Origin of the sequence: Geotalea toluenoxydans JCM 15764, from assembly GCF_001311985.1 — a bacterium.
Lineage (GTDB): Bacteria > Desulfobacterota > Desulfuromonadia > Geobacterales > Geobacteraceae > Geotalea > Geotalea toluenoxydans.
In genome coordinates this window covers 57672-114438 of record NZ_BBCJ01000012.1, presented here as the reverse complement: position 1 = coordinate 114438, position 56767 = coordinate 57672, and the positions used below count along the sequence as shown (strand labels likewise).

The window sequence follows — 56767 nt, the reverse complement described above, 5'->3', positions numbered from 1 at the left end:
TGGGCATGTTCGAAGATCCTGCCACTGAAGCTGCAAACGAAGGAGCGAGACAGCAGTACAACTTCATGAATTCCATGATCAATACCAACTGCGGCTACACTTCATCGAGCGGTCCCGGAACCATCTGCACGGCTACCGGCCAGCCCGGTCCCGGCTACCAGGCCGAGATCCCGACAGGCACCCAGGTGATCGGCGGTGCGCTCCAGGAATGGCTGCCGCTTAGAACCTGGTCCAAGGTCGGCAATGGTCTCAAGACCAGCCCCAATTTCAGGCGCAAGATTTACCTGACCAACACCATCGTTTCGGCACTGTTCAACAACGATGAAAATACCGCCGTTGATGCTAACGGTGACGGTGTCAACGGACAGATTCTGACCGTTGGTGATGCCAATTCCACCCAGGGCTTTGGCGAGCCTATTTTCGACCCGTGGATCCAGCGCGACCTGAAGGCCGGGATTAATTTTGCCCCCGGAGGTTTTGCTCCTATTCCGGTCGGCTTCGGCAATGGAGGTGATGGCGTAACCGGCGGGAAATACCAGAGCGCCTACAACTCCGATGGTTCATTCACCGGCGCCTGGAAGTATGTCGGGGTCTACGGGGCAACGCCATCTTCACCACCCCCGATGAAATCAGGGACTATAAGACCTATCGAACCAGCATCAAAGATCAAACCGGTCAATCGGGTAGATCATGGGAAGGCACCCGGCTTGACTATATAGGCGGCCTTTACCAGGTCACCCACGGTGTCAAGCCTGCGAGTATATATGCGCTGGGTAAACCCCGCGCCTTCGATGCCTCCGGCAAGGTTACCGTCTACGGCTGCAGCGACTGTCATGCAACGTCCCAAAACTTCTTTGACGGGGGCTTCAACATGACCGGCACCGCCATCCCCGCCGACGCCACCTGGACACCGGCCCCCAGCATCATCCCTGCAACCGCCTCAACCATGATGCAGAGGCCGGCGGTATTCATCCCGACCATCAAGGCCTACAAGGGTGATCTCCGTACCGGCACCGAACTCTTCAACAAGCTCGGCCAGCCACGGAGCGTTCCTTTTGAGGAAGAGGTCGTGGAAAACAGCATTGCCTATACCCAGACGAAAGACCTGGATCGTGGCGAGACCCTCTACCCCGATGCTGACGGATATTTCAAGGCAGACGGCACATCCCCCGGTGGCACCGGAGCAAATGGATCCTACACACGTAGCCAGTGGCTCAGTTACCTGCTCAGCATCGGTGACAATGTTGCGGCCCTCGGCATAGGCGCAGATCCGGTGGCAAAGTTCTCTGCCACCTTCCCCGATGCCGATCCCAACACGGCAGGCAACCAGCTGCTGGTCAACACCCCGTATACCCTGGCGGCTGATACCAGCGTCAACACCAACGGGACCTTTACCTACAGTATGGCCATCACCGACGGCACCACGGCCGCTGCTCCTTCCATCAGCAAGACCTTCACCAGCACCGGCAACTGGACAGTATCTCTGAAGGTCACCGATGAGGAAGGAAAAACTGCCACGGCAACTAAATCGTTTTATGTGGTCAATCCACCGGCGACCGGTATGACCATTTCTCCGACCGCAGCCGTCAGAGGGGTTGCCGGCACCTATACCTTCGCCAACCTCAAGGACCACGACAGCCTGAAGATATTCTGGGCTGACGGGACTTCAACCGTCCTGGCCAATGTGGGGGGAACCGGCAGTTCGGCAACTGCGCCCCATACCTATGGCACCACCGGCATCAAGAAGCTCACCGTCCTTGTCTACAAGGGTGGCGTGCTGGTGGACACGAAGTACAACTACATAACCGTTACCCTGCAGTAAAGAGAAAGGAAGCGTCACCGCTGCAAAAGGCCCGGGGATTCCCCGGGCCTTATTAATTACAGGCAAAACCACCAGGATTACCGGTGCTATAACCATGGAACATCCATAACTGGGGCATATCCCCCACATTTTCACCCACCTCCTGTTTTGGCCTTTCCCAATCTGCAGGCTGTTTGCTTCTAAAAATTCTGCAATGCACCCAACAACGACAAAATTATAAGTTCAAGCGATGGATTCATAAGAAATATTACGACGCATCAACACTCTTCTGGATTAATTCCTGCTTATATGGCAGCAGTTGCTTTCTTGTTCCGTTTGGCTCAAGTGCCCGCATCCTGTCCCCCAACGGGAGCGGAAATCATTTTCCGGAAGGAGGACCCGATTTTCAGAATGGTTGAAAAGTGAACACAATTCTGAACCCGGCAACAGGTTACTGAAGCCGGAATCACAAAGGAGATCCAAGATAATGAAGAGAACTATCAACTCATCCATGGGCAGATTCAGGCTCGGGCTGATTTCCGGTGCAGTATTGCTTGTTGCCGGAACAGCTGCGGCCTACAACCCTGCCCATGACAACATTCTGTTACGCGATGCAGGAAGCAATATTATCGCCCCCGGCAGCACCAAGGCATTCAGTATGAAGAACACCTGTGGAGCCTGCCACAACGGTTCAACTATTGCCCCATCCACAGGCAAGGCACTGCAAAGCTACGACCAGATCGAGCGGCACAGCTACCATGCCCAGCTGGCAGCCAACGAGCAAAGGGGCTGGAACAGCTGGAATCCTGATGATTCAAAAGACCCTGTAGTCAGCGGCGCCGGGCCCCAGGGTAAAAACTGGGTCCAGGGCCCCGGCCATGTGGGGGCGTGGTGACCACCCTCTGCTCGCCAGTTGGCGAGATTATTTCAGGATGGTGCCGGCACCACCTATGATGCAACAAATGCAATTTTCAAAAAAGTCCCGTTCAGCACCTATACCCCGTTCAATTATACCGACGCAATTCTGTTCAAGCAGAAGGTCGACAACTCCATGGCCGGTTCCATGCGGGACTGCGGCGAATGCCATGTGGGAGGCGGCGCCAACGAGTATGTCCCCAACAAGAGCCCTGAAACCCGAACTTCCCTGCGCGATTATGTCTTCGGTGCAGCAGTTACTGCCTTCAACTACTTTATTGACAGCTATGGCACCAGGAGATGGCTTCAACACCGACGGTAGTCCTGCCAGCTTCGAGCCTACCGTCAACGATTACAGCCAGACCGGGGTCCTGGAAATGGACTGCCTCATGTGCCATCTGAAGGATTATTCCTGGGAGGAGCGCAAGAAGGCAGTCCGTACCGGCAAGTTTGATGCCTCCCGTGTAACCGGCGCCCATCTGGCACTGCATCTACCACGGACGGCATTAATGTCACCTATGACGCGACCAGGGTTGTGGCCAATGGCGATGCTACCGCCCTGAAGCTGGCAAGCACCGTCACCGCCAACATTCTGTCGACACCCGATTCCAACAACTGCGTCAGCTGCCATATGGCAGAGCACGCCGTAGACTGGAAAAAGCGGGGCGACTCTTGGCGAAGCGATTCCGAGATCCATTACAGCATAGGCTGCATGGGCTGCCACAAGCGCAAGGACGCCGACTACTCCAAAGTGGGGACTTCCGGCTTCAGTGGTCTCAAGGGCACCTATGGCTTTAACAATATCAGTGCCGCCAGTCCGGGAGACGACTCCAAGAAACTGGGACAGTGCGATCCTGCCAAGGGCAACGCTCCTTACGGGTCCCTGTGGAACGGCACGGACAACGGCACGAAGAACTGCGCCGGCTGCCATATCTATGGCGGCGACTATGATCCGACGACACAAAGTGTAATAGCCTACGACACTCTCAACGCACCGAACCCGACAGCATCGCACCAGGCAAAAGGGCTGACGGCGAAGATCGTCCAACAGGGCGGCACCATGAACGGCGTAGCCAATGCCAGCCACATCGACCTCATGGCTTGCGAAGCCTGCCACTCCCGCAAAGGAAACTTCACCGGCGGCGCCATGGTTGACGGCACCGGTACCGATGCAGAAGGACGCCTTGCCGACCATGAAAACGAGAATGTAACGCGCCAGAACATGACCAACAACAACTTCATGTCCTGGCAGGGGACCAAACTCTACGCCGCAAATCTTTCCACGTCAGCCTTCTGGAGAGACAAGAATGACGTCAACTTCGACGCCAACAACGACGGCCGTGGGGGTGGCATGGATGCACTGCTCCAGACCCACGTGGCCAAAATAAACAGAGCCAACACCTACAGCCAGGGACCGAGAAGTGGTCAGCCACTGGTGGCACTGACACAGCTCGGCACTGTTACAGCAGCTGATATTACCGATCATCTCAGCGCCATTGATCGTGACCTTGAATATCAGCTGGGCCTCAAAGCATCTCCCGGATCAACATCGGACAACACCAAAACCCATGTAACCAGGCTTTCCTTAATGGGGGTCACCTTCAAAACCAACCATGACATCTCCCCGGCGGCTAAAGCTGGGGCGCAGGTGGTTGTGCCGATTGCCACAAGGTTCAACCAGTAATACAATTGCAGGAACTGTAGGCGACACCGCTGCCGGAGGCTTCTACAACGGCAAGTTCATGGTCAAGGGTGATACCCTTAATATCTCCTGGACCGCCGGCACACAGGTGACACCGTTTGCCTCCGTTAACGGTTCGACCCAGCCTTCCGACTTCCACCCTGGCGTCAAGGAGAAAAGCGGTGTCCGCTCGATCGCCGTTCAATTCGCCTCCAATGGGACGACCATCCGCGACATCGACCGCAGCGAAGGGTTGTATGAAAATGCCTTCAAGACACGCAACACTGCCTTCAACAACAGCATCACCGGCACCGCCATCACCTTCCCGGCACCTACCAGCACCAGTACCACGAGCCAGGGCTGGTTGTTGAAGATCGAAACAAAAAATGCTGCGGGAGATGTGGTAGCCCGCACCAAGCAGGTCTCGGCACTGGTTACTGACATGACAGGCCTGTTGACCAACCTGGGTACTTCCTTTACCGGCACCTGGGACGGCACCGCTTACACCGGTGGCCAGCCTGAATTCGGCATCAGGGCCAACGCTGCCGGCACCGGCCTGCTCATCGAAGCACGCCCCGGTTACACCATCCGTCTGCATCCACAGAGCGACGTCGGACCACTGGGCCTGGCAGGATCTTTGTGGGTAGACAAGACATACACTGGCGCAGCCACTGATCTGACCGGGGCAGCCATTGCTACAACTGACAGAAAAACATGGGTGGCCTACCTGAACAGCTTCGGCGACCCGGCACAGCAGACAAAGGTAGGGATAGGCGTTAATCCGGTGGCCCAATTCTCCGCCGCCTTCCCCGATGCCGATCCCAACACGGCGGGCAACCAGCTGCTGGTCAACACCCCGTACACCCTGGCGGCCGACGCCAGCGTCAACACCAACGGTACCTTTACCTACAGCATGGCCATCACCGACGGTACCACGGCCAGCGCCTCTTCCATCAGCAAGACCTTCACCAGCACCGGCAACTGGACAGTATCTCTGAAGGTCACCGATGAGGAAGGAAAAACTGCCACGGCAACTAAATCGTTTTATGTGGTCAATCCACCGGCAACCGGTATGACCATTTCTCCCACCACCGCCACACGAGGGGTTGCCGGTACCTATACCTTCGCCAACCTCAAGGACCACGACAGCCTGAAGATATTCTGGGCTGACGGGACTTCAACCGTCCTGGCCAATGTGGGGGGAACCGGCAGTTCGGCAACTGCGCCCCACACCTATGGCACCACCGGCATCAAGAAGCTCACCGTCCTTGTCTACAAGGGTGGCGTGCTGGTGGACACGAAGTACAACTACATAACCGTTACCCTGTAACTCATTTTCAAGTACAACAGCGGGAAAAGTGCCCGGGAGAGTTTTCTCCCGGGCTTTTCCAGCAATTCGTGCAAGGACTTATTCATCAGGCAGAGAGCAATAATACGGTTTGATATATTCGTAATTTTGAATATAATGTGACGTTCTTTGTTTGGCCGATGTTCGCCGGAGGAATACAGGAGAGACAATGGAGACCCAATACCTGAAGACTTTGCACACGGTTGTCAAGACAGGTAGTTTTTCCCTGGCGGCAAGCGATCTCTGCATCACCCAATCGGCTGTCTCACAGCGAATAAAGTTTCTGGAGGAGCGCTATGGGTTGCCATTGGTCGATCGTTCCGGCCCTATCATTACCCCTACCGAGGCAGGACAAATTGTTTTGCAAAAGACAGAACAGATCCTGCTGCTGGAAAAAGAGCTTGAAGCAGAATTGAACAGTCTTGGCAGAAAAAGCAGGCTGGCATTCTGTTGTACCCCAACCTTCGGCATCGTTTACCTGCCAAAGGTCCTGAACAAATTCTTCCTCTCCAACTCTGACGATCTTGATTTCAAATTCGTCCTGAACCCACCCGAACAGTCATTGAAAGGGCTCGTGGCCAATGACTTCCATGTGGCGGTCATAGAACACTGCAACACGCTGGAAGTACCTGATATCATCACGCACCCTCTACCCCCGGACGAGCTTGTCTTCATATCATCGCCGACGCTGAAACTGCCAGCTAAAGAAGTGACCCTTGAAGAGCTTTTGCAACAGCGCTGATCGCCCGCCGCGAAGGCTGCAGTTCACGTCTTCTCCTGCAGAAGAACATGGTGCAGGCTGGCAGGAGCATTGATGATTTCAAGGGGATCATCATGCACGACGATCTGCATCTGACAATCCAGACGGTGCTGTCAGGAAGGGGAGTGGCCTTCGTTTCAAAGAGTCTTGTCAACGATTACATTCATGATGGAACATTGAAGGAGCATGTGGTGAAGGATTTCTGTTGTACCCGTTTCCGCACCATCGTTTACAAACGCAAGCAGAGTGAAAACCCTATCCTCATTGATTTCATGAACTACATCTATCTGGCTTTCGGCTTGCAGCCGCCGGCTTCTTTCAGCTGAAAGCCCCTCTCACCCTCCAGGCATCCCGGAAATCTCGCCGGCAGCTCCTTTGGAGAATGGTGAGCATGTATCCCCTGCTACGGCTCTCACTTTATAGAAATAGATAATCTCAGGCGAAACCGAAGTGTCTGTATAGGTGAACGTCCCTTTACCCACTTTGCCCACCACCTCATACGGTCCACTGAAGATGTTGGCACGGGCGATCTCATACCCTGTGACGGTTACAGGATCTTCAACCGGTGGCTTCCAGGTGATATGAAACCCTTCCGGCACAATGACCACACGCAGGTCGGTTGGTGCTGGTGGAGGAACAGGCGTGGCTTCCCGGGCTGTCACTGCTTTGTTTTGTCCCATTAAAGGCTGTTCTATTTGATGGGAACAGGAAAGACCGGTGGAGGAGGCGAAGATTATCACCGACAGCAAGCGAAACCATCTCATGGTGCCTCCAAGACAGGAGCGTCATTCCATTGGGAGAATGAAGTTATAGGGGGGAAATCGGGCGGCGCCCTCTTAAGGCGCCGCCCATGGAAACAACCTGTACTCTGTTTATAGTTTGACCTCATACGGCCGCATCATCTCGTTGTCCTCATGGTCGATGATATGGCAGTGCCAGACGTAGCCGGGGCCGTTTGTCGGGTCGAACGGATAGGTGTTGACACCCGCGCACCCCGGAGTCCCCGGTGTTGCACAAGAAGCAGGGACGGGAATGTCCTGTTGCGTCCAGCGAACCATGATCCGGGTGACCTCGCCGGGATACATGACGACCGTATCCTTCCAGCCTGCCTCGTTTGGCAGCGGCGGAGTCGGAGCTCCCTGCAGATAGGGGCCGACGTAAACATTGCCGCCGACTATGGGAATGACAGGTGCCGGCGGAATTGTCAGGTTGTTGCTGTTGGAGTAATTGTATGGCGGCCCTTCACCAGGCAACATCACGCCGCCGGGAAAGGCTGCACTCCAGTCTTTCAGGTACTTTTTGGCTTGGAAGGGCTGGCGGTTCATCAACTGGAACTGCACCAGGTGAAGGTGGATCGGATGGGCATCGGCCGTCATGTTGATGATTTCCCACTGTTCCGTATCCCCTACCCGCGGCCCCTCGGTAAGCCAGTTGAATCCGGCGTCCCCGCTGACCCCTGCCGGTTTAGGCACTGTATATGAAGAAGCAAAACTGTCCGGAATTTTGGTGGGAGTTGCGATCATCATGGTGCTTTCCTTCAGCCCGCTCCACTTGGTGTTGTTGAGGAGCACTTCCAGCGGTCCGGCGGGCCCCATAACCTCTTTCAGGGTCAGCTGCCGAATGACACTCGGCGTAACTGTCGGGATCCCCGTCACTGGGTTGACCAGCCGTACGATTGGAGCCGCACGGAGAATGCAGGGGTTGGTAACACCACCGGGTACGCAGGTGGGATCGATAAAACCGGCAATCGTAGGTCCGACTTGAAACTGCATGATTTGACCGGTTGTCTGTGGGTCTGCCGGGCGACCGGCCGGAAATGGCGCTTTGGCATCATTGGTCAGCACAATATTGGCATTGGGGAAACCGGCGAAATCGACAATGATGTCGGCACGCTCACCCGGAGCTATAAGGAGTTGTGTCACGGGGACCGGTGCGTCCAGAAGACCGCCGTCGGTGCCGATCTGCCAGAAGATCATCTTGTTGTCGAAATTCAGGTTATAGAAACGGGCGTTGGAGCCGTTGACAATGCGGAAACGGTACCTCTGCGGATCCACCTTGAGAAACGGCCAGCTTTTGCCGTTGACGGTGATGACGTCTCCGAAGAACTCGGGAATCCAGTACGGGTGAACCGCCGGATTGAGCCCCAGGTCGGGGAAGAGGAGCTGCCCTGTGGTGTCGAACATGCGGTCCTGGATGGCAAGCTCGATCTCCTGGAGGCTGGCAGGAAGGCCGATCGGATTGGTCGGAAGGCCCGTATCGCGGGCATCGCGGATCCAGTAGAAGGCCGCCAACCCGCTGTAAACATTGGTGCGGGTCGAGCCGAGGGCGTGGTCATGGAAAAAGAGAGTGGTGGCCTCTTGGCTGTTGGGGTAGTGATAGACGGTCCCATTGGCCGGAGCAGGACTAGAATAGCTCCTGAATGCCGGTCCGCGCAAACCGGTCGGGGTGAACCATTGGTCCGGCCCGCCGTCAAAGTCGGACTTCACTTCCGCACCATGCAGGTGAACTGAAGTCGGCACCGGAGCACCGGGAGGATTTAAAGGATTTCCCGGTGCAACCAGGTTTGGGTTTCCGTAGGGCTTGCAGCAGGGATCGGCGGGGGTTGTCACGCAATTGACCATCTTGAAGGTGCAGAATTGCTGCAAAGGATCTGCCCAGTGTAGCGTCTGGTCCACCGTGAGATACTTCTGAAGTTTCGGAGCCATAAGGGCATTGAGGTAGGTTACCGTGACAGGGGCTCCTTTTTGTGCTTCAACTGTGTAACCGGGCCAGAGAGGCCCCATATTACCGACTTTGTAACCCCAAACGGTTGTCTTGGGGAAACCGGCTATGCCAAGCACAGGGTTGGCAGCGGGAAGAACCTGCTGATCGAACTCCTCCGTCGACACCGAGTACCCCGTGCCGGCCTGTACCCTGGCTCCGACAAAGGTAGGAAGGGGCTCCATATATTTCGGTATATTCTTGCCTAACAGCGGAGTCTGAACGACCTGGGAGTTTGCATGGGCAACGGTGGCGCCTATGGCGCAGAGCATCGTTCCCATGACAACACCAGACAACGATTGCTTCAGTTTCGCTAACATTGATTACCTCCTTAACACACCAAAATTTTTGGTTTCAATGATCACACACAATAAACCCAGTCACCTCCTTTTCTCCGACGCTCTGAATGGTTTACTGCCTCTGATTCTACGGATGTAAACGGGATTGTTACCTCGGCATGCTTACCACAAACTCGAAATGTTACGGAAAAGGTAATGCCGAGACCGAGCCGGACCTGAAAGGTGGTCAATTTTTCCGTCCTTATCCTTTGTCAAACCTCACTGGGGCATCCAATGAAGAAAGGGCAACTAAAGCAGGTGGTTTATGTCTTGCCGGTTGTGGAGGTAATGTTAGGTGGTTTAATGACAAAGCATCTTCAAGAACGAGTCGAGAAGGCCAACAGAAGTAAACTTTTACTCTTTGCTACAGATCATCAAACTCAGGTCTCGGATGTGCAATGTTGGAAGTGCTTCGAGGACAGCTTCTACTGACGGAGGAAATGATCGATTAAATTAGAATAGTCAAATCGAAACGAAGTTTATCACCTTTAAACGGAAAGGCAAGGCAGGTTCAAAAAAATTGTAAACAGGTAACACCCAACCCACTGGCACGTACCGATCCATATGAGGCCCGACCCATGGCGTGAGCAAAGCCGCAACAAGAGCAAGCCACCAGCGGTGTGTCAATATTGGATACTTTGGGTTGCGGGTTATTCATACGCTTAACGTGTCGGCAGTTGGCCGGGCGGGTTGACAGGCCGGATTTACTCCCTTCTTGGGACTTCACTTTCTGTATCTTTCACCCTTTCAGGGCTGCCCCCTCTGCCTTCTTCTGGGTTTTCTTTCTGCCGTTGAGAAGCCTGCTGTACATACCTTCTTGAATACTTCCCATAGCAGGTCTCAAAATTCCTGCTGTTGATCCCGTCAGCTGGGAGCAAGAGAGTATCCAGCACAACAGACAAAGGAAAATCCATTGCTGCTCCAACGCCAAAGATGATTGCTACTGGTAAAGAACCTTCTTCTTTCGGACTGATGGCACCATGAATCACTGCAGCATCGAGACTGGATGCAGGATAAATGCATTTGATGGGCTCGGTACAGGTACGGGAAGCAATTGCAGCGCATCCCGTTATGAGCATCAGATTTATCAGTTGCAAAACAAATTTCACTTGTGCCCTCTTCAGTTAAATTCAGGGAGAAAAAAGAGGGGTCGGCACTTGATATGAGGGTATTTCCGAACTACCTCTTTTTCCTTTTTCAAGGGCTGGCCCCGTAGCGTTCGCGACTTGTTGAGCTTTAATCCTGCCGTAGGTATAAAACTCGACTGCATTCAAAAAGCCCGTTAATCACTTGGTTACTGGTCGCTGTTGGCCGTACGGGTGGCCTTTTCGCCCGAACGGCGTGGTTGAAGCCTCATTTCCACTGGAATATTTACTGTTTTTCTGGTGTCAAGGGGAAAATCAGAGGGTCAGGAAAATCAGAGGGTCATGTTTGACATTTAAACATTTGCCCCCCAGTGAATCTTCAAATGTCAAACATGACCCCATAGACTCCCCATAGACTCCCTAAGCGCCGGCGGCGCCAAAAACGCTATGGAGCTGGCCGTCGCTTCATTCCTGGCCGAGTTGGGATTGCCGAAAGGCCGTCCATCGTTGCAGATCGAAGTCGCTTCGGGGACTGGGAAGCGGACCTGGTACTGGGACGTCGTGGCTCTGGGGCGTTAGCGACTTATGTTGAGCGTAAGAGTCGTTATATAATGATCTCGCGGCTCTCAGATCGAAAGGCTAACAGCTTCAACAACGCAGCGATCACGGCTTATCTGGCGCTGCCTCAAAATCTGCGTCAGACGCTAACCCTGGATAATGGCAAAGAGTTTTCAAAATTTAAAGAGCTCGAAAGCAACACAGGTCTCAAGGTCTACTTCGCTGACGCCTATGCTGCGTGGCAGCGCGGCACCAACGAGAACACGAACGGTCTGCTGCGCTTTTACTTCCCCAAAGGCACGGATCTCAGGAGATTCTCCGATGCAAAGCTGACCAAGGCAATTGAAAGATTAAACCATCGCCCAAGAAAATGTCTCGGCTACCGGACACCCCATGAAATTTTCTGTGAAGCATGTGGTGGTGCACTTGCAATTTGAATCTACCGCCCCAGGGGAAAATCAGAGGGAAAATCAGAGGGTCATGTTTGACATTTAGGGAAAATCAGAGGGGAAAATCAGAGGGTCAGGAAAATCAGAGGGTCATGTTTGACATTTAAACATTTGCCCCAGTGAATCTTCAAATGTCAAACATGACCCCATAGACTCCCCGGCCTTCAAGTAGCTGTCAATCAGCTTCAGCACCCGCCGGTCTCTGACCTTGCGCTTGACCAGTGACATGAGAATGTCATGGTTGACGCGGTCAAAGAATTTCTCCAGGTCAATATCGACCACCCACCGCCGACCGCTTATGACGTGCTGTCGTGCGGCTTTTACTGCCTGATGGGCACTCTTGCCAGGTCGGAACCCGTAGGAGTTTTCCGAGAAATCCGGATCGAACTTTTGGCTCAAGACCTGATGCACTGCCTGCTGGATGAGACGGTCGAGAACGGTGGGTATCCCCAGCATTCTTGTGCCGCCTCCCGGTTTCGGTATCTCTACCTTCAATACCGGTTGCGGGCGATACCTGCCCGCCAGCAGTTCTTCTTTGATGCGCGGCCACTCTTCTTGCAGTTAACCTTTCAAAGCTGTTACCGGCATCTCATCGATACCGGGCGCCCCTTTGTTGGCTACTACTCGTGAGTAGGCCGCCATCATGTTGCCACGGCTGATGATTACTTCCATCAGCTGTTCCGCCTCGAAAGTGGAATGAGCCGTCATTCCCGTGACGCTTGCCGCACCCGCCCCGGCTCCCTTCGGCTTCCGGCCGCTCCATTCCGGGTTGGCGCCAGGCATCTCTTCCCGGCCTTCTGCTGCTCCTGTCGTCATCGAAATTAAGGGTTCCCTTTCGTCGTTTCATGTTCCGCCCTTCATCGACTGGTTGGGCCGACTACTATGCTTCTGCTGACTTCTGCCGAACATGAGGGAGCTGCTTTTCAGCTCCCCTGCACCGGATTTCGCCCAGTGCGGGACGACAGACCTCCCCGGGTAATGCGCGTGACCTTCATCCCATATACCCGCCGCATTTACAGCCGCACCCTCTGAATGGTTATCGGGCTTTGAAGTCACGTGCCTTCTCGCCCGGATACGACTGCCTCTTATGCGATTTCTGTTCGTCGGGCCAGGACTTTGCCTGCGGCTTCCTTCAGATTCCGCCTCGCGACGGACACCCTTGCCGTCCGGCTAACGGTTCCCACCATCAGGGTCCGTAGAGGACTTGCACCTCCAAGTCAATAATCAACCACCACAGTTGATCATACGTCGCTTTCGCGACACGCGCCCTGCCGGGCGCACACGGCTGAGAGTACACCGGCTTGCCCGGTGTTACGCTTGGTTATCTCTTGGAGGGAATATGTCAGTATTTCTTAGCCGCTTCAATAATATCTTCAAGTATTTTTATAAAACCTGGTCGCTTGCCGTCGCACATCAACATCAGTCCAAAATTTTCCATTTGGTTTTCTCGTTCTTCATATTCTTTTTGCCACTCTTTGTACTTTGCCCACTTCTCTTCAAAGCCAGTCCTGTTTTCTCCGCTGAGATGCCAAACAAAGGACAGCATGGCAATTTCTTGGTTGTCAAAAAAGGTGGGGATTTTATCGAAGTCTTTAGTTCCGGTTCTCTTCAGGATTCTGAGGGCGGGGAGAAAAGAAGCTTCCAAAGCAAGGAAGGCTTTATTTGCTTCTTGCCTTTTCATCAGGGCGAGGGCGTTCGTGTGGTTTCTTTGGGACAACTTGAATCCTACGAAAAGGGAAATAGCTCCACCAGTTATAGCCCCTCCAATAGCAGTAATGTACGGGGTATAACTTGTAGCGACGGACACGTCACACATAATTGGTGGATCTCCTTTATAACAAGTCCTATTGGTATAGTTCTTCAAGTAATTGCTGGCGGAATCACCGGCTCCGCTATTTTCTGGGGCGCGATCCTGCTGTTTATGAAGGTATTTCCTTCGTCACTTCGTCTTTTGAGATAACTATCTATTGACCAGTTACAGTGAAGCATCTACAGCTAGATGCAAGTATCTACGTGTATATGCTTTTATCTAAATGTAGATGCAAAGCCAATATCTACTGGTAGATGCAAAAGGCCCGTTTGCTGCTCATCCGCTGCATCCATGGTCAAATCCTTTTCTCACTCCCTACCCTGCATCTGCCGGTCGCCCGCAGTGCGCATACCCATCACTACACCAAATATGTGCCCAGCTCAATGGGAAAAATTAAAAATAACCGCAACGCCCTAAGTAGCCAGCGGCAATTAGTCTCAAAGGCCTCCCCACACGGCACACAAATAAAGCTTCATCCAACTATTGATCTCTACAAAATAAAAGTTATAAAGATATTTAACTAAGCTCCGCTACAAATGACATATAGGGGGGAACATGACAGGATCGGTGAGAAGACTGTGGGTTGTGATGGTAACGGTTTGCCTGTTTGCCGCTGCAACACCGCTGTATGCAGCCGGTGCCACAACGTGTTACTTCAAAGGCGATTGTGGAGCGGGCAACTACTGTTCGAAACCTGTGGGGACCTGCGGTGGGCCGGGGACATGCGCGGCTATGCCCCAGATGTGCATTACCCTGTGGAATCCGGTCTGCGGTTGCGACAATCGCACCTATGGGAACAGTTGTGAAGCAAGCCGTGCCGGTGTTGCGGTGGCGGGTGCAAACGAATGCAGCATGTACGAACTTTACGCCAACGCCCCGGAAGGGGGCACTGTTTATATGCGCAATGTCAATTACGGCGAGACCTTCACTGCCGATCTTCCCAAATCCGTTACTTTGGTGGGAGGTTTCGATACCGGTTCCCAGACAGTGACGGGAACTTCCGTCTTTTATGCCATGGTTGTCTCTGCCGGCACGCTGGACGTGAGGAATATTACCCTGCAATAGCCGGGCTTCAAACGTTTCCGGGGAAGGAAGGCGGGGCGTCGGGAGTAAGCGACGAGCCATAGCGGCGAGCGGACACCCGCCGCATGTGGAACGGAGAAGGGCTCGCCTGTTTGGCACCGTGCGGCATTATGCGGGCGGCACTGCAAGGTCCGCAGCTGTGGCGACAGAGCGAACGGACGACGTCGCGACTGCCTGACTCTTCCCCAAAACTTTGGGGAAAAACCATTAAAAAAAGCCCGGGAAGCCATGTCTCCCGGGCTTTTTCATACCTATTAGTCGAGCAGCGCTTACCGCACCAGCTTGGACAATTTCTTGAAGGCATCGGTCCCGGCCACCCGCAACAGCTGGAAGAGCACCGCTTCGGTGGAGGTAATGACCGCGCCGGCAGCGGCGGCCGCGTCCACACCCACCTGCCAGTTGTCCTTTTTGCGGCTCATGACCGCATCCTTCACCAGGTGCACGTAGTACCCGGCATCCAGAAGCTCCAGCACCGTCTGCAGAACGCAGACGTGGGTCTCCATGCCGACGATGATGATCTGCTTGCGACCGGTCTTCCTGACCGCATCGGTGAAATTATGGTCGCCACAGCAGCTGAAGGTCATCTTTTCCAAGGCTGGCGAACAGAGCTTCTCCTTCAGCTCCGGCAGGGTTTCCCCAAGCCCCTTCACGTACTGCTCCGTGGCCAGGACCGGAAGATCGAGCTCGGCGGCCGCTTCCTGGAGGATGGAGACATTAGTACAAAGCTTGGCCAGCACCTTGTCGTCCATGGCCTTGCACAGCTTTTCCTGCACGTCGATCACCACCAACACTGCATTGCCGCTGTCGAGAAAAAACTTTTCCTTTACCCCCATACGTCCCCCTTTATTTAATCATGTGACGTGTGACAAGTGACAGGTGACAAAAGACAGTGGACCTCGTCACTCGTCACTCGTCACCGCCTTAATCACCAATCACCGCAGTTCAGTCCTTCTTCACCTCGATCCCCAGTTCGGTGATCTTCTTGCGCAGGGTATTGCGGTTGATGCCGAGTATGTCCGCGGCCCGCACCTGATTGCCCCGTGTTTTTCCAGGACAAAGCGGATCAGTGGCCGCTCCACCTGCTCCAGCACCATGGTGTATACGTCGCCGCTCTCCATCTTTTCCATGTTGGTAAAGGAGCCGCGCAGCTTGATATCTACGATTCCTTCAAGTGAGAGGTCTTCGCTCTGCACCAGTTCTGCCCCCTTCTGCACCCGCAGGCTGGAAAAATCGGCAGCAGTCAGCAGTGGATCGACAGAGAGGATAACGGCCCGCTTGATGGTATTTTCCAGTTCCCTGACATTGCCGGGCCAGTTGTAGGAGGTAAGAAGGCGAATAGCATCGGGTGAACAGGTCTTGACCGGGACTTCCAGCTCGGCGCAGACCTTGGCCAAGAAATAATCCACCAAGAGCGGGATGTCCTCGCTCCGCTCACGTAGCGGCACCAGGTGCAGGGGGATGACGTTGAGGCGATAGAAGAGATCTTCCCGGAACTGCTTCTTCCGCACCATTTCCTCCAGATCCTGATTGGTCGCCGCCACTACCCGCACATCAACCGGAATGATCTGGCTGCCGCCGGTTCTGGTTACCTCTTTTTCCTGGAGAACGCGCAGGATCTTCGACTGCAGGTCGAAGGGCATGTCGCCGATCTCATCAAGGAAGATGGTGCCGTTGTTGGCCTGCTCGAACTTGCCCAGCTTCCGCTCGACGGCGCCGGTGAATGCCCCCTTTTCAAAACCGAACAGCTCGCTCTCCAGGAGTTCCTTGGGAATGGCAGCGCAGTTGAGGGCAACGAAAGGCTTGCCGAGGCGCTTGGAGTTGAAGTGAATGGCCCGGGCAATGAGCTCCTTGCCGGTTCCCGATTCGCCCTGGACGAGAACGGTAACGTCACTGGGAGCCACCTTGCCGATAGTCTTGTAGATCTCCCGCATGGCCGGGGAGTTGCCGATAATGGTTTTTTCCAGCTGGTAGCGGTCCTTCAGCTCCTCCTTGAGCAGAGTCACCTGGGTGGTCATCTCCCTCGCCCGGTTCACTTTCTCGACAATGGCGTCGATGACATCCAGGTCGAAGGGCTTGGTCAGGTAGTCATAGGCGCCACGCTTCATGGCTTCCACGGCGTTCTTCATGCTCGCCTCGGCAGTCATGATCACCACCAGAAGATCGCTCTTCAGCTCCCGCACCCGGTCCAGCAGTTCCAGCCCCGAAAGGCCTGGCATCTTGATATCGAGGATCGCCAGATCGTAGCTGTGCATCTTGATGTTGCGCAGGGCCTCGTCGCCATCCTTGGCCAGGTCCACGTTGAACCCTTTTTTCTTCAGGGCCTTGGACAGGACCAGCGCATGCTCTCTTCGTCGTCGGCGACAAGTATGTTGTTGATAGACATGAAAACCTCAGTTCTATGAGTTCTACGTTCTATGTTCTACGTTCTACGTTCGGGTTAAACCTAGAACCTCGAACATAGAACATAGAACAGCCTTTATTGCACAAGTGGCAGCATCACCGTGAATGCCGTTCCCTTGCCGGGCTCCGAATCCACTCTGATCATACCCCGGTGCTCGGCGATGATCTTCTGGCAGATGGCAAGCCCGAGACCGGTCCCCTTGCTCTTTGTGGTGTAGAACGGGGTAAAAAGATGATCCAGCTCTTCCTTGTCGATGCCGGGGCCGTCGTCGCACACGTCGATGGCCACCAGGCGGGAGCGGCCCTCCCCTTTGGGCATCATGCTGTAGTCGGAGAGGATGCGGCTCTTCACCTTCACCTGCCTCCATCCCCCACCGCCTCCACGGCATTCTTGATCAGGTTGAGAAAAAGCTGCGTCAACAGCGATTCATCGGCTAGTATGGGAGGGATGCTGGGATCGAACTGCTGGATAAAGGTAATCCGGCGCCCGTCAACTGCCCTCTTCTGCAAAAGGAGGATGTCCCCAAGGACCTTGTGCAGGTTGACCTTGGAAAGTTCCAGTTTGCGGGGAGACGCCAGGGCCAGAAGATCCTCGACGATGCGGTTGACCCGCTGCACTTCCTTGAGCATTACCCTGGTATAATCACGCAGCTCGGGATTGTCCGGCAGCTCCATCTCCAGGAGCTGCGCCGCCCCCTTGATGCCCCCCAGAGGGTTTTTTATCTCATGGGCAAGACCGGCAGCCAATGCCCCCAGTGAAGAAAGCCTGTCTGCCTGGCGGACCGCATCTTCCAGCTCGCGGATATTGGTCAGATCCCGCAGGATAAGGATTGTGCCAATCCTGTCGCCGTCAGCCTTCATCAGCGGCGACGTGGTGGCGCTCACCGGTATCAGCCTGCCCACCTTCTTCAGAATGATGTTTTCATGGTCGGAGATGGTCATGCCGGTCTGTGCCGTCTTCTGCACCATGTCCAGCAGGATCTCCTCACCCTTGAACAGGTCTGAAAAGTGCGCCTTCCGGGCCTGGCGCTGGGAGATGCCGACCATCTCTTCGGCTGCCGGATTGAGCAGCGTCACCAGCCCCTGGATATCAAGGACGATCACCCCATCGCCGACGCTGTCAATGACATTGGCATAGTATTCCTCAAGATGCTCAATGGGCATGTGCAGGCTCCGAGAAGAAATCCTCCAGTGCCGCTATCAGTGCCGTTCTGTCTTCAATGTGATTGATCATGGCACGAAAATGGCTGCGCCCGGCATCCCCTTGGCATACCAGGATAGGTGCTTGCGCATTTCTCTGACCGCAACATGTTCACCGGTTGCCTCCAGGAAAAGATCCAGGTGCCGCAAAGCCAGCGATCGCTTTTCGGCAGCGGTCGGGGGTATTGGTTCGTTCCCCGACAACAGGGCCAGAGCCTCCCTGAAAAGCCAGGGATTACCCAATCCGCCGCGGGCGACCATGACTCCGTCGCAGCCGGTCTGGTCGATCATGGCAACCACGTCGGCGGCAGTGAAGATGTCGCCGCTGCCGATGACCGGTACGGAAAGCGCCTCTTTCAGCTCGGCGATCTTCGACCAGTCCGCATGCCCTTCAAACATCTGGGCCCGGCTGCGGGGATGCAGAGTCACCCCATCGACACCTTCGGCCTCGGCAATGCGCCCTATTTCAAGGAAGGTATGATCGGCGGCGGCCCAGCCGGTGCGAATCTTGATGGTCAATGGCAGGGAAGTCGCCTTGCGCACTGCCTTGACAATCATCCCCACCTTTGCCGGCTCGCGCAACAAGGCGCTGCCGGCGCCGCTGCCCACCACCTTGCGTACCGGGCAGCCCATATTGATGTCGATCAGCTCGCCGTATTGCTCCACGAGCCGCGCCCCTTCAGCCAAGAGCTGAGGGTCGTCGCCGAAGATCTGGATGCCCATGGGACGATCCATGGGATCTCTGCGCAAAAGATCGAAGGTTTTCTTCCCTTCCCGGACCAGGCCGTTGACGCTGATCATTTCGGTAAAAGTGAGAGCGGCGCCGCATTCCCGGGCGAGGATACGCATGGGAAGATTGGTAAGGCCAGCCATGGGAGCGAGGATAAGGTTGTTTTCCAGCTGCAGTGAGCCGAGAGAAAGCAAAGTTTTCAATGATAACCGGTGAACTGATTGGATGTGCCTAAATTTTGGGCATTTTAACACAGGAAGAGGAAAAGGCAAGGTAATTTTAGGACCGGAAGATTTTCTCCAGGTCTCACATGGAACCGTTTATGGCTGTCACTCCCTCCAGGGCTCCACATGCCAGGGACAGGTGGGGGACTGCAACCTGCGCTTCACGGGGATTTATGCGGACAAGGGTGACGCCTTTCCTTGAGCAGGTGCTCGCTTAGATGGCGGATGGTGGGAATGGCCGTTCCTGCTCCCATTTCGATTACCACCATGGGCTTTAGCCTGGCGGAATCCAGGAACTCTTCGAACCGCCCTTCCTGGCGATCGGTGCGGGCACTGATCCAGCCGTAATCGCCGAACATGAGGATATTGGGCCGGGCGACCCCTTTGCAGCTCATGCAACGCGGGATGGAGCGGGCGCGCATGGTATCCGTATCTACCGGGATGCTCTCCCTGTTGCTCCAGATATTAAGGGAACAAGGGGCCGTGCACTGGAGATGGTGGATGGAGCCGTGAACCTCCAAAATACGGTCTTCAGGAAAGCCCGCCTTCTGGAACTGGCCGTCCACGTTGGAGGTGACCACGAAATGATCAAGATTGAAACGCTCGATCCAGGACCTGAGGAGGGAGAATCCGGCATGGGGAACGGTTTGGCGATAAAGGTTGGTGCGATGGCCGTAAAAACCCCAGCCAAAGGCGGATCCCGCTCGAAATGTTCAGGATTGGCAGCGCCGACGAAGCTGATGCCGAGCCGTTCATACATGGGATAGGCCTGCCAGAAGCCCTTATCCCCGCGGAAGTCTGGAAGCCCCGAATCCACCCCCATCCCTGCGCCGGCCGTTATCACCAGCGCCCCGGCATTCCTGATCGCTTCAGCAGCCCGAAAGAATATGTCATCCATCGTCTCACCCCTCACCCGTCACCCCTCACCCGTCACCCCTCACCCGTCACCCGTCACCCGTCACCAATCACCAATCACCAATCACCAATCACCAATCACCGTCATATCCCCACCCTTACCAGGACGGGCTTCAGCAGCCGCACCACCTCCTGTGGGTCCATGGCAACGAGAAAGCCCCGTTTGCCACCGTTGATGTATATCTGTGGCAGCTCATGGATGGTCTCTTCCATATAAACCGGCATGGTACGCCGTGTACCGAATGGGGAGGTGCCTCCTACCAGATACCCCGAATGCCGATTGGCAACCTCCGGGCTGCAGGGAGCAACACTCTTCACCCCCAGGACCCTGGCCAGTTCCTTGGTGGAAACCTGGCAATCCCCATGCATGAGCACAACCAGCGGCTGCCTGGCGTCATCCTCCATGATCAGTGTCTTTATGATGCAATGTTCATCAACTCCCAGTTCTCGTGCGGATACGGCCGTGCCCCCCTTTTCCTCGTAATTGTATAGATGGGGGACGAACTGGGCTTTCTCGGCGCGAAGCATGCGCACTGCAGGTGTAACCGCTATTTTTTCCTTTGACATTGTCCTCTTCCCTGTGTTTCCATACCGACATCTTTGCAGGTAGCTTATTGCCGCTCCGGGCAACCGGCCACGGTAAAAATATAACTTTTATTATTCAAAAGAGAAAGCGTTTCTGGCCCGATTAACAGGTTGAAAGGCGGAGAATGGAAAACCCGGAGGCAAAACCGGCAAGGAAGATCCTCGTCATGGACGACGACGAAATGATCCGTTTTATCGCCGAGCAGACGCTGAGCAAGGCTGGATATGATGTAACCTGTGTCGCCGACGGGGCAGCGGCAGTGGAAGCATATGTTGCCGCCCGCAAGGGGGATAGGCCATACATCGCTGTTTTTCTAGATCTCAACATCCCCGGGGGTATGGGGGGCAAGGAGACCATGAAACGCTTGCTGGATATTGATCCGGCAGCAAAGGGTTTCGTCATGAGCGGTGATCCCACCGACCCGGTAATGCAGGATTTTGCCGTCCATGGTTTTCATGGTGCTGTAGATAAACGACTGCTATACAAGAAAGCGGAATTAGACGCTATTTTGAGTGCACTTGCTTAGCAGGCGCCTAAAACCAGCTCAATATCCGTAATCAAGGCTGTCAATCCGCTCAACCCGGCCATCTACAAACCTGAAGGCATACATGAAGGCATTGGGACCGAAGTTATAATTCCACTCATCGATGGTGACGATACTGAAATCTTTTTTGTCCGGCCCAAGCCTTTTCTCCTCGCGCTGGGTCTTCATTGTCGGCTCACCGCATTTGGCGATCACTTCAACCATGGCATCGCCAGTGGAAACAATTCCATTAGTGCAGCGACATGTGCTGGATTCGACGGCAAAGCCGGCCTCGACAAAACCAACGACAAGCAGACAGGCAGCAAGAAAAAACAGAAACTTGTTCATGGGGTACTCCTCCTGAAAAGTTATTAGAAACGAATGGTTTGTTTTATGTTGTCGGGAACATAGGACCGGTCAATTTTCCAGCCTTTGCCCGGAACCAGCACCGGCGCCAACTTTACCGCAATGTATCCGATAACATTCATGCCGGCCGGAAGTTCTGAGGCGATCCTGACAATTCTGAATCCGACCAGATCACCAACCCCGGGGCAGGATGGCGCGCCTTTCAGGGTACAGCCCCACATTTCCCAACCGCCGGTTTTGTCTGCGATGCGAAGCTGAAAATTCCGTTCCCCTTCCGAGCCAATGGCCCCGACCGCTTCAACCATGGCAGGGACAACCGATTCCAACAGCAGCTTGTTCGGCAAGTTCGTGCATGCATAGTCGAAAGCTGCTGCGTTGCTCTCGAAAGCAAGTATCTGACCATCCTTCTTCTTCAGCCAGCCGAACATGTAGCTCTCCCTGTGAGATTTTTCCTGCGATATCTTTATCAAAGTTTGCCGGACTTTCCAATTTAAAACAGGCAACTTGATTCTCAACATTGACATTTTCGGCGGTCAAAGCTATATCCTGATGTCCACAAGGAGAAATAGCATGCAGATAAGATATAATACATTAGGCACCTGTGCATCAAGGATTGATATTGAAATTGACAACGGCGTAATACAATCAGCCGCTTTTATCGATGCTGCGCCGGAAACACCCAGCAGTCGGTGCACTGGTCAAGGGGATGGCCGTTGAAGAGGCAATCAGAAGGCTTAAGGGTATTGCCTGCCAGGGAGACACCTCATGTCCGGATCAGTTGGCCAGGGCACTGGAACAGGCACTGCTATAGTTTCCATCCGGAACCTCCGGATGAGAAACTAGTGGTTTCCGATCCGGAAAGAGGGGATTTTTTGTTCTGGCAAGGAAATCAAGGGCTTGTGCGGAGACGTACATCGGTACGTCGCACAAGCAAGCCCGCAGATTGACGCCGCCAGGGCAGAAAAGCACCCTTTCCAGATGGAAACCAGCTAATCCGCAAGACGAAGGAGTGCTGCATGGAAATCTTCGGCGGCTTTATGATGATGGCGTCTATTCTCGGATTTTTCCTGACTGTTATCTGGTTCATTCTGCCCTTTGTCATCTTCAGCATCAAGGGCAAGGTCGACCGGACTCTCATTCTGGCTGAAGAGGCTGACCGGAGACTTGGGGAAATCGAAACGCGGCTGGCCAGGTTGGAGGCTGAAAAGACCCCATTGCCCAATGACTCCGCTGCCACCCTCCCGGCCGAAATACTTGCCGCCGAAGACTGACCTACAATTGGAGCGGTGAGATAAGCTATAATCTCTTGAGCTTTTGCTTCATATGGTCACAAAAACAGGACACCACCACCGGATCGAATTGGGTCCCGGCACATCTCTGCAATTCCTGCAAGGCATCCTCCACCGTATAGCCCTTTTTGTATGGACGCACTGAAACCATGGCATCAAAGGAATCCGCCACGGTTATGATCCGCGCCTCCAGGGGGATCGCCTCGCCCTTCAGCTGGTCCGGATAACCGGTGCCGTCGTAGCGTTCGTGATGGTGCAGTATGCCGGGCAATACCCCTTTCAACTGCTCGATGGGAGCAAGTATCGCGACCCCCTTTTCCGGGTGAAGGCGCATGGGAGGAAAATCGTCCTCGGCGATTTTTCCGGCTTTTCCAGTAGTGCCTCAATTATGCCGATTTTACCGATATCATGGAGGAGGCCTCCTATCTTCACCCTTTCGATGGTCGCTTCGTCCAATTTGAGAGCCCTCGCAAGATCACCGGCAACGCGCATGACCCTCTCGGAGTGCCCTTTGGTCCAGGCCGACTTGGCATCTATGGCATTGGCCAGGCTTGCGACGGTGCCGATAAAGAGATTCTCCAGGTCTTCATAAAGGTTCGCATTCACTAGCGCCACAGCTATCTGCCCGGCAATCTTCTCCACGGCAAAAACGTCATCCTGCATAAAACGATCGGTGTCGCAATCGCCGAGCAACAGCACGCCGCTCGATTTTTCCTTGCTGACCATCGGGATTGCCAGCAAAGACTGCATTCCTGCCTCACGAAGAAGATTGTCCAGGTAAGACAGCTTTTCGAGGCTTCTCAGGCTGCTTACGTGGCAACTCTCCCCCTTGGCAAAGGTCTGAGCAACGCAGCTCCCGCTCAAATCAGGATGTGCTCCGGTTTTCAGCTCATCGGGCAGTTCTGCAGAAAAACAGGCTGATGCCATGATCGGCATGGAGCCGCCTTCGGTTCCAAACAAGAGCACCAGATCGCACTGGATGAGCCGTTCGATGTTTTGCACAGCCGTAGCAATGATCTTTTCCCGGCTCAATGAAGATGAAATCGCCTTGTTGATCTCATCCAGGGCAAAGATGATGTCCAGCCTTCTGCCCATATCAACGGCCAGATCCAGCGATTCATCCAACAGGGTTGAATAGCTGACCGCAAGTGCGGCATTGGCAACGATATCCTTGATAAGATCTATGTCGACCCCGCTGAATGGTTGCTGAACCAGCGCCCTGGCGACCAGGGCAACACCCGTCATCTGATTGTTCACCCTCATCGGCACCACAAGCAGATTGGACTCTTCTTTAAACCGGTCGAGCAGCGGCGTTAACAGTAACGCGCCAGCCGGCTCATCGGGAAGAAGGTGGCCCCGTTCCCGTAAAAGCTTTTTCAGAAGAGGGGCCTTGCCGGGCATCAGGGGAATGTCCTTGAGCAGGTCGAGCCGCGCGGAGGGGAAATCGCAGGAACGTCCCTGGGTGAATTCCCGGCGTTCCCGATCAAGCAGGTAAACAATGGCCCAGTTGCAGCCTACCATTTTAGCCAGCAACCGGCAAAGGCTCTGCACTGCATTGTCCACATGGGCAATGCGGGCACGCTTCTCGGTTTCCTCCACAATCTCGGAAAACTTTTCACCCACAGCCGGTCTCCTCCAATGTTATTAAACCACAATGCGGCCATATTTCTTGCCAAAAAGGTGATTTTTTACTAATATCGCCGTTCGTTGTGGAAATAACAGATAAATCTGAGGCTTTACAAAACATGATGGGCCGGCCGATATGAACGGTGCAAGCAAGAGACGGCGCAGCCTACCGGGTCGACCTGACCTTGGAGCGTGAGGCAACAAGCATCGGCCCCGCCGGAGTTTTGCAAGGGCCTCATCTGAAAGTAGATTTGAGGAGGGTGGCAAAATGGGTTTGTTGAAAGGGAAAAAAGCGCTGATCTTCGGCGTAGCCAATGACAAGAGCATCGCCTGGGCCATAGCGGAGTCTTTCCGGCAGCAGGGAGCAGAAGTTGCCCTTGCCTATGCCAATGAAGCGGTGGCCAAGAGGGTGATTCCCCTCGCTGAAAGTATCGATGCAGCAATGACATTGCCCTGTGATGTGAGGAACGACGATGACATAAAGGCTGTCATGGCCAAGGTTGAAAAGAAGTGGGGAGGCTCGACATCCTGGTCCACTCGATCGCCTTCGCCAATAAGGATGAACTGAAAGGATCATTTCTCAATACGACCAGGGAAGGCTTCGCCATGGCTCTGGACATCAGCGCCTACTCCCTCATCGCCCTTTCACGGGAAGCCATGCCGCTACTTGAGAAGAAAAGCGGCAGCATCCTGGCGCTCACCTATTATGGCGGACAGAAGGTGTTCCCCAATTACAACGTGATGGGAGTCGCCAAGGCCGCACTGGAGATGAGCATCCGCTACCTTGCCGAAGCAGTGGGACCGGAAGGGGTAAGGGTAAATGCCATTTCCGCCGGTCCGTTGCGCACTTTGGCATCATCGGGTGTCGGCGGCTTCAACCAGATAGCAGGCCATGTGGCATCAAAGGCGCCGCTACGCCGCAATATCACCCAGGAGGATGTGGCCGGAGCGGCAGTCTACCTCTCCAGCGACCTGGCCCGCGGTGTCACTGGGGAGATACATTTCGTCGATTCCGGGTATAATATAATTGGTCTCTGATTTTTATTCCTCGCTGTCGGGAGAACTCACATAAAACAACTGCATGGCAATCTCACCGGCTTGAAACCGAGCCAGCATAAAGGATTGGAAAGGCTCTACCGCCGACGCGTTCCCCCGGAAGAAGTAATAACCCTGGACCTTGCCAGGGAGTTGGTGGAACTATCCAGGGAGATACGACGCCAACTGGGGCTGCTGGTCAACCGTTCCGGCGATGTGGAATACGTCATCGTCGGCGATGAACGGGGGCTCTACATCCCTGAACTTTCCGACTACCCCCTGGGCAAGAAGCTCCTGCGGGAATTGCGCCTGATCCATACCCACCTGAAGGGAGAATCACTGACCGATGACGATCTTACCGACCTGGCGTTGCTCCGGCTCGACCTGATAGCCGCCTTGCAGATCTCCCCGGTGGAGGGGCAGTTTTCCATTCAAACCGCCTACCTCGCCCCCCACACCCCCGGCAAAGCCCCTTACAGAACCGAGCGCCCGCAGCCATTCAGCCGCTTCGAGCTTGACTTTGCCGGCTTTGTCGAAACTCTCGAGTCCTCTCTTCACCAAGCTGCCAACGGCACGAGGGTGGTGAAGAAGGGAGAAGAGCGGGGTATTCTCATTTCGGTAACAAAGGCATCCCTTGATGAGGCAGAGGACTCCATAGAGGAGTTGAAGGAACTAGCCAGAACAGCAGGTGTAGAGGTGCTCGATACGGTCATTCAGCGCCCGCGTCAGTTCAACCCCCGCTTTCTCATGGGAGAAGGCAAGATGCGCGACGTGGTGATCCGCGCTCTCCAGCTCGGGGCATCACTTCTCGTTTTCGATCAGGAACTCAGTCCGACCCAGATAAGGTCTATTTCCGCCATGACCGAACTCAAGGTCATCGACCGCAGCCAGCTTATTCTGGATATCTTCGCCCGGCGGGCCCAGAGCCTTGACGGCAAGGTGCAGGTTGAATTGGCGCAGCTCAAATACCTGCTGCCGCGCCTCACTGGGCGGGGAGTACAGATGTCCCGGTTGATGGGGGGCATAGGCGGCCGTGGGCCGGGTGAGACAAAGCTGGAAATGGACAGAAGAAGGATCCGCGACCGGATCGCTCGCCTGGAAAAGGAACTGAAGGAACTCTCCCACGGACGCTACCAGCGTCGGCAAAAACGGGTCAAGGCCGGGCTGCCGATCATTTCCATCGTCGGCTACACCAATGCCGGCAAATCGACCCTGCTCAACACCCTTACCCAGAGCGATGTCTTCACTGAAAACCTGCTTTTCGCCACCCTCGATACATCCACCAGGAGGCTCCGCTTTCCCCGTGACCGGGAAGTAATCATCACCGACACCGTCGGTTTCATCCGCTCGCTTCCCAAGTCGCTGATGGGTGCATTCAAGCGACCCTGGAAGAATTGCAGGATGCCGATCTGCTGCTCCACTTGGTTGATTGTTCAAACCCACGCTTCGAGGAGCACATTTCCCAGGTGGAAACAATACTTGATGAACTGGAGCTGGAGACAAAACCGAGACTGCTGGTTTTCAACAAGACGGACCTCCTCACCGAGATGAAGAAGAAGGATCCCTTGACCGCCATGAAGGTGCGCCAGGCTTCGCGACGATTTAGCGCAATCGCTATTTCTGCTGCCGACCGCAAGAGCCTGGACCCCCTGATGGAAGAACTGCAACGTCGGTTCTGGCCTCAGGAAGCAGCCGGCGCCGGACAAGTGATCCCGGAATAAGGTCCTGCCAACAGCTATTTGTCTTGCCCCTCTGACTGCTCTGCCACATATGCTGATGCAGCTTCACCGGCGCTCCCTGTCGCCTCATCCTTAAATTAAGCATCTCCACAATCACCGAGAATGCCATGGCGAAATAGATATAGCCCTTGGGAATGTGCATGTCGAAACCATCGCCGATCAAAGCCACCCCGATCAGAATCAGAAATGAGAGGGCAAGCATCTTTATGGTTGGATGTCTATCGACGAAGGCACTGATCTTTCCCGAGAAAAGCATCATGAAGAAGACGGCGACAACAACCGCCGCAACCATTACCCCTACCCTGTTGGCCATCCCCAGCGCAGTGATGATCGAATCAAGGGAAAAGACTATATCCAGCATCAGAATCTGAATAATGACACTGGCAAAAGATATTCCGCCTTTGGCCGAGGCATGGCCTTCTTCCCCTTCCAGTTTTTCATGGATTTCCATAGTGCTCTTCCAGAGCAGAAATAGTCCGCCGCAAATGAGAATCAGATCGCGACCGGAAATTTCATTGTTCAGAATGGAAAAAAGTGGAGCGGTCAGCCCCATCAGCCAGGCAAGGGAGAAGAGCAAAACGATCCGGATAAACATGGCAAGGCCCAGTCCCAGCAGCCTGGCCTTCTCCTGCTGGTGGACGGGGAGTTTTCCCGCCTGTATGGAAATAAAGATGATGTTGTCGATGCCAAGCACGATCTCAAGTGCCGTCAGTGTTACAAGCGCCAACCAAACCTGTGGGTCTGTCAACCATTCCATTTTATAAACTCCTTTGCCGGTAGATGAGCTGCCTTGAACAATTTTGTCCAATCAGAAAAGCTGAAGAAATAAAAAAACCTTTACCTTCGGCGCAGATGGTCGCTTCAGATAAAGGTCTTGCATGCAGAAGAAATGCCCCATGCCCGGGTGTCGCCACCGTATTGACGGGCTATGGGTCGACCATAAACCGGTCGATAGCTACTCCCCTTTACAGCAGTGGAATATATTGAATGGGCCTTTCGGTGTCAAGATTTTTCCTCGAATGGTTGCCGGCACCTGCACCAATGCACATTTGACGCTCCGGAAACTCCACCTAATTAGTTGACATCTGCCCCATGAAGGGATATATCATTACAAAATCTGTCAAGTATTTGCCCCAATGCGTTTGATAAGGAATTGACATGCTCCTGACCGTTTCCCAAGCGGCGAAACTGCTTCATGTCCCAGAAAAAACTGTTTTGCGCTGGATAAAAAAGGACCAGATTTCGGCATGCACGGTCAATGAAGAATACCGCCTGAACCGGGTGGACCTTCTTGAATGGGCCACAGAACAGCGTCTGAGCCTTTCCCCCGAAATATTCGCCGAACCCGAAGAACCTGATATACATCTGCCGCATCTTTCCCAGGTCCTGAAAGCGGGGGGAACCCATCATGATATTCAGGGAAAGACCAAGGACGAGGTGCTGAAAAACATTATCTCTCTCCTCAAGTTCCCTCCCCAGGCAGATCGAGATTACATCCTCCAGGTGCTCATGGCTAGAGAAGCCCTTGGCACCACAGCCATCGGCGACGGCATCGCCATCCCCCATGTGAGAAACCCCATCCTGCTCCACGTGAATGCCGCCATGATCACCCTCTGCTTCCTCACCAATCCCATTGATTTCAAAGCCATTGATAATAAACCCGTAGATACCATTTTTCTTCTCATCAGCCCCACGGTAAAGGTTCACCTGCACCTTCTGTCCAAACTGGCGTATATCCTGCGGGATCAGCGTTTCAAGGCGGTTCTGCAGCGCCAAGGGCCACAGAGCGAGATTATCGCGGCTGTGAAATTGATAGAAGGCGAACTGGCAGGTGGAAGCGCCCGCTGAATATCCCACAGGAGTATAAACCATGAATACATCGGAGATGATTGACCCTGCACGTATTATCATGACAGGGGCAATTCTCGCCGGCCTTTCAGGAGTTCCCGGCCTTTTCCCACGCCTTGGCGCTGCCGTCGCCCAAAAGTTGACAACCCTTCTTGCCTGCTTCGCATCCCTGTGCGGTCTGGGCGGAGCGGTCTTTATCGCTGTCAACGGCATGACGGAGCACTTTGTCATTGACTGGAGCCTCCCCTTCGGCCCCTGTGAAATATGGATCGACCTCTGGCCGCTTTTTTCCTTATCCCCATTTTTCTTGTTTCCGGCGCCTGTGCCGTTTATGCCAACGGCTACTGGCCCGCGGTCAAGCATGCCGGCACCTCCAGGCTCCTCGGCTTTTTTCTCGGGCTCCTCTCATCATCAATGGTGCTGCTCATCACCGCCGGCAACAGCGTCTTCTTCCTCATCTCCTGGGAAGTGATGGCCGTCTCCGCCTACTTTGCCATTACAGCTGAAAATGAGGATCACGAGGTGCGCAAAGCCGGGTTCGTCTATCTGGTCTGCACCCATGTGGGAACCCTGGCGCTTTTCGTCATGTTTATAATCCTTCGACTGATGACCGGTTCATTTGCCTTTCCCCTCTCAGCAACGCTGTCCCCCCTGGGGCCTGGAGCAGCAGTGATTTTCTTCACCGCCCTGTTCGGCTTCGGCATGAAGGCAGGCATCATGCCGCTCCATATCTGGCTTCCGGCTGCCCATGCCAATGGACCGAGCCATGTATCCGCCATGATGTCCGGTGTAATGCTGAAGATGGGCATTTACGGCATCATCCGCATCCTTTCCATGTTCTCTCCCGTGCCCCTCTGGTGGGGAGTCGTCATTCTCGGAGCGGGTATCATTTCCGGCTTGGCCGGGGTCATTTCCGCCATCGGCCAGCACGATCTGAAAAGGCTTCTTGCCTATAGTAGCATTGAAAATATCGGCATCATCACCATGGCCTTGGGCACCGCCTTATCGGCATCTCAGTGGGAAATGTCGCCCTGGTAATGATGGGCATGGGGGGATGTCTGCTCCATGTGCTGAACCACTCCCTCTTCAAATCTCTGCTGTTTCTTGGAAGCGGCGCGGTAATTCATGCTGCCGGCACCAGGGAACTCTCGCGCATGGGAGGACTTGCCAGACAGATGCCTCGCACTGCCCTTCTCTTTTTCATCGGCTGTGTCGCCATCTGCGGTCTGCCGCCTCTCAATGGCTTCATTTCCGAGTACCTCCTCTATTTGGGATTCTTCTCCGGCATCAACGGTACCGACATCCCGGTCTTTGCCAGCATGGGGCTTGCCATCTTTTCCCTGGCACTCATCGGCAGTCTGGCACTCGCCTGTTTCGTAAGGCTCTGCGGCATTGCCTTTCTTGGCCACAACCGCTCTCCGGACCGGGCAGAAATACATGATGCCCCGTTGACGATGCTCATCCCCATGGCACTCCTGGCTGCATGCTGCCTGGGGATAGGGCTGCTGCCCCTTTCCGCCGTCAATCTTGTCAAGGTTCCGGTTCTGGCAATATTCCCCTCAGTTTTAGCGGCAGGAACGGACGTTTCTTCTCTTGCACCGCTGGGTCTCCTGGAGGCATGCGGCCTGATCCTCGCCCTGGTCATGATTGCCCTCGCCGCGCTTTACCTGCGGCGGCTGAAGATGAATCCTCCGGTTCCCTCATCCACCTGGGGGTGCGGATATCTGCAACCTTCTGCACGAATTCAGTACAGCGCCACCTCTTTTGCCGAAATGCTGGTACACTTTTTCCGCGGCATTCTGCAGCCGACCTATGCCACACCCAAAATCAGCGGCTTTCTCCCCGCTGCTTCGCGGTTTTCCAGCCGCATCCCGGAAACGGTGCTCGAAAGACTGCTGCTGCCTTTCGTGCGGCTTGCCGGGCTGGTCTTTTCTTTCATGCGCCGCCTGCAGCATGGCGAGCCGAATTTGTACGTATTCTATATCTTCGTCACACTGGTGATGCTGCTGGCATGGTCCTATTAGACGAATGCCAGCCTAGCCGGACAGAGGTTTCATCATGACCGATATATTGATCCATGCACTGCTCATCATCCTCATGCCGCCGCTCCTTCTCGGGGTGATCGGCAAGACCAAGGCCGCCTTTGCCGGCAGGGTCGGTCCGTCATATTTTCAACACTACTACGACCTGGCAAAACTGATCCGCAAGGGTATGGTAATCAGCGACACCACCACCTGGGTTTTTACCGCCGGGCCGGTGATCACCCTGGCCGCGACCCTGGTTGCAGCCCTGTTGATCCCCCTGGGCAACCACCATGCGCCCATCGCCTTTGCCGGGGACATGATACTCTTTGCTTATCTCTTTGCCCTCGGACGGTTTTTCACCACCCTGGCGGCCCTTGACACCGGTTCAAGCTTCGAGGGGATGGGCGCGGCCCGGGAAGCGACCTTTGCCTGCCTCGCCGAGCCGACGCTGTTTTTTGCCCTGATGACCCTGAGCAGGATGAGCGGCACTCTTTCCCTTTCCCCGATGATGTCCAACCTGTCGGTCTCCATGTGGTTCAGCTCCGGCGCAGCACTCCTTCTTCTCGTCGGCGGGCTGTTCATCGTGCTTCTTGCGGAAAACTGCCGCATTCCGTTCGATGATCCCAATACCCACCTGGAACTGACCATGATCCACGAAGTGATGGTCCTTGATCACAGCGGGCCCGCCTTTGCCTATATCCTCTACGGTGCGGCCATGAAACTGTTCGTCATGGGGGCGTTCTTCATCAATATCGCCCTGCCCCTGAAAAGCGGCAACGCCATCCTCGACTGGGGCATTTTCATCCTGCTCATGCTCGGGCTGGCAGTGGCCATCGGGGTGGTGGAATCAATAATGGCCAGGCTTCGACTTATCCGTGTTCCCCAGCTGCTGGTTGCAGCCTGCATTCTTTCCGGCTTTTCAATGCTGCTGATCCTGAGGTGACCATGAATATATTTGCCGATCAATTGCTGGTGTTCGTCATGCTGATCAATTTCCTCGTGCTCGGCTCAAGCCGAATGACAATTGCCATCCGCGCCGTTGCCGTACAAGGAGTGGTCCTGGGACTGCTTCCCGGCATAATTCATCATTTTTCCTGGCACCTGGTCGCCATAACTGTCGGCATCATCCTGGCCAAAGGGTGATGATCCCCTGGCTTCTTTTCGGCGCCATGAACAAGATCCAGATCAAGCGGGAGGTGGAGCCCTTCATCGGCTATGTCTCAACACTGATTATCGGTGCCATAACCACCGCCCTTGCCTTCGTCTTCGCTGCCAAATTGCCGCTGGCGCCTGAGCACCAGGGGCTTCTCTTCGTCCCTGCGGCCATCGCCACCATGATGACCGGTTTTCTCGCCCTGACCACCAGACGTAAAGCCATCAGTCAGGTTATTGGCTACCTGATCCTTGAAAACGGCATTTTCATCTTCGGCCTGCTCCTGTCCACAGCCATGCCGGTAATGGTTGAGGCAGGAGTTCTTCTCGACCTGCTTGTCGGCATCTTCGTCATGGGCATTGTCATCAATCACATCAGCAACGAGTTTTCTTCCATAGATACATCGCGGCTGACCGCACTGAAGGAGTAAGTAGATGTTTTACAGCCTGGTTCTGCTACCACTGGTCGGCGCACTACTGGCCTGGTTCATACCTTCCAACCGCCACCGGCCGCTGGTGCTTCCCCTTTTTGCCGCTCTGCATCTGAGCCTGACCGTCGATGCATTCATTGCCCCCCCCGCCCCGTCTCCAGGGGGATGGCTCGTGCTGGACCCGATCGGCAAACTGTTTCTCGGCGTCGAGACCCTTCTTTTCCTTACCTGCGCCGTCTATGCGGTGGGCTACCTCTCCCACCGCCAGGAACGATCAAACCGCGTCCTGTGCATGGGGCTTCTCGTCTGCCTGTCCGCCATGACCCTGGTAACCATTTCCCATCATCTGGGGCTGCTCTGGGTTGCCCTTGAAGCCACCACCCTGACCATGGCGCCTCTCATCTATTTCAACCGCAATGCCCGGTCCCTTGAAGCCACCTGGAAATACATGCTCATCTGTTCGGTGGGCATCGCCCTGGCCCTGCTCGGCTTGTTCTTCCTTGCCTACTCTACCGTTGTCGCCCAAAAGGAAGCTACCCTCCTGCTGGAACCATTGATCGCTTCGGCCGACCAGCTTTCACTGGCCTGGCTCAATGCGGCCTTCATCTTTCTTCTGGTCGGCTTCGGCACTAAAATGGGACTGGCGCCCCTTCACACCTGGAAGCCCGACGCTTACGGAGAGGCGCCAGGACTAGTGGGAGCGTTGCTGGCGGGGGGACTGGTTAACTGCGCCTTCCTGGCCATCATCAGGGTTTACCAGGTTTGCATGCGGGCCAGCGAAACCGCCTTCTATCACAATGCCATGATTGTCCTGGGGCTCGTTTCAATGGCCTTCGCCGCCGTGTTTGTCGTGCGGCAGGCCGATTTCAAGAGGATGCTGGCCTATTCCAGCGTGGAGCACGTGGGAATCCTGGCCATAGCCTTGGGGATAGGTGGCGATGCCTCTTCGGGGCGCTGTTCCACGTCATCAACAACGGCCTGACCAAAGGGGTCCTGTTCCTCACCTCGGGGAATATTCACCGGGCCTATGGCAGCAAGAACTGTGAGCAGGTGAAAGGAGCGTTGCACCGGGTGCCATGGTCGGGGGCGCTCTTTTTGGCAGGATTCATCGCCATCACCGGCTCCCCCCCTTCAGCCCGTTTCTCAGTGAATTCACCATCGTCAGCAGCATCTTCAGCCAAAAACAGCCCCTGGTCGGAGCCCTGTTCCTGCTCTTCCTGGCCATCATCTTCCTCGGCATGGCCTCATCCGTGCTGCCGGTGGTAATGGGGAGAATGACACCGGCCGTCACCAGGACCTCCTATCGTGACAGCTTCCTTACGGTCGGCCCGCCCCTGTTCCTGATGGCCCTCATTCTGGTACTGGGGCTATGGCTGCCGGCCCCGCTGAAAGCACTCCTGCAGCAATCGGCCCAGCTTTTGGAGGTACGGCCATGACAGACACCTCCTTTATGAAGACGTTTTACAACGGCGAGTCCTTACCACTTGCCGCAGTCCCCGAGGTGAGGCTGGAGGAGTTTCTCCAGGCCATTATAAACGCCGCAGACCACGGCTGGAAAATCTCCGCTTTTTTCGGTGAAGGAAACCCTGCCGAGCTTAATCTCTATGTTGTGCTGACAGCCAGAGCCGACGGCCTGATCGGGGTGATGCGCAGCAAATGCAGCGGCAGTTTTCCCTCTATTACCCCTTACTGTCCACAGGCCAACCTCTTCGAGCGTGAAATCGCCGAGCAATTCGGGGTGGTACCGGAAGGACACCCCTGGTTCAAACCGCTCCGCTTTCACCAATCCTTCAGACCCGGTTATGATGCCTGGGGACGTGCCGACAGGAGCGCCATCCTCCCCGGTGTCACCGATTTCTACCGGGTCGAGGGGGAGGAAGTCCACGAAGTTGCAGTCGGGCCGGTCCATGCCGGAGTGATCGAGCCGGGACATTTCCGTTTCCAATGCCACGGCGAAGAGGTTTTCCACCTGGAAATAGCCCTGGGATACCAGCACCGGGGCATGGAAGGGGCATTGATCGGCGGACCGAAACCACGAACCCTTTATGAGATGGAAACCGTAGCCGGAGACACCACCGTCGGCCACGCCTGGGCCCACTGCATGATCCTGGAGTCTCTGACAGATGTTCATCTGCCGGCCAAGGCAGAGGTGCTACGGGGTATCGGCCTGGAACTGGAACGACTGGCAAATCATACCGGTGACCTGGGGGCCATCGCCGGCGACACCGGCTACCTTCCCACCTCGTCCTACTGTGGCCGTATCAGGGGCGATTTCCTCAATATGAGCGCCGTCCTTTGCGGCAGTCGCTTCGGCCGGGGCTGATCCGCCCCGGCGGTACCGGCTTCGACTGCAGCCGGAAGCAGTCGGACGAACTCCTGCAGCGACTGGCAGCAGCGCGAAAGGATCTGACCAACGCTGTCGATCTTATCTGGGCGACCCCTTCGGTGCTTGCCCGCCTTGAAGCCACTGGTACCGTCAGCAGGGAAACTGCCAAAGAACTCGCCCTCACCGGCCCCGTAGCGAGAGCCTGTGGCATTGCCACCGATACACGCCAGGATTTCCCTTTCGGCATCTATCAGATGAGCCAGATTCCAGTGGTTACCGCCAGAAGCGGAGACGTTTACGGGCGGACTCTGGTCAGATGGCTGGAAGCGGAAAAATCACTGGAGTTCCTGGAGGAACAGCTGCGTCAGTTGCCCAGCGGTCGCCATGCTACCCATATGGGGGCGCCGGCCAGAGAAAGCCTTGCCGTGGCCTTGACCGAAGGCTGGCGCGGAGAGATCTGTCATGTGGCGCTGACGGATGAATCGGGTAGGTTCAGTCGTTACAAGATTGTCGATCCATCTTTCCATAACTGGCCGGGACTGGCCATGGCCTTGCGCAGCCAGCAGATATCGGATTTTCCCCTGTGCAATAAGAGCTTCAACCTGTCCTACTGCGGATTCGACCTTTAACGTACGAACGATCTGACCGACGATATTTTTAGCTGAGGATATTATGCTTAAAACCATACTCGCCCGCATCCACCAGAAACACCGCACCCTGAAATATCCCGATGAACCGGCACAATTGCCTGAGCTTTTCCGCGGTTACCCTGTCCTCAACGCCGAGGCCTGCCCTGCCGACTGCCGTCTGTGTGCCGATGCCTGTCCATTCGGCGCCATCAGCCGCAATGGAAACTGCCTGTCACTGGATATGGGCAAATGCCTGTTCTGTCCGGAGTGTACCCTGTCGTGCCCCCATGGAGCCATCAGGTTCAGCCGCGATGAGAAGCTGGCGGCGAGAACTCGCCGGGATTTGATCGTATCTTCGGATGGAGAGCGGAAATTGACCGAAGCGCTGGAAGCAAAAATGCTTTCCCTCTTCGGTCGGTCTCTGAAACTGCGTGAGGTATGTGCAGGGGGGTGCAATGCCTGTGAGGCGGATGTGAACGTTCTGTCAACGGTGGCTTGGGACCTGGGACGATTCGGCATCCAGTTCGTGGCATCGCCGCGCCATGCCGACGGCATCCTGGTGACCGGTCCGGTGACTGAAAATATGCGGGAAGCGCTGCTGAAGACCTATGAGGCAGTGCCGGCGCCGAAAATCGTCATCGCCAGCGGTGCCTGTGCCATCAACGGAGGGCCTTTCATGGGCTCGCCGGAGGTGCACAATGGTGTGGATGGGCTGTTACCTGTGGATCTTTATATCCCCGGCTGTCCTCCCCACCCGTTCACCATACTTGACGGCCTGCTCAGGCTGTTGGGCCGCCTTCAGGATGGGAAATAAGCCGCCCCGGTCATAGTTCCGGATCCTTAGCCTCCGGAACATTCTGCTCCTCCACCGGTGACACTGCCTGCTGAAAATGAATGCGGCTGATGTACCAGTCGAAGAAGGCCAGGGCCAGGCCGGAGATCACCAGCGTAAACGCCCCCAGCCTCAACAGCAGTCCGTAAATGCTTCTCTCTTCCCAGGTCACGTCGGAAAAAAGCACAAATTTGCCGATAATATTTCCTGCAGCGTCTATGGATGCGTCAAAACCGCCACTCAACGACCGCCGCCCGATCTCAGGAGAAAGTTCCTGTCCTTATCCGAAACTTCCAGGATGCGGTCCAATCCAGGATACTGCCTATCATTGTTGGTGGAAACAACGACATAGTTCCTGTACTGATCCCAGTTCCCATAACGCCCCGACATCCTCAATCCCTGTTCCCATTTCCCCTTGTCGAGAAATTTCTTGTCCACGACCGACAAAAGTTCCATGTTCATCAACTTGGAGATACGTGCGGTCAGCTGCTCCACGTCTTCACCCAGTTCGATGTATCCCGTCAACTTGCCGTTGATGTACCAGGGGTGGACCGATCGCAACGCCACAGTGCCATAGGGACCATTTCCACGCCATTGGCAGGCTTACCCAAGTGGGCGGCAATGTCGACGGTGGTCAGATCGATAAGGTCGCCGAAGCTTTCCGGCTTATGCACGCGGAGAAAACATATTTTGTCGGTGGTAATGAAGTAGAAGTGGGTAATCCGGCTCCGATTGCGCAGCCCTTCGAATATGGGCAATGCATCGCGCAGCAGGGCCTGACGATCCCCGGACAACCAGGCTTTCTGCAGCTTTTCATCTTCCTTGAGCAGCACGAGAAAAGCATTGAGGAGGTCGGTTTCGTTCTGGATCTGGCTCTGGTAGTTCTTGTGGAAAGCATCGAGCCTCAACACCGTATCAGACTGGATGTGATCCCACTGCAAGCGGTAGACGGTGTAGATGAGGCCGCAGAGAAAAACCGCCATCGACATTACAAGGGGAATGAACAGCTTTCTTCGTACTTTCGCTATTTTAAAAGCCATTGCCCCCCCTGGCTGCGTCGTCTGATCCGGGATTAACCGCTATCAGCATTGGCCAGTCATAATAAAGTAGTGATTTGTCTATTTCAAGAAAAACCTTCCCCCCCTTTGCCATTGCGCAGGCACCCCGACAAAAAACTAAAGCCACTTTACCACATGCCGATAAATACAATTATCGAAGCTCTACAAAAGAATCGGAGAAAACCCATGGCTGATTTGATAGACGTGCCCCCGGACATGACCGTGAAAGACATCATCATCATGAAACGGCTGCAGAACGATTTTTTTGCAGAAGTGCGGCTGGTGATGAGAAATGGCCAATATGAGGCCGCCCTTTTTCTCAATGACCGGTTCAAACCGGGCCCCCCATCCCACAGCCCCTTGATAATCCCAGCGGCGACCTCACCCATTGGATGGGCGTCAGGCCCAGTGTCGGTCTGACTGCAGAAGAGGCCGAGCGTATACTGGACGAGGTCAGCGCCGAAAACGCCATCCACCATAAGAGAATGAATGAAAGGTGGGGCAAAAATAACGATGTTTAAAATTAATTTTTACGCGAATCTATTGCAACTACACGTAAAAAGCATTGACAGGAAAGAAAATTTAGTGAAAAACTTTCCCTGACAAAACATTGTTTCAGGAGCTGCCATGCCACGTATATTGTTATTGCTGATGGTCTTTCTGCTGCCGTCAACCGCGTTGGCAGGCCAGGAACAGCTTGAACGCGGAATCGACGAGTATCAGGCGGAACGTTTTGAGGAAGCCCAGGAAATTCTGGCTGCAGCTCAAAAGGAGCAGCCAACGTCTTCAGCAGTCGCTTACCATCTCGGGCTGGCCCTGAAACAGACCGGCAATCTGGAACAAGCCGTGACCAACCTGAAAATGAGCCTGAAGCTGGAACCGATGGTTTCTGACGCATATCCTGAGCTCATTGAGCTGCTTTATCTGCAGAACGATTTCGCAGGGGCGGGCAAATTCATTGCCATGGCAGAGAGTGCCGGGGTAAAACCGGCCAGGGTAGCTTTCCTGAAAGGGCAGGTACTGGCTGGGAACAATGACAGCGAAGGAGCAGTGGCCGCCTTGATCAAGGCCAAGGAAATCGATCCCGCCTTGGCACAGCAGGCGGACTTCCAGATCGCCCAGATATACCTGAAGCAGGGGGACCGGGACAAGGCACAGGAAAGCCTCAAATCGGTCATCTCCGGCGACCCTTCATCCGAGCTGGCAGGTTTTGCACGAGAATATGAAAGAAGATTGACGGCAACAGCACCTCGCAACTGGCATCTATTTGCCGAGGTAAACCTGCAGTACGACGACAACGTGGTGGTAAAACCGTCCCAGGATGTGCTGGGACTCGTCCTGCCCACGCCCCATGACTGGAGCAGCAATCAAAATCTGCGCGTCCTCTATGAGATGCCTGCCAAGGGACCATGGCTCTTCAATGGCCAGTACTCCCTGTACAACAACTCTTACTTCAAGCGTTACGAATACAGTCAGCTCTCCCAGGGAGTCACCCTGCGCCCGCTTATCGCCTGACGCCACAGTTGATGTTCTCCCTGCCGGTGTCTTTCAACTACACACTTCTGAGCTACGAGGCATACTCCAATCAAGTTACGGTCAAACCAACCGCCACCGCCTTTTTCGCCGATGATCACCTGGGGCAGGCGTCGTTCGGTTACAGCAGACGCAATTACATGCAGAATCCTGTCCCATCTGAAAATCGCGATGCTGACGGCTATGCAGGGCAGATGGCTACATTTACATGTTTGCCGGAGAGAAAGGCTTTTTCAATCTACGCTACGAATTTTCCCTGGAGGATGCACAGGGAAACAATTGGTCCTATCTGGGGAACAGGCTTAATGCAGATCTGCTTCTGCCCCTCGCTTCAAGGACCAGCGTCATTATCTCTCTTGAGGGGTTCTGGCAGAATTACCTTAACAATCACACGATCTATGGCATGAAGCGGGAAGACGCCACCTATGCGGCTACCGTCAACCTTAGCCATGAGCTAACCGATGGCGTATTTGTCAATTTCCAGTATTTCCACGCCTCGGATTTTTCCAACCTGGCCCTCTACGAGTATGACCGCAATGTCTATTCAACAGGGGTTGAAGTCCGCTTTTGAGGTGAACACATGATCGACAGACTGGGCAGATCACTATTCCTGCGGCTGGCTCTGCTTTTTACCTTGGTTGTGATGGGTTCAAGCACAGTCCTGGCGGCAGAGGACATTGCCTCTTTCAAAATCGTAAGCGGAACCGTTGATGTGCTGCGTAACGGCAGGCTGCCGGCAGTTGCGGTCAAGACCGGGGACAACCTCGGTGAAGGTGATTTTGTCCGCACCAGGAGCGGCAGCTTTGCGGAGATCCAGTTCAAGGACGGCACCATCCTCAAGGTTGCTCAAAGGAGCCGCATCGACATCGGGGCATATTTTTCCGGACAGCGGGAAAACGGCGCCAACGTGCGATTGCCGAGGGGCAAGGTGGAAGCCATCGTCGATCCTGCCAGGGTCAAGCGGGCCGGAGAGGGGCGGCGTTTCGAGGTTCACACCCCCAATGCCGTTGCCGGCGTCCGGGGAACCGATTTCATCGTCAGCCACGACCGAAGCCTGACCGGCGTCCTGGTCCGCCAGGGAAGCGTCTATACCTATAATCGACGCATGCCCGACCGGATAGTCACCGTCACGGCCGGCAATATTACCACAATCGCCCCCGGCGCTCCGCCACAGCCTCCGCGCCAGGCGCTGCCGGCGGAAACACAGCATATGGAAAAAGGTGTAACGGCGCCCAAGTCAGAGAACGGCGGTCAGTCCGGCACCCAGGGGACCAGTCAGCCGGCTGCCCAGTCAACCCAGGCAGCAAACGGAAACCAGACAGAAGGCGCAGACATTCTCAGCCAGTCAGCACCGTTGACCACCACTATTGCACCGACATCTACAGGAACCGCTCTTATGGGCAGCACCATACCGTCGGCAATCACAACAGCCCCCACGTCTTCAGTGACGACGACCACACAGGCACCGCCACCTCCGCCGCCGCCGGCTGCACCGGCAACAGCCACCACCACCCCCTCCTCCTCCGCCGCCGGTTGTTCCGACAACAACCAACGTCAATGTAAATGTAAATTTCTAACAGGGGGTAGCTCCCATGGGTAACCGGTTCATTTTTTCCACCCTCCTCTTTTTCATATTGATGGCATGTGCAGGCTGTTCCGGGAGCGGCACTGCCGGAACCAGCAAGGTTACGGTAAGTTTCGGCCAGGCCGCGGCAAAAGGGAGCGCAACAGCAAAAACGGTCTTTGCCGGCATGACCGCCGCAGCCACCAGCACAGGCATCCTTCCTTCCATCGTCAAAAAGATAACCATTACCGTCACCGCCCCGGACATGACGGACATCGTCAGGGTCATCACCGTTGCCCCCGGGCAGACTTCCGCATCAGACTCCTTTGCCGTTCCCAATGGCAGCGGCCGTGTCTTTAAGGTGATTGCCCAGGATAACTACAATAACACCCCCTATACCGGCAGCACCACCGTCGATCTTAACGGAACCGACACGGCAGTGCCGGTCACCATGCAGGAAGACGTCAATCAGGCCGTAACAGCCAAGCTCTACCAGTACTTCAAGGATACTATCGAGGCCAAGGGGACCGCCCTGACCGCTGCTGATCTGGCCCCGTTCTATGCAACGAGTTTCGGCATCCATGACGGCCTCTCCCGGACGGCAGCCATTGATTTCGATGTGAAGGACTATAAATTCGGGGATATTCTAACCAAAGGGATGGTCAGCCTGACCGCCTCAGCCAAACCGTTGTCCGCCACAGTCGGCAGCCCGGTCAAGGTTACCGGTAAGGGCTTTTTCAAGGATGGCTCCTACGGCTTCCCCGATGACGGCTTCATCATGATCAAGGAAAACGGGGAATGGAAGATCACCGGCAACAACTTTCTGGCAGCAATCGAACTCCGCGGCATTACGTCACAGTGGCTGGGCGGGCCGACCGCCCTGCGCGTGGAGTCGGGATTGCTGGTCAGGGTCGAGGATCGCGGCAATGCCGGGCTGACATCAGCGGTGGTCACTGGGCCGGGACTGCCAACCGGTGGCATTGTCCTCGCCAAAGACCCCTTGTTCCCCCAAAAAATGCAGCTGGGAAACGCCTATTTCCCCACGCCACCGCTTTCGACCATGCAATGGGAGATGTATGTGATGGCCGATGCCAGTCTTGCCGGCATCGCCGACAACTCCGTCTACACCTTCACCATTTACGACAGCAACAATGTGGTGGTGGAAACAAGGACATCGACCCTGCCGAGAAGGCCGTGGCTGCGAAGCGAAGCAACGTCCACGTCCGGGTATTTTCCGGCCCTTGCCGGGATTTCCCCCATTTCAGCGGCAACCAACGGCCATTTCCTTGCCGATGCCAGGATCGGCAGCACCCTGGCTTACAACGTCTCCACTCCCACGGCCTTCCAGTCAAGCTGGTTTGACACGTCCCTCAACTATTACGGCTGGGATACACTGGGCAAGGCGGGATACTATTTTCAAAGGGATCTGTTGCTCACCGATACCAGCGTTTCCCTCAGCAGCACCCTGCCGGTGCTGGCTCTTGGAGGAAGCCTCTCGGTTACCGCCGAAGACTTTGACAACCGGCGTCAGATCCAGAGCATCTGGCTTTTCAACGGCCCTGTTTCAGCCGCACCCATGTCGTCGGTAATATCTTTCATGACTACAACAGCCCAAGTGACAGGGGGTGTTACCAGCCCGGCCGCCGGTGACATCTGGAAATTCGGCGCCGCCTCCCCGGTCGTCACCTGGGAGGATCGCTTCTTTTCGCCTCTGGCGTGGAAATATTCCTGCTGGCCGACGATCCGCAAAAACTGACGGCGCCAATAACCTCCGGCGACCCCTTCCCCGGCAGTATCTGGATCAAGCTGACACCGACGGTCGTCCCCGCTTCGACAGGTTCCTTCACCCTGCCGGTGGCGGTGGAGACACTGGCATAGTCGGCAACGGCTGCCGGATTATGGTAGTGTCCACCACAGGTGATACATGGGCGCTGTCAGCACCATTCACCATCTCGCCTTAAGGGCTGCTGAAAACCTCCCATCTGCGGCGTTGCACTCACCCTTCGGCGCTGCGGAGGATCGACGCTAATCACAATTTATTTATCGCCTCAGGCACTGCCGGTCAGGTACTCGAACCCCTTCGGCCATATCCCCAACACCTGGCGCAGCAGGGCCAGCTCGCCGATGTGGTAGGCGTTGTGATCGGCCACCAGGAGCATCTCCCGAAAGATGGTGTAGTTTTTGGCATGGGGGATGGGGCAAAAAAATCGGTAGCCGGATCAGTCACTATCTCCTTCAGCTTTTCCAGGTCGGAAAGTACCCCCTCCACACTGCCATACCAGCCTTTTTCATCCGTTTCCTCGTCAGGAGACGGCCGATACCCTTCGGGATAGTCAGGTGACACATGATCGGGATCGATCATGAACTGCAAGATGTCCCACTGGGCAATGCGCAGGTGCTCGACGAAATGCCAGCAGGAATAGGGTGTATGCGGGGCCTTGCTGTTAATGTGCTCCATGGGAAACCGGGCGACAACATCGGCAAAATCCATATGGGCTTCCCCACCGGACAACAGGGCCAGTAATTCCTTTCGCAACAGGTCGTTCCCCTTCATGTTACCTCCATGGTTTCAGCCTGATTTGACTCTCCCCCGAGTTTATTTATACTTTTTAATATTATTGCCCATTTTGCCCCTGCTGTCCAAAGGGAGTCATATGCCAGCAACTCTTCCGTCGTACCCCTGGCCGGTCCGCAAGTCTTTTCGCAAAGCACTGAACCGCTCCGGCCTGATCATTCGACAGCACTCGACGGAGGCCGATCAGCTGATCGATTTTGCCTCCGCCACCGCCGCCGGCCTCAGCTCCATGCCCCGCAGACTCCAATGCCGTTTTCTCTATGATGCCCGCGGCAGTGAGCTGTTCGACCTTATTACCCGTCAACCCGAGTATTATCTCACCCGCACTGAAGCTGAAATTCTCGCAACCAAAGCACGCCTCATCAGGAAAATATGCGGCGCCACAACACTTGCGGAGCTCGGTTCGGGCAATTCCACAAAGACTGACTATCTGCTGCGGGCCTGGCTCGCCCAGGCACAGTCGGTGAGATATGTCCCGGTCGACGTGAGCGAGGCTGCCCTGCGAGAAGCTTCCCGCAACATAACCGTCAGCCATCCGGCAACACAAGTCCTCGGCATAAACAGCGACTACAGGAGTGCCTTCCCCCTCTTGCGCGAGATATCGCCGGTGACCGTGCTCTTCCTCGGCAGCAGCATCGGCAACTTCGCAGGCGATGAGATGTCCCTGTTTCTCCGTGACCTGGCCCTGTCCCTTTGCCTGGACGACTTCTTCCTGCTGGGCATCGACCTGGTCAAGGAGCGTCATACCATTGAAGCAGCCTACAACGATGCTGCCGGCATAACCCAGGAATTCACCCGGAATCTTTTCATCCGCATGAACCGGGAACTGGGAAGTTCCATAGACCCGTCTGCCGTCCAGCATGTGGCGGTTTACAACGAGGCAAAGGAGCAGGTGGATATCTGTGCCCGCTTCAGCCAACGCCAGGCGATCCACATCGCGCCACTAGGGCAGCATGTTATCATTGACGAAGGTGAAGCCATAAATACTGAGATCAGCCGGAAATTCCGTCTTGGGACATTTCTCCCATTCCTGGAAGGCTATGGCTTTACCGCCGAGGAGATCTTTACTGACGAACGGAGCTGGTTCGCCCTTCTCCTGTTACGCCGGAACGGCTTCCCCCCGGCTGTCTCCGGAGGTACTTCATAGTGACCGAGGACAGGATCCAAATTCACCATGGCCTGTGCGGCATCTGTCCCGCCGGCTGTTTCATAACGGCCACCATCAGGGAAGGCCGGTTACTAAAGGTTGAGCCACATAATGGGCACCCCCTGGGTATGATCTGCCATATCGGCCGGCATTCTCCCCAAATCGTCCACGACCCGGACCGGCTCCTTTATCCCCTGCGCCGCAGTGGCCCCAAGGGAACCTATCAATTTGAACGGATTTCCTGGGATGACGCCTTCAATACCATCGTCTCCCGTTTTCAGGAGATAAAAAACAGTTCGGGACCTGAAGCGGTAGCCTTTTATACCGGCCGGGGCAGCTTCGACATGGCACTGTGCGATGTCTTCCAACCGGCAGATGTGGCTGTTTCCTCCGCCTCCAGCGTCCTTTTCCCCTTCGGGTCCCCCAACACCCTTGGTGTCGGCGCCCTCTGCTACGTCTCCTTTGCCATGATCGCTCCCCATGTGACCATGGGGGAGATGCTGGTGACAATGGAGGCGGACATTGAGCAGGCAGAGCTGATTGTCATCTGGGGGGCAATCCCGCCACCGATTCACCGCCGCTGAATCACCTGCAGATCCTGAAAGCGCGGGAACGTGGCGCACGGATCATCGCCATTGATCCGCGCCTGGGTGAGACCGCCCGCGAGACCGGCGCCAGGTGGGTCCCCATCCGGTCCGGTACCGATGGAGCGCTGGCCCTGGGGATGATTGCCGTACTGGTTGAGGAAGAGCTTTATGACGAGAAATTCGCCGCTAACTGGACGGTGGGATTCGAGGAATTGAAGCAGCTGGTCCAGCACTACCGGCCGGAGGTGGTGGAAAGCATAACCGGAGTACCGGCAGAAACGGTACGTGAGCTGGCACGGGAAGTGGCGGCAGCTCGGGGTTCCGTGCCGGTCATGTACACCGGGCTGGAATATTCCGACAGCGGCGTCCAGGCCATCCGCGCCGTCTTTACGTTGTGGGCTCTGGCCGGTCAACTGGACGTGCCGGGAGGACTGGTCTTCCGTATGAAGGAAAATATCTTTCCCCAGAATCGCTCACACCTCATCCCCAATCCAGATATGAAGAAGGCCTTGGGGCGGGACCGCTTCCCGGTCTATAGCGCATATCGTGGTGAATCCCACGCCATTGCCCTTCCCGATGCGGTCCTGCATGGCAAACCATACCCGATCCGCGCCCTGACCGTCCTCGGCGGGTCGATCATCACCGCCTGGCCGCAACCGCAAATATGGCGCAAGACCTTGGATGCCCTGGATTTCATGGTCAGCATTAACCGCTACCATACTGCCGACTCCGCCTATGCCGACATCGTCCTGCCCGCTGCCACCTACTACGAGATCACTTCATACATGCGTTTCGGCCCGATGTTCAAGATCCGTGAACGCCTTGTGGAGCCGCAGGGGGAGGCGCGCAATGATTTCCTCATCCTGGCAGAACTGGCCGGGCGCCTGGCTATGGCCACCTTTATCCAAAATCGGAAGAGGAACTCCTGCGCCATGCCCTGGACGGCAGCGGCTTTTCTTTGGATGAGGTAAGGAAAGCCGGGGGAGAAGTGCGATTGCCGACAGCCATGATGCAGTACCGGAAGTGGGAAAAGGGGCTGCTTCGGGCCGACGGCCGCCCCGGCTTCAACACCCCCAGCGGCAAGTTCGAGATTGCCTCCTCGATCCTGGCCGAGCATGGGTATGATCCTCTGCCGGTCTATACCGAGCCTGCAGAAGGGCCACTGGCCGCCCCGGAGCTGGCACGGGAATATCCCCTGGTTTTCAACTCCGGTGGCAGGACCAGATTCGATTTCCGCAGCCAGCACCACGGGGTCCGTCCCCTTGCCGAGCGTCATGACAGCCCACCGGTGATGATGAACAGGACGGAGGCACTTGAATCGGGCATAGGGGAAGGTGAACAGGTCTGGGTGGAAACGCCACGCGGCCGCGCTCTTTTTACGGCAAGCCTTTCCGACCACATGATGCGCGGCACTGTTGACGCCGCCATGGGGGGTGGCGGTCCGCTGGGGCCGGCAGAATGGCAACAATGCAACGTCAACGAACTTACGGACATCGGCCGATTCGATCCCATCTCCGGCTTCCCCATATATAAAACCCTGCTCTGCCGGGTAACGAAACTGGCCGATGGCGGCCGATCGATTAAAAGGAATCAAGGTATTGAAACAGAAGACAAGGCTGAAGAAATACCTGCATACGAGCCTCTCGCTGGGCAAAGGGAGCCCCGGCAGGCGGTCTACCTGGACCATAATGCCACCACCCATGTTGCCCCTGGGGTACGTGAGGCAATGCTTCCCTTCTTGGGGGAGCGATGCGGCAATCCGTCAAGCATCCACAGTTTTGGCAATACGGCCAGGACAGCCATAGAAGCTGCCCGCAGAGTCGTTGCCCAGGGGCTCAACTGCACCGCCAGGCGCATCGTCTTTACCGGTGGAGGGTCAGAAGCGGATAACCTCGCCATTCAAGGTCTGGCAGCGGCTTCGGATGGGGAACGCCGGCACATCATCACCAGCAGCATCGAGCATCCCGCTGTGCTGGTCCCCTGCCGGGCATTGGCAACACTCGGATACGAGCTGACGATCCTGCCGGTAAACGGCTCCGGGGTAGTTGAACCGTCAGCTCTGGCCGTTGCCATCCGCCCGGATACGCTGCTGGTGTCCATCATGCTCGCCAACAATGAGACCGGCGCCATTCAGCCGGTGAGGGAATTGGCCGAGATTGCCCATGGCTGTGGCGCCCTTTTCCACACCGATGCGGTGCAGGCTTTCGGCAAGATACCCATCGATGTGGCAGAACTGGGGGTTGATCTGCTTTCGGTATCCGCCCACAAGCTCCATGGACCGAAAGGGGTCGGGGCGCTTTATGTGCGGAAGGATCTGAGGTTAGATCCGCTGGTCAAGGGGGGAGGACAGGAATGGGGGCTGCGTGCCGGTACTGAGAATGTGCCCGGAATTGTCGGCTTTGGCCGGGCAGTAGAGCTGGCTCTCTGCCGGTTGAATGGTGAGGAACCCAAGCGGCTGGCAGGCCTTCGTGAAAAGCTGGAAAAAGGAATAAGGGCGCTGCTGCCGATGGCAAAAAGCAACGGGCCGCCCGACGGGCGGCTTCCCAACACCCTCAGTATGACCCTGCCGGAAATACGGGGGGAATCGCTGGTCCTCCTCATGGACAGGAAGGGAATCGCCTTTTCCTCCGGATCTGCCTGCAAATCGGGAAATCCGGACCCATCCCACGTCCTGACCGCCATGGGGCTTACCCCCCAGCAGGCTCACTGCTCGGTCCGCTTCTCCCTGGGGAGCGACAATACCGAGGAAGAGATCGAGTATGTCCTTCGCTCTTTAGCCGAAGTTCTCGGCGAGACTATCAGCGTCATTCGTTTCGTGCCTTGTCGTTAGTTCGGGCAGGCGGCGGTTCTTCAGGCGCCTGGTCGCAACAAGGGTGAAAACGGTGCCGGAGCCGAGCATGTTCGCCAGACTGACTGCCGCAAACATGGGATCCCCGATTAAGGTCCAGGCATAAAGGGCGGTGATGATCGAGCCGACAGACCAACCGCCGAAGGTTATCAGCGAAAAAGACCCCACCTCTTCCTTGTTCCTGAGAATAGTCCTGATCTGCGGCAAATAAAGCAATACGGCGATGATGCCATTCAAGGCATAAAGAGAGCGTATCAACGGTGACACTCCTTTCATTTTTTCCATTTTGACCTCTAACTCTAACCCATTGATTTTCATTATTGAGTGAGGAGCATCACCTGGTGGGCAGAAGGAGTAGCAATATTAAATTAATTTCACAAAAATATCTTTACATGACCCTAAGCTGCGTTATAGTTATATCAGCCTGTTTCCGAAAGGGTAATCTGGAAGAAATTCCAGTGACACAAAGCATACGGATCTGTTATTAACTAACAGATAGCCGGGCTGCCGAAGAAACAGGTGAAAAACTAAAAAAGCCGCGGATCACAACCCTCCGATCCGCGGCTTTTCGTTTATCATCCGGTTGGCACCGGTTGCCCATCATCTCACAATGTCATTTCGGTCAAGAACCTGTTCAGACCCCGAGTCCCGCTGACAAAGGAACTGCCTGCCTCGTAATACCGCCAAAGCCGATGAACCTCCCTGGTCAAGCCGATGCGGGCGCTCATTCCCATATGCGTCACAGACCTTATTTCCCTGCCCAACCACAGCTCCCGGTTATCAAAAAGATCAAGACCGTCATAGCGCCTATCGATGCCAAGGGCTGCCGCAAGCCTGCCGGGTCCACGCGCCAGGTCGTGAAGCCGGGTCGTTCCGCGACGCTCTTCCATGAGGTGGATGCCTTCCAAGGGCTCCAGTGAGCGCAAAAGAACGGCAGCACCGATTCCAGGCTGCTCACTGACCACGTTCAACATATGGTAACGTCCGTAAATGAGATAGACAAAGGCGTGACCATAATTCATATATAGGGAACGGTTTGCCCGGCTCTCCCCGCTGAATGCCCGACCTGCCGCATCTCCGGGGGGATATGCTTCAGTTTCGACAATGCGCCCGCTGAGCCTCGCTCCATCACGATCCACAACCAGCGTCTTGCCGACGAGATAACGTGCCATGGCCTGGGTCTCAACCGGCAGGTCCTCCCGATTCAGCCGCGGTATATCAAGTGGCGCCATGAACTTTTCAACTCTCCGTCAGCTTGTAGGCAAGCAGAACCCCGTCGCGCAGGGGGATGATCGAAGTGAAAAAATCATTGCTGCTGAACATGTGGCGGTTGAATTTGTCGATTCCGACCGTGTCCCTGTCCGTTATTCCTTCGGCAACATTGCCGTGCCAAAGGCTGTTGTCGGCAATGACCAGAGCATTCTTGGCCAGCATGGGGGTAATGGCCATGACGGCATCAAGATACTGATGCTTGTCAATATCGATGAAAAGAAGATCTATCCCCTGGTATTCCCTGGCGACCTGCAGGGCGTCCCCTACCCTGAATTCGGCCCGGTCAAAAAGATCCGAATCGCTGAAGACCTTCCGCGCATGGGATATGTGTGCTTCCTCCTTATCGATAAGAACGATTTTGCCGCGGATACTCAAGGCCTTGGCAAACCAGTAGGCGGAATAACCGAAGCCTGAGCCATCTCCACGATAAGCGCCGGCTGTTTCAGGCGGGTAAGCAGATAAAGCAGCCTCCCCACCAATGGATCGACGATAGGAAAGCCGCTTGCCTTTGCCTTCTTTTCCATTTCCAGCAGCAGGGAATCGGACTCGGGAGCAAGGCCCATTATATATTTATCGATACGGGGATCGGTGATCTCAATCATGACGTGACCTCAGGGGATTAATTTAAATTCATTCTATTATATCAGGGAAGGTTGGCTGCACAAGCGGGGGAAACAGCCGGCCGAGCACGAAAAACGTATTGATGGGGCAGATATGCAAGAGTAAGCGAGAGGACGAAACGACACATGGTATAGCGGGCGACAACGCAGCAGATCAGCCCCGCAGCAGTTTTTCAAGGGATTACTTGAACCTGAAGATGATGCGCGTGCCGATCCGCTCTTCGGAAAGAGTGCGTCCTGCCTCATAGAGGTCGAAGGCGTTCTGATCGTAATAGATGGTCAGATCGGCGCCAAGGCCCAGGTGAACGCCCAGTTCACCGGTCCAGAGCAGATTGGAAGAAGAAAGATGGGCAAAATCGTACCTGTGTACCGAAGAAGGGTTTTGGGAAGAAAAGAGGCCGAGCCTGGTATCAGTGAGACCATAGGTATAGACAGGAAGCTTGGCTGCGGCTGAAAAGTAGAACCGGTTGTCCAGATCGAGCCTGCCCCCTGCGTGGGCCTGGATCTTATAGAGAGATTCGTCAAACCCGACTCCAGCCGCCCTTTCTCTGGCCACGTAGCCCAGACCCACCTGCGGCTGCAGGGTATATCCCCGTAGGACCGGGTATTTCTCCGCTACCGACAGGAGATAGCGGTCAGTCGAAAAATTTGCGCGACGCCAGGCTTTCCGACAGTTTCGGTGCACCCAGGTCGATAGCGGCAGCAGGCGATGCCGCCAGCATCACGGCTATGAAGGCAATTACCAATCCCATGGTCTCACTATAGCAAAACGAATCGGATTTGTGTTCGATTCAATGCAAAAAGCCCCGAAGAGACCTCGGGGCTTTTTGCTGTTCCATTCTCAAAAAAACTCCTTACTGACCCGGACCATAGACAGTTGCAGGTCTTGTACCCGCCGGCCTCACACCTGAAAGGGTTGCCCCTTTGGCTGCTGCCACCGCGTTGTATTCCTCGTATGAATCGCGGAGCAACTGGATAATGTATTTGTGGTTATGCACGGCTGCAGAAGCATTGGGCACAGCCGTTTGAGATGTTGCCGCGGATGGTAGCCCCTTGATGATGAATTGCAGATTGAACGCAGCCTTGAAAGCTGTTGTACCTCCGGTCGCCGTGTTCCAGGCCGTGTAGTTGGTGGTAAAGGCGGGATCGGCAAAGAAATAGGGATACTTGAGATCCGTATAGAAAATGCCGTTGGCGGCAAGAAGGGCGATCAGTTTGTCCTGAAGGCCTTTTATTTCAACTGCTATCGGCTCAAGAGCACCGCTGCATCATAATCGCTGGTATCGAAGGCAGCCCGGTAAGCGTTGACCTCAGGTGCAGCGGTGCCCGGTTTTGCCGCAACAGCTGGGCCGACTCCTCCGCCGTGGCAACTGGAGGTATTGCAGGAAGCGACGTTCGGATTCCAGCTATGTCCGCCGATGGTGTCGTCTTCGGTGGCATTATCCATGTGGCAGCTGGCACAGTTTGCTTGCTGATGGGCCACATTGGCACTGTAGGATTTTCCGCTGAATTCGTAACCGTTGGCTCCCCACAGCATTGCTGCGGTGCCAGGTAGTGGGGATTGAAGAACGCGCCGGCAGAGCTTTTGCCCGGCGCCAGCTTGGCCCGATATAGGGTGAAGCCGCTCTCCCGGCCCTGGTGACAGAAAATGCAGATGGTCTCGTTGGCATTGTTCTGGGGGATCGGCTGATTATCCAGGAAGACATTGCCGAAGACCTTGACGTTGGCAGTTGAGTAATTGGTCATTGCCACCGGAACACGGATGTTGCTGGTGGTATTTGCCCCGCCGGCAAAGGTGCCTTTTTGGTGTGGATCGTGGCAGGTGATGCAGGTAGCGCTGGCATCTCCGAAGACTACCGGCGCTGCCGGTGTTCCCTGGATATTTTTCTGGTATGCAATAGAGGTGAGGCCGTTGTGGCATTTGAAGCAGGCAAAATTGTTGTTACCCTGATTGCTCGTTGCACTTGCGGTGGCGCCATAACTCCTGAGTGCCATATCGACGGGATAGCTGGTGGTATGGCCGAGATCAGTATAAGCGAGCCCTGTAAGTGGATTGATGTACCCCGCAGGTTTGCTGAAAACTCGGCCCAGGCCGGCTTTTCTCTTTCACCATGTCCCGAATGGGTCCACTGGGGATAGACGTTGCTCTGGTGGGTGGAGAGATTGGAAAACTTGTATTTGCTGACCGTATGGCAGGCAGCGCAGAGCAGTTCCGGACTGACTTCATTGTTGTTGGTGGCGGTGCCGGCAACTGGAACTCCGGTCAGCACCACCCCATTGGGCTGAAAGATGGTTCCCTGAATCCGCCCCAGCTCAGGAGTGCTGTATCTGCGATAAATGGAATAACCCACCGGCGTTGTACGCTGTGGAATGGTTACCATCTGTTGCGGCTGATGGGCATCATGGCAACCGGCACAGGAAACCGCCGGGTTGATGTATCGGCTCTGGAAGTTGCTGTCTTCCCCATTCTGGTTCTGGGAATCCTCACCGGTGTCGCTGGGGAAATTCCTCTGGAACGGCCTGAACAGATTGGTGCTGTAGGCGACGAAACGCTGGTTGGGATTATGGCAGACCGAGCATTCTACGATGTGCTGCGATTTGTTCACAGGCTGACCGGTCGGCGTAACCTCCTGAATATCAGTCCCGTTTCTTGTTCTCAGACTTGCCTGGCCGCTGCCGGGGTCTCCCTGGAAGAAAAACTTGTCAGGCCCGAAAGGCGCCCCTTCCGCGTGGGTGTTGGCATGGGCGGTCTGATTGAAGCCCGAAAGGAAAGAGGCATGACAGCTGGCCTGACTGCATTGCTCGGCCTGGGGAATGGGGAACGGCATCGGCCCGACACCCCAGTGCATGCTGCCGCCGCCGTGACAATCCTCGCACTGGACGCCCTGCACGGTCGTATGGGTGGTATTTGCCCAGGCCTGGGCGATGATATTGCCGGTAATATCCCTGGTGGTACTATGACAGGTGTTGGTACAGCTTTCGGAACCCACTTTGGTTGGGGCACTCACCTGAGTCTGTTGCTCACCTTCTTTCTTGGACGAGCCGCAGCCGCCAAGCAACCCGGACACCAGGAAAACGGCAAGGAACAACTGCAACGATACGCTTCTGCCCATTGATGATTCCTCCTTTCCAGTATATTTATCTTTGTTTAAAATCTGTCATGGCAGCGGACGCAGGTCCTGCCGCTGCTCTTGTCCCTGTAGTTGCCCTTGATCCCGTTCCAGTTCCGTGGATGGGGATTGATCTTGAGACCGGTGCGCGCGCTATGGCAGGTCATGCAGACATCGCCGTCACTGTGGCAGGTACCGCAGGACTGCAGATTGCGCCGCGCCTCCGAGGCATGATCCGATGACCATTGATGGCTCGGCAGAATCCCCCCCTGATGGCATGTGGGACATTGGGCGGTAGTGAAGATGGCATGGTTCGGGCCGATATCGCTGACCTTGATGTCCCGGAACTGGCGCCGGTGGGACTGGAACTGCAGGTCTGTGGACCGGTACCGGGAGTGGCAATCCTGGCAGTTTTTCTGGTCATGACAGCGGGTGCAGGACTGGGGATTATCCTGGGCCTTTATGGGATGGATCTCTATCCAGTCGCTCTTGTGACTTTTGGGGATATAATCCCGCCGGTAATTCTGGGTTGAAAGATCGGCATTGATGCCTCCCCCCGTATGGCAGTCAAGGCAATAGGACTGATCATGGCACTGCCCGCAGTTGGATACACCCTTCTGGGCCGGCAGCCGGTGCCCCCGCAGCCAGTCGGCATCGTGATTGAGTGCGACCCCCTCATTCTTGTGACAGTCGTTGCACTCGACAACTTTCATGGAAGCATAATCCCGGTGGGACTCCTTCTGGGCGACTGCCTGCTGCACATAGACAGCCGGCAAGGAAATCAGCAGAAAGACAAAAAACCAGTTTTTCACCGCCATACCCCCCTTTCTAGAAATCGTAATTAAAGATGAAACGTCCTTGAACGTTGTTGTTGTAAGTCACATTGATGTCATCTTCGATGCGCAGAGAGGCACTCATGTTATTGGCCAGCTTCAGCCTGCTGCCTAGCCAGTATTTCTGCGCAATCTGCTCACCCGTTGAGCTGTGGAAGATTTCACGATCATAGGCATCGACACCCAAACCGCCTGCCAGCTGAAAGGCTTTGGTCATATCCCACGCCGCCTCGAACAGCCCGCCGTCCAGCTTGCTGTCATCACTGCCGATACCGACACGCCGGTCGTATTCGAAGGTGAGCTGCAGATCGGGCAGCGGCCGCAGATTTACGCCGGCCTCGATGACGTTGGCGCTGGCCCCGTCCCCGAACTCTTCCCTGTTATAGCCACCATAGACCGACAGCATCTTGTTGATTGTGTAATCTGCCCGAATAACCCCTTCCTGGTATCTGTCGGCGGCAAAGACGGAAAAGATATCGGTGGTATCAAAGGTGGGGTAGCTCTGGAACCATTCTCCGGTCAGCACCAGATTGGCAGAGGGAAAATATTTGACCCCGCCGAGAACCTCGTTGAATACCTCGGCAGTCAGGTCATAGCGGGCATTGCCGTAAAGCTTCACCCGGTCCAACAGATACTGCTTGAATGACGCTCCCATGATGTCCCGGGAAACATCCCCCGAATCCCATTTGCGAAGCCAGCTTATATCAAGGTCGGTCTTTCTCAGGCCGTTCAGATAAGCCGCAGCGCCAAAGGCATAGTTTCCGGCATGCCCCAACTCGCCGTCGATCCCGAAAACCACATCACGGCCTCCCAATACCGTCAGGCCAGCAGGACCGATATTCTTCACGATCAGTTCGCCGCCATCGATAATGGTGGTTCCTGCCGAAAGGTTGACGAACTGACGGCCGACCTTCACATCGAATACATTCAGCAGATCGCGATAGTCGCCATACAGAAAGTATAGGCGCCCATTCAGCCCCTCGCCATTGGTAAAGTCCTGTGTTCCTCGGCCATAGCCGTAAATGGAAAACTTGCCGTCACTGGTCAGCTTTGTTGCAGAAAGACGAAGATACTCGGCTGCTTCAATCTGGCGACCGTTATAGAAGTCATTGAACCAGAGCACCTGGGTGGAACTGCGGCCATGTATTTCCGCTGCCCAGCCGCTTGTCCCGCTCAGCAGAAAGACCAGTAACAACCAATGCCAGACCCTTTTGTAGCCCATTCAGTGAACCCTCCTTTCCATTATTGGTAGAACGACAGCTCATTTAATTAGTTACGCTTAATTTGCTTGTACAAATTTACCATCCTTTCTCTATTATTCACTGCGGGAGAAAATTATTTTTAACTGCAAAATACACGGCCCTCATCCCCCTATGCCATAGGGGGGAAGCGAACGCCAGTGAGCAGGGGGGTCCTGGCAGGGAGTTGGGCAAGGAGGATTGAAGGTGAGGATGAGAGATTTGAGTGTTTAGGGCGTTACCCCTTTGGGTAACGGGGGGACGGGAGAAATGGGTGTGGCCGGTTCCAGCTTATCAACCTGGGACGAAACAAGTTCTGCCGTGATCTTGCCGAGAGGTATGCTTGTTTCCATGCGCACCGGCACCTTGTACTCATCGTCAGTGAGCCAGATGGTCACATCGCCGGTTCTCTTGAAGATGCCGTCGGTCTTCAGGTTGGGCTTCACCACCAGCGTTTCCGAGTGCCTGAATCCGGGCAGGCTGATCCGCTCGCGACGGAGGATTTCCACCGGAACCGAAGTATAGGTATCACTGTCATAAACATGGAGCTCTTCCGTGTTGCCGACCTGCAGCGGACGGTTCCTCAGGAAATAAAAGGCAGATATGAGATCGAGCACCTGGGAATTGGGAATGGTTTCCCTGCTGGTACGATTGCGCAAAAGGTCGATCCAGAAGACGCTCCTGTCGCGCAGAAAGATGGTGAAGCCCCGGTGGCTCCTGAAGTTCCCTTCCTGCTGCCGAATTTTGGTGATGATGAAATTGCCGGCGATGTGGCGGGTCTCGATCAGGTCGTCGATGGGGTAAACGGCGGAAATGGCAGGAGTGGATTTAACCTTCAGAGAAATTTTCATTTCCCCTTTATCGTTTTTCGCCTCCAGTTCGGCAACGCCGATGGGCATTCCCAGAAGGCTGATGCGGTAGTTGAGCCGTTCATGGGATGTGGTGGTGAACTCGCCGGCAGTGCGCAGGGGAGGAGGCAATTCTTGCAGCAGGGACTTGGAAAGGTGCTCGGTGCTTGTTTCTTTTTTTGATGCTGCTTGTTCTGCAGGGATAGTAGTGGTTTGCTCGGCAACATGTGCACCGGAAAGCGCTTCTTGATCCTGTTCTCTGAGAGGGGCTGCAGGTGTGTCGTAGGAGAATGCTGCACGAGAAACGTAGGGCTTCCCGGCTTTTGTACCGGCCGATGATGTTTTCGCCACATGGGACTTGGCCGCTGATTTACCTTGGGCCATTGCCAGATCGACCATGACCGCTCCGGCCGAAGACACCGGCCTGGCAAAGTTGTAGCTGCCGTAATCGGCAAACGGGAAAAACAGGGCCACATGCAGCGCCAGGGATAGCCCGAAGGCAGCACAGACCGCGCTATTTTTTTTGAAGGTATCACTCATATTTTCTGCCGCAGAACCTATTTTATCCGCGGTCCAAAGATTTGCACAGAAAAAGATCCTCAGCGATAAAAAAACCCCGCTTCTTGCGAAGCGGGGTTTCGAGTTACAGCAGGTAAACAATATTACCTTCTATAGTACAGACCACCGGACGATCTCAACAGCCAGCCCTTGAGCTGTGAAATGCTGACAGGGTTAGCCGGACGAGTTCCTGCAGCCACTGCCGTTGAGTATCCCGTGAAGGATAGCTGGGCATTGGGGTCAGCAGTTCCACCAATGGCACCTGTGGAGGTAGAGTAAGTATTTGCACCCTTCTGCAGGTACTGGATCCCGTCAAACATCAGTCGACGTGTGTAGCTGCGGTTATGGACGTGGGCACCTTTCTCCCTGTTGATCAGGTTGTAGTTGAATGCAACGCCCATGACCTGTTTACCGATGGTGCTGTCAGCCGTGCCCATGGTCCAGGTTTTGAAGTCGGTTGTGCCCCTTTTGGCAGGCAGTGACTTGTGGAAGTACGGATAGGTAGTCACGTCA

The 56767-nt window shown here is 55.3% G+C and carries 55 protein-coding genes, 11 pseudogenes and 1 riboswitch (2 of these 67 only partly in view); of the genes and pseudogenes, 33 read left to right on the top strand and 33 right to left on the bottom strand.

The features are described from left to right. The 9 genes from JCM15764_RS22710 to JCM15764_RS26430 form a co-directional block, all read left to right on the top strand. On the top strand, positions 1-719 hold the 3' portion of the coding sequence (locus JCM15764_RS22710; RefSeq protein WP_243688687.1) for a hypothetical protein. The gene continues 187 nt to the left of window position 1, outside the view; only the last 719 of its 906 coding nucleotides appear in the window; its start codon lies off the left edge, out of view; the stop codon is at positions 717-719. Between the two features lie 152 nt (positions 720-871). Continuing rightward, positions 872-1822: a PKD domain-containing protein gene (locus JCM15764_RS22705; RefSeq protein WP_243688686.1), complete on the top strand. Its 951-nt coding sequence runs from the start codon at positions 872-874 to the stop codon at positions 1820-1822. 466 nt (positions 1823-2288) lie between these two features. Then, positions 2289-2696 (top strand): cytochrome C, encoded by a 408-nt coding sequence (locus tag JCM15764_RS09755; RefSeq protein WP_243688685.1) that lies wholly within the window; start codon positions 2289-2291, stop codon positions 2694-2696. A gap of 18 nt (positions 2697-2714) precedes the next feature. After that, positions 2715-3038: a hypothetical protein gene (locus tag JCM15764_RS09750; protein ID WP_054695136.1), complete on the top strand. Its 324-nt coding sequence runs from the start codon at positions 2715-2717 to the stop codon at positions 3036-3038. After that, complete coding sequence (locus JCM15764_RS22700; protein WP_243688684.1) at positions 3004-3279, top strand: hypothetical protein; 276 nt, start codon at positions 3004-3006, stop codon at positions 3277-3279. The genes JCM15764_RS09750 and JCM15764_RS22700 overlap by 35 nt, the downstream gene beginning before the upstream one ends. Next, entirely contained in the window at positions 3252-4400 is a 1149-nt protein-coding gene (locus tag JCM15764_RS09745) for a hypothetical protein (protein WP_054695134.1), read from the top strand. Before JCM15764_RS22700 ends, JCM15764_RS09745 begins: the two co-directional genes overlap by 28 nt. Next, the gene (locus JCM15764_RS09740; RefSeq protein WP_054695131.1) at positions 4378-5727 is read left to right on the top strand and encodes a PKD domain-containing protein; all 1350 of its coding nucleotides are present in this window, start codon (positions 4378-4380) and stop codon (positions 5725-5727) included. The genes JCM15764_RS09745 and JCM15764_RS09740 overlap by 23 nt, the downstream gene beginning before the upstream one ends. Before the next feature lie 187 nt (positions 5728-5914). Then, entirely contained in the window at positions 5915-6487 is a 573-nt protein-coding gene (locus JCM15764_RS26435) for a multiheme cytochrome-associated LysR family transcriptional regulator (protein ID WP_279384358.1), read from the top strand. A gap of 47 nt (positions 6488-6534) precedes the next feature. After that, entirely contained in the window at positions 6535-6831 is a 297-nt protein-coding gene (locus JCM15764_RS26430) for a LysR substrate-binding domain-containing protein (protein WP_279384357.1), read from the top strand. Positions 6832-6840: 9 nt separating this feature from the next. Here JCM15764_RS26430 and JCM15764_RS09730 read toward each other — a convergent pair whose 3' ends face one another. The 3 genes from JCM15764_RS09730 to JCM15764_RS09715 all read right to left on the bottom strand — a co-directional run bounded on the left by JCM15764_RS09730 (position 6841) and on the right by JCM15764_RS09715 (position 10712). Further along, entirely contained in the window at positions 6841-7269 is a 429-nt protein-coding gene (locus tag JCM15764_RS09730; protein WP_054695128.1) for a fibronectin type III domain-containing protein, read from the bottom strand. Between the two features lie 108 nt (positions 7270-7377). Continuing rightward, positions 7378-9585 (bottom strand): multicopper oxidase family protein, encoded by a 2208-nt coding sequence (locus JCM15764_RS26425; protein ID WP_279384356.1) that lies wholly within the window; start codon positions 9583-9585, stop codon positions 7378-7380. 722 nt (positions 9586-10307) lie between these two features. Next, positions 10308-10712 (bottom strand): YceK/YidQ family lipoprotein, encoded by a 405-nt coding sequence (locus JCM15764_RS09715; RefSeq protein WP_054695122.1) that lies wholly within the window; start codon positions 10710-10712, stop codon positions 10308-10310. Between the two features lie 410 nt (positions 10713-11122). Here JCM15764_RS09715 and JCM15764_RS09710 point away from each other — a divergent pair. Continuing rightward, positions 11123-11683 (top strand): annotated as a pseudogene (locus JCM15764_RS09710) (IS30 family transposase); the annotation flags it as partial. Between the two features lie 102 nt (positions 11684-11785). Here JCM15764_RS09710 and JCM15764_RS29495 read toward each other — a convergent pair. From JCM15764_RS29495 to JCM15764_RS09695, 3 genes are all read right to left on the bottom strand, one after another. Beyond that, positions 11786-12190: a reverse transcriptase domain-containing protein gene (locus tag JCM15764_RS29495; protein ID WP_279384355.1), complete on the bottom strand. Its 405-nt coding sequence runs from the start codon at positions 12188-12190 to the stop codon at positions 11786-11788. A 66-nt stretch (positions 12191-12256) separates the two neighbouring features. Next, positions 12257-12511 carry a hypothetical protein gene (locus JCM15764_RS29490; protein ID WP_054695116.1) on the bottom strand — a complete coding sequence of 85 codons (255 nt, stop codon included), beginning with the start codon at positions 12509-12511 and terminating at the stop codon, positions 12257-12259. Between the two features lie 526 nt (positions 12512-13037). Then, positions 13038-13511 carry a hypothetical protein gene (locus tag JCM15764_RS09695; RefSeq protein WP_054695113.1) on the bottom strand — a complete coding sequence of 158 codons (474 nt, stop codon included), beginning with the start codon at positions 13509-13511 and terminating at the stop codon, positions 13038-13040. A gap of 549 nt (positions 13512-14060) precedes the next feature. Here JCM15764_RS09695 and JCM15764_RS09690 point away from each other — a divergent pair. After that, a complete protein-coding gene (locus tag JCM15764_RS09690) occupies positions 14061-14570 on the top strand; it encodes a Kazal-type serine protease inhibitor family protein (protein ID WP_243688683.1) in 510 nt (169 codons plus the stop codon). Positions 14571-14857: 287 nt separating this feature from the next. On the opposite strand, the gene JCM15764_RS09685 is transcribed toward JCM15764_RS09690, so the two are convergent. The 7 genes and pseudogenes from JCM15764_RS09685 to ybaK form a co-directional block, all read right to left on the bottom strand. Beyond that, positions 14858-15421, bottom strand: a complete 564-nt coding sequence (locus tag JCM15764_RS09685) for an isochorismatase family protein (RefSeq protein ID WP_054695107.1) — start codon at positions 15419-15421, stop codon at positions 14858-14860. Positions 15422-15530: 109 nt separating this feature from the next. After that, positions 15531-16971: pseudogene (locus JCM15764_RS28105) on the bottom strand (sigma-54-dependent transcriptional regulator). Positions 16972-17064: 93 nt separating this feature from the next. After that, on the bottom strand, positions 17065-17346 hold the full coding sequence (locus tag JCM15764_RS29485) for an ATP-binding protein (RefSeq protein WP_439645276.1): 282 nt from the start codon (positions 17344-17346) through the stop codon (positions 17065-17067). Then, positions 17343-18152 (bottom strand): two-component system sensor histidine kinase NtrB, encoded by an 810-nt coding sequence (locus JCM15764_RS09675; protein ID WP_439645275.1) that lies wholly within the window; start codon positions 18150-18152, stop codon positions 17343-17345. The genes JCM15764_RS29485 and JCM15764_RS09675 overlap by 4 nt, the downstream gene beginning before the upstream one ends. Continuing rightward, positions 18142-19061, bottom strand: a pseudogene (dusB, locus tag JCM15764_RS09670) (tRNA dihydrouridine synthase DusB). Before dusB ends, JCM15764_RS09675 begins: the two are co-directional and overlap by 11 nt. Before the next feature lie 163 nt (positions 19062-19224). Then, a pseudogene (locus tag JCM15764_RS09665) lies at positions 19225-20040 on the bottom strand (SIR2 family NAD-dependent protein deacylase). 101 nt (positions 20041-20141) lie between these two features. Further along, a complete protein-coding gene (gene ybaK / locus JCM15764_RS09660) occupies positions 20142-20624 on the bottom strand; it encodes a Cys-tRNA(Pro) deacylase (RefSeq protein WP_054695104.1) in 483 nt (160 codons plus the stop codon). A 143-nt stretch (positions 20625-20767) separates the two neighbouring features. Here ybaK and JCM15764_RS09655 point away from each other — a divergent pair, with 143 nt between their 5' ends. Then, positions 20768-21169, top strand: a complete 402-nt coding sequence (locus tag JCM15764_RS09655) for a response regulator (RefSeq protein WP_054695101.1) — start codon at positions 20768-20770, stop codon at positions 21167-21169. An 18-nt stretch (positions 21170-21187) separates the two neighbouring features. On the opposite strand, the gene JCM15764_RS09650 is transcribed toward JCM15764_RS09655, so the two are convergent. After that, positions 21188-21514, bottom strand: a complete 327-nt coding sequence (locus JCM15764_RS09650; protein ID WP_054695095.1) for a DUF2845 domain-containing protein — start codon at positions 21512-21514, stop codon at positions 21188-21190. Positions 21515-21537: 23 nt separating this feature from the next. Then, positions 21538-21960 (bottom strand): hypothetical protein, encoded by a 423-nt coding sequence (locus JCM15764_RS09645; protein ID WP_054695093.1) that lies wholly within the window; start codon positions 21958-21960, stop codon positions 21538-21540. 233 nt (positions 21961-22193) lie between these two features. Here JCM15764_RS09645 and JCM15764_RS22685 point away from each other — a divergent pair, with 233 nt between their 5' ends. Both JCM15764_RS22685 and JCM15764_RS09635 read left to right on the top strand, forming a co-directional pair. Next, positions 22194-22343, top strand: a complete 150-nt coding sequence (locus JCM15764_RS22685; RefSeq protein ID WP_243688682.1) for a TSCPD domain-containing protein — start codon at positions 22194-22196, stop codon at positions 22341-22343. Between the two features lie 205 nt (positions 22344-22548). Next, positions 22549-22803 carry a hypothetical protein gene (locus tag JCM15764_RS09635; RefSeq protein ID WP_054695090.1) on the top strand — a complete coding sequence of 85 codons (255 nt, stop codon included), beginning with the start codon at positions 22549-22551 and terminating at the stop codon, positions 22801-22803. A 25-nt stretch (positions 22804-22828) separates the two neighbouring features. On the opposite strand, the gene JCM15764_RS29480 is transcribed toward JCM15764_RS09635, so the two are convergent. Both JCM15764_RS29480 and JCM15764_RS26405 read right to left on the bottom strand, forming a co-directional pair. Continuing rightward, entirely contained in the window at positions 22829-23155 is a 327-nt protein-coding gene (locus tag JCM15764_RS29480) for an HD-GYP domain-containing protein (protein ID WP_279384354.1), read from the bottom strand. Further along, positions 23101-24444 (bottom strand): GAF domain-containing protein, encoded by a 1344-nt coding sequence (locus tag JCM15764_RS26405; protein ID WP_279384353.1) that lies wholly within the window; start codon positions 24442-24444, stop codon positions 23101-23103. The genes JCM15764_RS29480 and JCM15764_RS26405 overlap by 55 nt, the downstream gene beginning before the upstream one ends. Before the next feature lie 271 nt (positions 24445-24715). Here JCM15764_RS26405 and JCM15764_RS09625 point away from each other — a divergent pair. Continuing rightward, a pseudogene (locus JCM15764_RS09625) lies at positions 24716-25485 on the top strand (enoyl-ACP reductase FabI). Between the two features lie 60 nt (positions 25486-25545). Continuing rightward, positions 25546-27203: pseudogene (hflX, locus tag JCM15764_RS09620) on the top strand (GTPase HflX). Positions 27204-27255: 52 nt separating this feature from the next. On the opposite strand, the pseudogene JCM15764_RS09615 reads toward hflX, so the two are convergent. Beyond that, positions 27256-27978 (bottom strand): annotated as a pseudogene (locus JCM15764_RS09615) (TerC family protein); the annotation flags it as partial. A 401-nt stretch (positions 27979-28379) separates the two neighbouring features. Here JCM15764_RS09615 and JCM15764_RS09610 point away from each other — a divergent pair. The 8 genes and pseudogenes from JCM15764_RS09610 to JCM15764_RS09580 all read left to right on the top strand — a co-directional run bounded on the left by JCM15764_RS09610 (position 28380) and on the right by JCM15764_RS09580 (position 36445). Further along, positions 28380-29069, top strand: a complete 690-nt coding sequence (locus JCM15764_RS09610; protein WP_054695089.1) for a PTS sugar transporter subunit IIA — start codon at positions 28380-28382, stop codon at positions 29067-29069. A 264-nt stretch (positions 29070-29333) separates the two neighbouring features. Further along, positions 29334-30107 (top strand): proton-conducting transporter transmembrane domain-containing protein, encoded by a 774-nt coding sequence (locus JCM15764_RS28100; protein WP_369412291.1) that lies wholly within the window; start codon positions 29334-29336, stop codon positions 30105-30107. Next, positions 30086-31093 carry a proton-conducting transporter transmembrane domain-containing protein gene (locus JCM15764_RS28095; RefSeq protein ID WP_369412290.1) on the top strand — a complete coding sequence of 336 codons (1008 nt, stop codon included), beginning with the start codon at positions 30086-30088 and terminating at the stop codon, positions 31091-31093. The genes JCM15764_RS28100 and JCM15764_RS28095 overlap by 22 nt, the downstream gene beginning before the upstream one ends. A 34-nt stretch (positions 31094-31127) precedes the next feature. After that, entirely contained in the window at positions 31128-32036 is a 909-nt protein-coding gene (locus tag JCM15764_RS09600) for a respiratory chain complex I subunit 1 family protein (RefSeq protein ID WP_054695088.1), read from the top strand. A gap of 2 nt (positions 32037-32038) precedes the next feature. Then, positions 32039-32676 (top strand): annotated as a pseudogene (locus JCM15764_RS09595) (hydrogenase). Positions 32677-32680: 4 nt separating this feature from the next. After that, positions 32681-34112, top strand: a pseudogene (locus tag JCM15764_RS09590) (proton-conducting transporter transmembrane domain-containing protein). After that, positions 34109-35631: pseudogene (locus JCM15764_RS09585) on the top strand (hydrogenase large subunit). Before JCM15764_RS09590 ends, JCM15764_RS09585 begins: the two co-directional pseudogenes overlap by 4 nt. Before the next feature lie 43 nt (positions 35632-35674). Continuing rightward, positions 35675-36445 carry an NADH-quinone oxidoreductase subunit B family protein gene (locus JCM15764_RS09580; RefSeq protein WP_054695087.1) on the top strand — a complete coding sequence of 257 codons (771 nt, stop codon included), beginning with the start codon at positions 35675-35677 and terminating at the stop codon, positions 36443-36445. A 10-nt stretch (positions 36446-36455) separates the two neighbouring features. On the opposite strand, the gene JCM15764_RS22680 is transcribed toward JCM15764_RS09580, so the two are convergent. From JCM15764_RS22680 to JCM15764_RS22670, 3 genes are read right to left on the bottom strand one after another with little or no spacing between them, the layout of a single operon-like run. Further along, entirely contained in the window at positions 36456-36707 is a 252-nt protein-coding gene (locus JCM15764_RS22680; RefSeq protein ID WP_243688681.1) for a hypothetical protein, read from the bottom strand. Continuing rightward, positions 36704-36988: a hypothetical protein gene (locus JCM15764_RS22675; RefSeq protein WP_243688680.1), complete on the bottom strand. Its 285-nt coding sequence runs from the start codon at positions 36986-36988 to the stop codon at positions 36704-36706. Before JCM15764_RS22675 ends, JCM15764_RS22680 begins: the two co-directional genes overlap by 4 nt. Next, positions 36985-37503, bottom strand: coding sequence for a cache domain-containing protein (locus JCM15764_RS22670; protein WP_243688679.1), 519 nt, complete (start codon positions 37501-37503; stop codon positions 36985-36987). The genes JCM15764_RS22675 and JCM15764_RS22670 overlap by 4 nt, the downstream gene beginning before the upstream one ends. A 204-nt stretch (positions 37504-37707) precedes the next feature. Here JCM15764_RS22670 and JCM15764_RS09570 point away from each other — a divergent pair, with 204 nt between their 5' ends. The 6 genes from JCM15764_RS09570 to JCM15764_RS22665 all read left to right on the top strand — a co-directional run bounded on the left by JCM15764_RS09570 (position 37708) and on the right by JCM15764_RS22665 (position 42496). Next, positions 37708-37941 (top strand): hypothetical protein, encoded by a 234-nt coding sequence (locus JCM15764_RS09570; protein WP_243688678.1) that lies wholly within the window; start codon positions 37708-37710, stop codon positions 37939-37941. 207 nt (positions 37942-38148) lie between these two features. After that, on the top strand, positions 38149-39036 hold the full coding sequence (locus JCM15764_RS09565; RefSeq protein ID WP_243688677.1) for a tetratricopeptide repeat protein: 888 nt from the start codon (positions 38149-38151) through the stop codon (positions 39034-39036). Positions 39037-39262: 226 nt separating this feature from the next. Beyond that, complete coding sequence (locus tag JCM15764_RS09560) at positions 39263-39625, top strand: hypothetical protein (RefSeq protein ID WP_054695081.1); 363 nt, start codon at positions 39263-39265, stop codon at positions 39623-39625. Positions 39626-39634: 9 nt separating this feature from the next. Further along, positions 39635-40654 carry a FecR family protein gene (locus JCM15764_RS09555; RefSeq protein ID WP_054695073.1) on the top strand — a complete coding sequence of 340 codons (1020 nt, stop codon included), beginning with the start codon at positions 39635-39637 and terminating at the stop codon, positions 40652-40654. Beyond that, the gene (locus tag JCM15764_RS09550; protein ID WP_054695070.1) at positions 40647-42374 is read left to right on the top strand and encodes a hypothetical protein; all 1728 of its coding nucleotides are present in this window, start codon (positions 40647-40649) and stop codon (positions 42372-42374) included. The genes JCM15764_RS09555 and JCM15764_RS09550 overlap by 8 nt, the downstream gene beginning before the upstream one ends. Then, positions 42335-42496 (top strand): hypothetical protein, encoded by a 162-nt coding sequence (locus JCM15764_RS22665; protein ID WP_243688676.1) that lies wholly within the window; start codon positions 42335-42337, stop codon positions 42494-42496. Before JCM15764_RS09550 ends, JCM15764_RS22665 begins: the two co-directional genes overlap by 40 nt. Positions 42497-42680: 184 nt before the next feature. On the opposite strand, the gene JCM15764_RS09545 is transcribed toward JCM15764_RS22665, so the two are convergent. Then, positions 42681-43172, bottom strand: coding sequence for a DinB family protein (locus JCM15764_RS09545; RefSeq protein ID WP_243688675.1), 492 nt, complete (start codon positions 43170-43172; stop codon positions 42681-42683). A gap of 100 nt (positions 43173-43272) precedes the next feature. On the opposite strand from JCM15764_RS09545, the gene egtD reads away from it, so the two are divergent. From egtD to JCM15764_RS22650, 3 genes and pseudogenes are all read left to right on the top strand, one after another. Then, on the top strand, positions 43273-44340 hold the full coding sequence (gene egtD / locus JCM15764_RS09540; RefSeq protein ID WP_054695067.1) for an L-histidine N(alpha)-methyltransferase: 1068 nt from the start codon (positions 43273-43275) through the stop codon (positions 44338-44340). Positions 44341-44468: 128 nt separating this feature from the next. After that, positions 44469-45898: pseudogene (locus tag JCM15764_RS22655) on the top strand (molybdopterin-dependent oxidoreductase). Further along, on the top strand, positions 45886-47757 hold the full coding sequence (locus JCM15764_RS22650; protein WP_243688673.1) for an IscS subfamily cysteine desulfurase: 1872 nt from the start codon (positions 45886-45888) through the stop codon (positions 47755-47757). The pseudogene JCM15764_RS22655 and the gene JCM15764_RS22650 overlap by 13 nt, the downstream one beginning before the upstream one ends. On the opposite strand, the gene JCM15764_RS09530 is transcribed toward JCM15764_RS22650, so the two are convergent. From JCM15764_RS09530 to JCM15764_RS09480, 11 genes are all read right to left on the bottom strand, one after another. After that, positions 47701-48060 carry a PQ-loop repeat-containing protein gene (locus JCM15764_RS09530; protein ID WP_243688672.1) on the bottom strand — a complete coding sequence of 120 codons (360 nt, stop codon included), beginning with the start codon at positions 48058-48060 and terminating at the stop codon, positions 47701-47703. The two genes, JCM15764_RS22650 and JCM15764_RS09530, sit on opposite strands and share 57 nt — an antisense overlap. Positions 48061-48202: 142 nt before the next feature. Further along, positions 48203-48287: riboswitch (cyclic di-GMP riboswitch) on the top strand. 93 nt (positions 48288-48380) lie between these two features. Then, the gene (locus JCM15764_RS09525) at positions 48381-49007 is read right to left on the bottom strand and encodes a DNA-3-methyladenine glycosylase (RefSeq protein ID WP_054695065.1); all 627 of its coding nucleotides are present in this window, start codon (positions 49005-49007) and stop codon (positions 48381-48383) included. 7 nt (positions 49008-49014) lie between these two features. Continuing rightward, the gene (locus JCM15764_RS22645; protein ID WP_243688671.1) at positions 49015-49422 is read right to left on the bottom strand and encodes an O-methyltransferase; all 408 of its coding nucleotides are present in this window, start codon (positions 49420-49422) and stop codon (positions 49015-49017) included. Beyond that, positions 49419-49649, bottom strand: coding sequence for a hypothetical protein (locus tag JCM15764_RS22640; RefSeq protein ID WP_243688670.1), 231 nt, complete (start codon positions 49647-49649; stop codon positions 49419-49421). The genes JCM15764_RS22645 and JCM15764_RS22640 overlap by 4 nt, the downstream gene beginning before the upstream one ends. A 199-nt stretch (positions 49650-49848) precedes the next feature. Then, complete coding sequence (locus JCM15764_RS09515) at positions 49849-50238, bottom strand: hypothetical protein (RefSeq protein WP_243688669.1); 390 nt, start codon at positions 50236-50238, stop codon at positions 49849-49851. A gap of 672 nt (positions 50239-50910) precedes the next feature. Further along, positions 50911-51204 (bottom strand): hypothetical protein, encoded by a 294-nt coding sequence (locus JCM15764_RS09505; RefSeq protein ID WP_054695059.1) that lies wholly within the window; start codon positions 51202-51204, stop codon positions 50911-50913. Between the two features lie 316 nt (positions 51205-51520). Then, positions 51521-52780, bottom strand: a complete 1260-nt coding sequence (locus JCM15764_RS09500; RefSeq protein ID WP_054695056.1) for a hypothetical protein — start codon at positions 52778-52780, stop codon at positions 51521-51523. A 35-nt stretch (positions 52781-52815) separates the two neighbouring features. After that, positions 52816-53589: a cytochrome c gene (locus JCM15764_RS09495; protein ID WP_054695162.1), complete on the bottom strand. Its 774-nt coding sequence runs from the start codon at positions 53587-53589 to the stop codon at positions 52816-52818. A 16-nt stretch (positions 53590-53605) separates the two neighbouring features. Next, on the bottom strand, positions 53606-54832 hold the full coding sequence (locus JCM15764_RS09490) for a hypothetical protein (protein WP_054695054.1): 1227 nt from the start codon (positions 54830-54832) through the stop codon (positions 53606-53608). 246 nt (positions 54833-55078) lie between these two features. Continuing rightward, the gene (locus tag JCM15764_RS09485; protein WP_054695160.1) at positions 55079-56236 is read right to left on the bottom strand and encodes a DUF3108 domain-containing protein; all 1158 of its coding nucleotides are present in this window, start codon (positions 56234-56236) and stop codon (positions 55079-55081) included. Between the two features lie 122 nt (positions 56237-56358). Continuing rightward, on the bottom strand, positions 56359-56767 hold the 3' portion of the coding sequence (locus JCM15764_RS09480; protein ID WP_054695051.1) for a hypothetical protein. It continues 164 nt past the right edge of the window; only the last 409 of its 573 coding nucleotides appear in the window; its start codon lies off the right edge, out of view; its stop codon occupies positions 56359-56361.

Excerpts from the sequence above, each read along its gene's own strand:
- JCM15764_RS22705 (WP_243688686.1), top strand. The coding sequence starts at position 872 with ATGACCGGCACCGCCATCCCCGCCGACGCCACCTGGACACCGGCCCCC.
- JCM15764_RS09755 (WP_243688685.1), top strand. The coding sequence starts at position 2,289 with ATGAAGAGAACTATCAACTCATCCATGGGCAGATTCAGGCTCGGGCTG.
- JCM15764_RS22700 (WP_243688684.1), top strand. The coding sequence starts at position 3,004 with ATGGCACCAGGAGATGGCTTCAACACCGACGGTAGTCCTGCCAGCTTC.
- JCM15764_RS26435 (WP_279384358.1), top strand. The coding sequence starts at position 5,915 with ATGGAGACCCAATACCTGAAGACTTTGCACACGGTTGTCAAGACAGGT.
- JCM15764_RS26430 (WP_279384357.1), top strand. The coding sequence starts at position 6,535 with ATGGTGCAGGCTGGCAGGAGCATTGATGATTTCAAGGGGATCATCATG.
- JCM15764_RS09730 (WP_054695128.1), bottom strand. The coding sequence starts at position 7,269 with ATGAGATGGTTTCGCTTGCTGTCGGTGATAATCTTCGCCTCCTCCACC.
- JCM15764_RS26425 (WP_279384356.1), bottom strand. The coding sequence starts at position 9,585 with ATGTTAGCGAAACTGAAGCAATCGTTGTCTGGTGTTGTCATGGGAACG.
- JCM15764_RS29490 (WP_054695116.1), bottom strand. The coding sequence starts at position 12,511 with ATGACGACAGGAGCAGCAGAAGGCCGGGAAGAGATGCCTGGCGCCAAC.
- JCM15764_RS09695 (WP_054695113.1), bottom strand. The coding sequence starts at position 13,511 with ATGTGTGACGTGTCCGTCGCTACAAGTTATACCCCGTACATTACTGCT.
- JCM15764_RS09690 (WP_243688683.1), top strand. The coding sequence starts at position 14,061 with ATGACAGGATCGGTGAGAAGACTGTGGGTTGTGATGGTAACGGTTTGC.
- JCM15764_RS09685 (WP_054695107.1), bottom strand. The coding sequence starts at position 15,421 with ATGGGGGTAAAGGAAAAGTTTTTTCTCGACAGCGGCAATGCAGTGTTG.
- JCM15764_RS09675 (WP_439645275.1), bottom strand. The coding sequence starts at position 18,152 with ATGCCCATTGAGCATCTTGAGGAATACTATGCCAATGTCATTGACAGC.
- ybaK (WP_054695104.1), bottom strand. The coding sequence starts at position 20,624 with ATGTCAAAGGAAAAAATAGCGGTTACACCTGCAGTGCGCATGCTTCGC.
- JCM15764_RS09655 (WP_054695101.1), top strand. The coding sequence starts at position 20,768 with ATGGAAAACCCGGAGGCAAAACCGGCAAGGAAGATCCTCGTCATGGAC.
- JCM15764_RS09650 (WP_054695095.1), bottom strand. The coding sequence starts at position 21,514 with ATGAACAAGTTTCTGTTTTTTCTTGCTGCCTGTCTGCTTGTCGTTGGT.
- JCM15764_RS09645 (WP_054695093.1), bottom strand. The coding sequence starts at position 21,960 with ATGTTCGGCTGGCTGAAGAAGAAGGATGGTCAGATACTTGCTTTCGAG.
- JCM15764_RS22685 (WP_243688682.1), top strand. The coding sequence starts at position 22,194 with ATGCTGCGCCGGAAACACCCAGCAGTCGGTGCACTGGTCAAGGGGATG.
- JCM15764_RS09635 (WP_054695090.1), top strand. The coding sequence starts at position 22,549 with ATGGAAATCTTCGGCGGCTTTATGATGATGGCGTCTATTCTCGGATTT.
- JCM15764_RS29480 (WP_279384354.1), bottom strand. The coding sequence starts at position 23,155 with ATGCGCCTTCACCCGGAAAAGGGGGTCGCGATACTTGCTCCCATCGAG.
- JCM15764_RS09610 (WP_054695089.1), top strand. The coding sequence starts at position 28,380 with ATGCTCCTGACCGTTTCCCAAGCGGCGAAACTGCTTCATGTCCCAGAA.
- JCM15764_RS28100 (WP_369412291.1), top strand. The coding sequence starts at position 29,334 with ATGGATCGACCTCTGGCCGCTTTTTTCCTTATCCCCATTTTTCTTGTT.
- JCM15764_RS09600 (WP_054695088.1), top strand. The coding sequence starts at position 31,128 with ATGACCGATATATTGATCCATGCACTGCTCATCATCCTCATGCCGCCG.
- JCM15764_RS09580 (WP_054695087.1), top strand. The coding sequence starts at position 35,675 with ATGCTTAAAACCATACTCGCCCGCATCCACCAGAAACACCGCACCCTG.
- JCM15764_RS22670 (WP_243688679.1), bottom strand. The coding sequence starts at position 37,503 with ATGGCTTTTAAAATAGCGAAAGTACGAAGAAAGCTGTTCATTCCCCTT.
- JCM15764_RS09570 (WP_243688678.1), top strand. The coding sequence starts at position 37,708 with ATGGCTGATTTGATAGACGTGCCCCCGGACATGACCGTGAAAGACATC.
- JCM15764_RS09565 (WP_243688677.1), top strand. The coding sequence starts at position 38,149 with ATGCCACGTATATTGTTATTGCTGATGGTCTTTCTGCTGCCGTCAACC.
- JCM15764_RS09560 (WP_054695081.1), top strand. The coding sequence starts at position 39,263 with ATGTTTGCCGGAGAGAAAGGCTTTTTCAATCTACGCTACGAATTTTCC.
- JCM15764_RS09555 (WP_054695073.1), top strand. The coding sequence starts at position 39,635 with ATGATCGACAGACTGGGCAGATCACTATTCCTGCGGCTGGCTCTGCTT.
- JCM15764_RS09550 (WP_054695070.1), top strand. The coding sequence starts at position 40,647 with ATGGGTAACCGGTTCATTTTTTCCACCCTCCTCTTTTTCATATTGATG.
- JCM15764_RS09545 (WP_243688675.1), bottom strand. The coding sequence starts at position 43,172 with ATGAAGGGGAACGACCTGTTGCGAAAGGAATTACTGGCCCTGTTGTCC.
- egtD (WP_054695067.1), top strand. The coding sequence starts at position 43,273 with ATGCCAGCAACTCTTCCGTCGTACCCCTGGCCGGTCCGCAAGTCTTTT.
- JCM15764_RS09530 (WP_243688672.1), bottom strand. The coding sequence starts at position 48,060 with ATGGAAAAAATGAAAGGAGTGTCACCGTTGATACGCTCTCTTTATGCC.
- JCM15764_RS09525 (WP_054695065.1), bottom strand. The coding sequence starts at position 49,007 with ATGGCGCCACTTGATATACCGCGGCTGAATCGGGAGGACCTGCCGGTT.
- JCM15764_RS22640 (WP_243688670.1), bottom strand. The coding sequence starts at position 49,649 with ATGATTGAGATCACCGATCCCCGTATCGATAAATATATAATGGGCCTT.
- JCM15764_RS09505 (WP_054695059.1), bottom strand. The coding sequence starts at position 51,204 with ATGCTGTGGGGAGCCAACGGTTACGAATTCAGCGGAAAATCCTACAGT.
- JCM15764_RS09500 (WP_054695056.1), bottom strand. The coding sequence starts at position 52,780 with ATGGGCAGAAGCGTATCGTTGCAGTTGTTCCTTGCCGTTTTCCTGGTG.
- JCM15764_RS09490 (WP_054695054.1), bottom strand. The coding sequence starts at position 54,832 with ATGGGCTACAAAAGGGTCTGGCATTGGTTGTTACTGGTCTTTCTGCTG.
- JCM15764_RS09485 (WP_054695160.1), bottom strand. The coding sequence starts at position 56,236 with ATGAGTGATACCTTCAAAAAAAATAGCGCGGTCTGTGCTGCCTTCGGG.